The organism is Acidipila rosea, from assembly GCF_004339725.1.
Classification (GTDB): Bacteria; Acidobacteriota; Terriglobia; order Terriglobales; family Acidobacteriaceae; genus Acidipila; species Acidipila rosea.
This window is the reverse complement of the sequence record NZ_SMGK01000005.1, coordinates 288,358-339,716: the sequence shown is the minus strand read 5'-3', so window position 1 is coordinate 339,716 and position 51,359 is coordinate 288,358. Positions and strand designations below refer to the sequence as shown.

General features: G+C 60.4%; 41 protein-coding genes and 4 tRNA genes (1 of these 45 running past the window's edge). 9 read left to right on the top strand and 36 right to left on the bottom strand.

Going from position 1 to position 51,359, the window contains the following annotated elements; genetic code table 11:
* Positions 1–126 precede the first annotated feature (126 nt).
* The 7 genes from C7378_RS15130 to C7378_RS15105 form a co-directional block, all read right to left on the bottom strand.
* Positions 127–435: a hypothetical protein gene (locus tag C7378_RS15130; RefSeq protein WP_131998599.1), complete on the bottom strand. Its 309-nt coding sequence runs from the start codon at positions 433–435 to the stop codon at positions 127–129.
* 70 nt (positions 436–505) lie between these two features.
* Positions 506–580: transfer RNA gene (locus tag C7378_RS15125), tRNA-Gly, on the bottom strand.
* A gap of 22 nt (positions 581–602) precedes the next feature.
* Positions 603–678 (bottom strand) — tRNA-Thr (locus C7378_RS15120).
* A 12-nt stretch (positions 679–690) separates the two neighbouring features.
* Positions 691–867: a hypothetical protein gene (locus C7378_RS17775; RefSeq protein WP_165876832.1), complete on the bottom strand. Its 177-nt coding sequence runs from the start codon at positions 865–867 to the stop codon at positions 691–693.
* Positions 868–903: 36 nt separating this feature from the next.
* A tRNA-Tyr gene (locus tag C7378_RS15115) sits at positions 904–991 on the bottom strand.
* Between the two features lie 147 nt (positions 992–1,138).
* Positions 1,139–1,214, bottom strand: a tRNA-Thr gene (locus C7378_RS15110).
* A 201-nt stretch (positions 1,215–1,415) separates the two neighbouring features.
* Positions 1,416–4,070, bottom strand: coding sequence for a hypothetical protein (locus tag C7378_RS15105; RefSeq protein ID WP_131998597.1), 2,655 nt, complete (start codon positions 4,068–4,070; stop codon positions 1,416–1,418).
* 143 nt (positions 4,071–4,213) lie between these two features.
* Here C7378_RS15105 and C7378_RS15100 point away from each other — a divergent pair, with 143 nt between their 5' ends.
* From C7378_RS15100 to C7378_RS15085, 4 genes are all read left to right on the top strand, one after another.
* Positions 4,214–4,921 carry a hypothetical protein gene (locus tag C7378_RS15100; protein WP_131998595.1) on the top strand — a complete coding sequence of 236 codons (708 nt, stop codon included), beginning with the start codon at positions 4,214–4,216 and terminating at the stop codon, positions 4,919–4,921.
* Complete coding sequence (locus C7378_RS15095; protein ID WP_131998593.1) at positions 4,918–6,198, top strand: class I SAM-dependent RNA methyltransferase; 1,281 nt, start codon at positions 4,918–4,920, stop codon at positions 6,196–6,198. Before C7378_RS15100 ends, C7378_RS15095 begins: the two co-directional genes overlap by 4 nt.
* Before the next feature lie 31 nt (positions 6,199–6,229).
* On the top strand, positions 6,230–8,839 hold the full coding sequence (locus C7378_RS15090; protein ID WP_165876831.1) for a ComEC/Rec2 family competence protein: 2,610 nt from the start codon (positions 6,230–6,232) through the stop codon (positions 8,837–8,839).
* 82 nt (positions 8,840–8,921) lie between these two features.
* Positions 8,922–9,212 (top strand): hypothetical protein, encoded by a 291-nt coding sequence (locus tag C7378_RS15085; RefSeq protein ID WP_131998589.1) that lies wholly within the window; start codon positions 8,922–8,924, stop codon positions 9,210–9,212.
* Position 9,213: 1 nt separating this feature from the next.
* Here the strand turns inward: C7378_RS15085 and C7378_RS15080 are convergent, their stop codons facing one another.
* From C7378_RS15080 to C7378_RS15060, 5 genes are read right to left on the bottom strand one after another with little or no spacing between them, the layout of a single operon-like run.
* Positions 9,214–9,993 carry a DUF3108 domain-containing protein gene (locus C7378_RS15080; RefSeq protein ID WP_243648287.1) on the bottom strand — a complete coding sequence of 260 codons (780 nt, stop codon included), beginning with the start codon at positions 9,991–9,993 and terminating at the stop codon, positions 9,214–9,216.
* Positions 9,990–10,574: a methyltransferase family protein gene (locus tag C7378_RS15075; protein WP_131998587.1), complete on the bottom strand. Its 585-nt coding sequence runs from the start codon at positions 10,572–10,574 to the stop codon at positions 9,990–9,992. Before C7378_RS15075 ends, C7378_RS15080 begins: the two co-directional genes overlap by 4 nt.
* Positions 10,574–11,626: a glycosyltransferase family 9 protein gene (locus C7378_RS15070; RefSeq protein WP_243648286.1), complete on the bottom strand. Its 1,053-nt coding sequence runs from the start codon at positions 11,624–11,626 to the stop codon at positions 10,574–10,576. The genes C7378_RS15075 and C7378_RS15070 overlap by 1 nt, the downstream gene beginning before the upstream one ends.
* Positions 11,627–11,650: 24 nt before the next feature.
* Positions 11,651–12,622 (bottom strand): tetraacyldisaccharide 4'-kinase, encoded by a 972-nt coding sequence (gene lpxK, locus C7378_RS15065; RefSeq protein WP_131998585.1) that lies wholly within the window; start codon positions 12,620–12,622, stop codon positions 11,651–11,653.
* Positions 12,619–13,863 (bottom strand): 3-deoxy-D-manno-octulosonic acid transferase, encoded by a 1,245-nt coding sequence (locus C7378_RS15060; RefSeq protein WP_243648285.1) that lies wholly within the window; start codon positions 13,861–13,863, stop codon positions 12,619–12,621. The genes lpxK and C7378_RS15060 overlap by 4 nt, the downstream gene beginning before the upstream one ends.
* A 31-nt stretch (positions 13,864–13,894) precedes the next feature.
* Between C7378_RS15060 and C7378_RS15055 the strand changes: the two genes are divergently transcribed.
* Positions 13,895–14,560 carry a hypothetical protein gene (locus tag C7378_RS15055; RefSeq protein WP_131998583.1) on the top strand — a complete coding sequence of 222 codons (666 nt, stop codon included), beginning with the start codon at positions 13,895–13,897 and terminating at the stop codon, positions 14,558–14,560.
* 14 nt (positions 14,561–14,574) lie between these two features.
* On the opposite strand, the gene C7378_RS15050 is transcribed toward C7378_RS15055, so the two are convergent.
* The 3 genes from C7378_RS15050 to C7378_RS15040 form a co-directional block, all read right to left on the bottom strand.
* Complete coding sequence (locus C7378_RS15050; protein WP_131998581.1) at positions 14,575–15,930, bottom strand: tetratricopeptide repeat protein; 1,356 nt, start codon at positions 15,928–15,930, stop codon at positions 14,575–14,577.
* A gap of 93 nt (positions 15,931–16,023) precedes the next feature.
* A complete protein-coding gene (locus C7378_RS15045) occupies positions 16,024–19,545 on the bottom strand; it encodes a TonB-dependent receptor (protein WP_131998579.1) in 3,522 nt (1,173 codons plus the stop codon).
* A gap of 448 nt (positions 19,546–19,993) precedes the next feature.
* On the bottom strand, positions 19,994–21,766 hold the full coding sequence (locus C7378_RS15040; RefSeq protein WP_131998577.1) for a CRTAC1 family protein: 1,773 nt from the start codon (positions 21,764–21,766) through the stop codon (positions 19,994–19,996).
* Between the two features lie 236 nt (positions 21,767–22,002).
* Between C7378_RS15040 and C7378_RS15035 the strand changes: the two genes are divergently transcribed.
* Positions 22,003–22,437, top strand: a complete 435-nt coding sequence (locus C7378_RS15035) for a hypothetical protein (RefSeq protein ID WP_131998575.1) — start codon at positions 22,003–22,005, stop codon at positions 22,435–22,437.
* On the opposite strand, the gene C7378_RS15030 is transcribed toward C7378_RS15035, so the two are convergent.
* Positions 22,434–23,294: a deoxyribonuclease IV gene (locus C7378_RS15030; RefSeq protein ID WP_131998573.1), complete on the bottom strand. Its 861-nt coding sequence runs from the start codon at positions 23,292–23,294 to the stop codon at positions 22,434–22,436. The genes C7378_RS15035 and C7378_RS15030 overlap by 4 nt on opposite strands.
* 29 nt (positions 23,295–23,323) lie before the next feature.
* Here C7378_RS15030 and nagA point away from each other — a divergent pair, with 29 nt between their 5' ends.
* Positions 23,324–24,478, top strand: a complete 1,155-nt coding sequence (gene nagA, locus C7378_RS15025) for an N-acetylglucosamine-6-phosphate deacetylase (RefSeq protein WP_131998571.1) — start codon at positions 23,324–23,326, stop codon at positions 24,476–24,478.
* Here nagA and C7378_RS15020 read toward each other — a convergent pair.
* From C7378_RS15020 to C7378_RS14940, 17 genes are all read right to left on the bottom strand, one after another.
* On the bottom strand, positions 24,441–25,385 hold the full coding sequence (locus C7378_RS15020; RefSeq protein WP_165876830.1) for an N-acetylglucosamine kinase: 945 nt from the start codon (positions 25,383–25,385) through the stop codon (positions 24,441–24,443). The genes nagA and C7378_RS15020 overlap by 38 nt on opposite strands.
* A 4-nt stretch (positions 25,386–25,389) precedes the next feature.
* Positions 25,390–26,673, bottom strand: a complete 1,284-nt coding sequence (locus C7378_RS15015) for an alkaline phosphatase family protein (RefSeq protein ID WP_243648284.1) — start codon at positions 26,671–26,673, stop codon at positions 25,390–25,392.
* 26 nt (positions 26,674–26,699) lie between these two features.
* Positions 26,700–27,245: a DUF4337 domain-containing protein gene (locus tag C7378_RS15010; protein ID WP_131998567.1), complete on the bottom strand. Its 546-nt coding sequence runs from the start codon at positions 27,243–27,245 to the stop codon at positions 26,700–26,702.
* Between the two features lie 43 nt (positions 27,246–27,288).
* Positions 27,289–28,710: a deoxyribodipyrimidine photo-lyase gene (locus tag C7378_RS15005; protein WP_131998565.1), complete on the bottom strand. Its 1,422-nt coding sequence runs from the start codon at positions 28,708–28,710 to the stop codon at positions 27,289–27,291.
* 135 nt (positions 28,711–28,845) lie between these two features.
* Positions 28,846–29,154 carry a cytochrome C oxidase subunit IV family protein gene (locus tag C7378_RS15000; RefSeq protein ID WP_131998563.1) on the bottom strand — a complete coding sequence of 103 codons (309 nt, stop codon included), beginning with the start codon at positions 29,152–29,154 and terminating at the stop codon, positions 28,846–28,848.
* A 31-nt stretch (positions 29,155–29,185) separates the two neighbouring features.
* Complete coding sequence (locus C7378_RS14995; RefSeq protein WP_243648283.1) at positions 29,186–29,929, bottom strand: cytochrome c oxidase subunit 3; 744 nt, start codon at positions 29,927–29,929, stop codon at positions 29,186–29,188.
* The gene (locus C7378_RS14990; RefSeq protein WP_131998561.1) at positions 29,922–31,592 is read right to left on the bottom strand and encodes a cytochrome c oxidase subunit I; all 1,671 of its coding nucleotides are present in this window, start codon (positions 31,590–31,592) and stop codon (positions 29,922–29,924) included. The genes C7378_RS14995 and C7378_RS14990 overlap by 8 nt, the downstream gene beginning before the upstream one ends.
* The gene (gene coxB / locus C7378_RS14985; protein WP_131998559.1) at positions 31,589–32,665 is read right to left on the bottom strand and encodes a cytochrome c oxidase subunit II; all 1,077 of its coding nucleotides are present in this window, start codon (positions 32,663–32,665) and stop codon (positions 31,589–31,591) included. Before coxB ends, C7378_RS14990 begins: the two co-directional genes overlap by 4 nt.
* A 9-nt stretch (positions 32,666–32,674) precedes the next feature.
* Complete coding sequence (locus C7378_RS14980; RefSeq protein WP_131998557.1) at positions 32,675–33,571, bottom strand: SCO family protein; 897 nt, start codon at positions 33,569–33,571, stop codon at positions 32,675–32,677.
* A gap of 83 nt (positions 33,572–33,654) precedes the next feature.
* A complete protein-coding gene (locus C7378_RS14975; RefSeq protein ID WP_131998555.1) occupies positions 33,655–34,287 on the bottom strand; it encodes a hypothetical protein in 633 nt (210 codons plus the stop codon).
* Positions 34,274–35,554, bottom strand: a complete 1,281-nt coding sequence (locus C7378_RS14970) for a hypothetical protein (RefSeq protein ID WP_131998553.1) — start codon at positions 35,552–35,554, stop codon at positions 34,274–34,276. Before C7378_RS14970 ends, C7378_RS14975 begins: the two co-directional genes overlap by 14 nt.
* A gap of 1 nt (position 35,555) precedes the next feature.
* Positions 35,556–36,344, bottom strand: a complete 789-nt coding sequence (locus C7378_RS14965) for a c-type cytochrome (RefSeq protein ID WP_131998551.1) — start codon at positions 36,342–36,344, stop codon at positions 35,556–35,558.
* A 4-nt stretch (positions 36,345–36,348) separates the two neighbouring features.
* Positions 36,349–36,891: a DUF3341 domain-containing protein gene (locus C7378_RS14960; protein ID WP_131998549.1), complete on the bottom strand. Its 543-nt coding sequence runs from the start codon at positions 36,889–36,891 to the stop codon at positions 36,349–36,351.
* On the bottom strand, positions 36,891–38,312 hold the full coding sequence (gene nrfD, locus C7378_RS14955) for an NrfD/PsrC family molybdoenzyme membrane anchor subunit (RefSeq protein ID WP_131998547.1): 1,422 nt from the start codon (positions 38,310–38,312) through the stop codon (positions 36,891–36,893). Before nrfD ends, C7378_RS14960 begins: the two co-directional genes overlap by 1 nt.
* A gap of 19 nt (positions 38,313–38,331) precedes the next feature.
* Complete coding sequence (locus C7378_RS14950) at positions 38,332–41,424, bottom strand: TAT-variant-translocated molybdopterin oxidoreductase (RefSeq protein WP_243648282.1); 3,093 nt, start codon at positions 41,422–41,424, stop codon at positions 38,332–38,334.
* 32 nt (positions 41,425–41,456) lie between these two features.
* Positions 41,457–42,320, bottom strand: coding sequence for a cytochrome c3 family protein (locus tag C7378_RS14945; RefSeq protein ID WP_131998543.1), 864 nt, complete (start codon positions 42,318–42,320; stop codon positions 41,457–41,459).
* A gap of 258 nt (positions 42,321–42,578) precedes the next feature.
* Positions 42,579–44,006 (bottom strand): aldehyde dehydrogenase family protein, encoded by a 1,428-nt coding sequence (locus C7378_RS14940; protein WP_243648281.1) that lies wholly within the window; start codon positions 44,004–44,006, stop codon positions 42,579–42,581.
* 144 nt (positions 44,007–44,150) lie between these two features.
* On the opposite strand from C7378_RS14940, the gene C7378_RS14935 reads away from it, so the two are divergent.
* On the top strand, positions 44,151–46,274 hold the full coding sequence (locus C7378_RS14935; RefSeq protein ID WP_243648280.1) for a S9 family peptidase: 2,124 nt from the start codon (positions 44,151–44,153) through the stop codon (positions 46,272–46,274).
* Here C7378_RS14935 and kdsA read toward each other — a convergent pair.
* From kdsA to C7378_RS14920, 3 genes are read right to left on the bottom strand one after another with little or no spacing between them, the layout of a single operon-like run.
* Complete coding sequence (gene kdsA, locus C7378_RS14930; protein WP_131998539.1) at positions 46,264–47,076, bottom strand: 3-deoxy-8-phosphooctulonate synthase; 813 nt, start codon at positions 47,074–47,076, stop codon at positions 46,264–46,266. The two genes, C7378_RS14935 and kdsA, sit on opposite strands and share 11 nt — an antisense overlap.
* A gap of 47 nt (positions 47,077–47,123) precedes the next feature.
* A complete protein-coding gene (locus tag C7378_RS14925) occupies positions 47,124–48,143 on the bottom strand; it encodes a hypothetical protein (RefSeq protein ID WP_131998537.1) in 1,020 nt (339 codons plus the stop codon).
* Positions 48,144–48,159: 16 nt separating this feature from the next.
* Positions 48,160–49,803 carry a CTP synthase gene (locus tag C7378_RS14920; protein ID WP_131998535.1) on the bottom strand — a complete coding sequence of 548 codons (1,644 nt, stop codon included), beginning with the start codon at positions 49,801–49,803 and terminating at the stop codon, positions 48,160–48,162.
* Between the two features lie 355 nt (positions 49,804–50,158).
* Here C7378_RS14920 and acnA point away from each other — a divergent pair, with 355 nt between their 5' ends.
* Positions 50,159–51,359 carry the 5' portion of an aconitate hydratase gene (gene acnA, locus C7378_RS14915; protein WP_165876829.1) on the top strand. Its footprint extends 1,622 nt past the window's final position, so the window shows 1,201 of its 2,823 coding nt (coding positions 1–1,201); its start codon is at positions 50,159–50,161; the stop codon falls past the right edge of the window.

Genomic DNA, 51,359 nt, shown 5'->3' with positions numbered 1-51,359 from the left:
GTCCAATCGTTCCCACATTCACGTGCGGCTTCGACCGGTCAAATTTCTCCTTCGCCATTTCCCTGTTCCTCTCTCCCTACTGCTTCATTCCCCGTACAGGCAACTGCAACCCTGAGCCAAACCGCCTCAGTAGTACGCGTAGACCTTCAAAAACTTCGCCCGAACCCTGGGCGCAACCTTTTCAACCATGCTCAGGTACTGCTCGCGAATCTGCCCGCGGTCGGCATCGCCCAGAGCGCCGTAGAGTGCAGGCGTCTTCTCTCCAAGCAGCCCGCTTGCCAGAATCGCTTCAAACTGCCTGATGCGCAACTTGCCCCGCTCCACCCGGCGCAACAGATCTTCCACATTGCCCGGCGCAAACCGGGACTCAATCGCCGCATGAACCTCGGCAAAGGTCTTCGCATCCTGAATCGGAAGCACTGCCTGCTCGAACATGCCCATCCTCAACAAACGTCTGCCGCAGCGGCAAACAAATGCCGTGCGGCTGCCCCTCAAATAAATTAAATGGAGCGGGAGACGGGAATCGAACCCGCGACCAACAGCTTGGAAGGCTGTGACTCTACCACTGAGTTACTCCCGCAACTGCCCGCCCGACTGAATTCTGGAGCTGATGACCGGGATTGAACCGGTGACCTCTCCCTTACCAAGGGAGTGCTCTACCAACTGAGCTACATCAGCCCTGCTACAACCTTATTTCACCTGACCCTCTTCATCGTACCGCGAAGGAGGACCAGTCAAAAGCACCCGCACAGCGAACCCGCCCAACAGCACCATCACCAGCCATCGTACGCGGCCCGGATCAACGGTGAACCATGCCATGCAGGCCAGCCCTGCCAGGAGAGCCAGCGCGATCCCCTTGCGCTTCATCCCTGCTGGCCGCATTGCACGTTCCCTCTGCAAAACTGGTGCACAGGGGAGGATTCGAACCTCCGTAGCTCCAAGGAGCGGCAGATTTACAGTCTGCTGCCATTAACCGCTCGGCCACCTGTGCACATCTTAAAACTCTTCCACCCGCCAGCGCACCACGTCCCCTTGCCGGAATCCATCACGTTCTCCGACTCGGATGAAACGCATGCCTGACACGGGTTACACGCTGGACGGCGGACCAACTCTAGTCCGGCGCTGGATTTCCTTCTTTTGGAGCTGGCGAAGGGATTTGAACCCCCGACCGTCTGATTACAAATCAGATGCTCTACCAGCTGAGCTACGCCAGCCCGAACACTTCCGGGAGCTCTCGCCCGGCCTGCAGGCCGAAAGAAAAACACCCATACAAATCGAAAGGTTAGCACATGCGGAGCAGGGGTGCAATCGGCCCATCCCAGCCACGCGTGCGGCCTTCAAAACTGCGGCCTCGGCGGTGCACCATGCCGGAAACTTTCACCCCTCGTAAACGAAAGAATTATCTCCATACCGCCCTATTGTTTCACTCCCTGGGGCTTCGGCCCAGCCGGCGCCGTCGCTGCTTGCGGTGCGGTCGCTGCTTGCGGCGCCGTCACCGCGGGCGGAGCCGTCGCACCGGAGGCAGCACCGGAGGCAGATGGAACAGCGGCAGCCGGCGCAGCCACGGCAGAAGGCTGAGCTGAGCTGGCTGCCGCTGCCTGCTTCGCTGCTTCCTTGGCCGCGGCACGGCCCTTGGGAGCGGGAATAATCTCCGGCGGCATATTGATGATGTTCACAATCGAGGGATTGTCGCGCAGCTTGAGATAGAGCTGCCCCGCAACCGGACGCGGCACCTCAAAGGTGGTTCCGGCAAAGCCATCAGGCACAGACACGCTGGAGGTAAATGCTGCATCGGCGGCAATCGAGTCCACCAGAAAGAGGTTCTCGCCTCCCAGCGTACAGAGCTTCTCACGGGAGGCTGGGCAGCGCAGCGTCTCCAACTGGGGCAGACGGACCAGCGACGCGAGCGGCTGCCAGTCGCCTTTCCCTCCAGCTGCGTCGACCGGCCGAAAGCTGATCTTGCCGAAGGCTGCCATGCCAAAGGCCTTGGAGGGGTCGAGGGTTGCGAGCGCGGTCGAGCTGTCCTGCAGCACGAGCGCGCCATCGGCCAGCCCCAGCAGCACGGAGAAGTTGCCGTCCTCAGCGCCGACCTCAATCTGTTCACCGCGCGAGAAGGTCGCCGGGCGAAGGGCCTTCAGCGAGAAGACGAGCCGGCTCGCAGGTGGCACCTCGTCCGGGCTGGTCAGCTGGATCTTCGCACCGGTAGCCAGCTCCGGCGGCAACTGCACGCTCTTGGTGATCAGAGAAACCCGCGGACGGGCGATCCGTACTGTGGCAGGCACGTCTACTGTGCGGCCATCCTTGAGGACTACGCTGGCAGTGACGCTTGTATCCGGAGAAAGGCCGGACGACGAGGCGCCGGCTGCAAGCTGCATCTGCAGGCGGTCCCCATCCCCGGCCCGCTGCAGTTTGCCAGGCGTGAACTTCACCCCGCTCAGCTCGAGCGTGGCCACTTCATCAAGCCGCGCACCCTCCAGGACGCCAGCGGGATCTCCGGAGTGGATGGTGAAGCCGGTAAGGTGAGAGGCCTGAGCAAAGCTCGATAGCGTGATCTTCTCCGGCTTGATCAAGCCAGATTGCGTGATGGCCAGCGTGATCTTGCCCGGCTGCGCATCCTGGAGCGGGACCTTGACCTCAATGGCATCCGGCCGAGTGAGTTTCCAGTCCGCCGTGACCGTCCCGACCGCGTCCTCGATCGCTACGCTGGAAACGCAGGCAGCACCATCGCCGGTGAGATGCAGCGAGTCTTCGCGCCCTATCACCAGCGCATTCCGGTCAGCCGAGGCGACTTCCCAGCTCACCGGATGCGCGTTTTGCAGGTGAAAAGATGGCCCCTCGTAAGGCGAAAAGCCCCACATGCCACGCAGAATTCCTGTACTGTCCGAAGGCAGCAAGGCTGGATCGAGGCCGGTGGTATCTACGACCAGGCCGCCCAGGCTTGCATCCGCCTTTACGGGCAGTTCGATATTCTTGCCTGCCGTGGATTTGAGACTGAGCTTCAGCTCGTGTGCATATTCTGTCGCAAAGATTACAGGCGCACCCTCAACGGGAAGCAAAAGCTTCGAGGCCTCAAGGCAATACACCTTTTTCGGTTCAACAGGGCGAAGCGGCGGAGGCGGCTCCTGCCCAATCGCCGGCAGAGACACGACCAGCACTGATTTGGGATTGTGAAACGAAGGCGGCGTATTCAGCTTCAGGTTCAGCGAGTCCAGGGATTCGACCGTCTCCATGTGCATGCTGGTCAACGCCGGGATGTATTGATATTCGGCGGTATGGAGGTTATCCAGCAGCCGGGCCAGGTCCATCACTGCTCCGACATAAGACGCATAGAAGCCATAGCTCGCCTGCGGGGAGTAGCTGGCCTGCATGGCCAGGTCGCTCGCCGGGCCGGAGGTCAGGGCAGCTACCCGCGTCATCCCGTGTCCATCGTCAAGGACGAGGTTGTTCTGGTTGCGCATCAGGCAGGCTCCCTGCAGTTCCACCGCCCGCTCGAAGCAGTCAGGATCCACCTTGACGGTCAGACTGCGAGCCAGCATGGATGAAACATCCTTGAGCTGTTCCGGAGCCTTCCTGTCAGTCAATTTCACGGCATTCAGGTAGGTATCGAGCCGGGCACGATCGAGACTCGCCTGGTTCAGATCCTGCGAGGCACGGACAAAAGCTCCGGGCCGACCGCGCACGGCGCTCCGGAGCGTGCTGAAGTCGCCCCCCGTAACTGGCGCAAAAAAGACGAGCGCCTGCTGTGCATCCTTGGGAACGACGATATACGTCCCCTCCTGCTGCACCTTTTTCGACCACGTCTCCGTCTTGGTGAACCAGTCGTCGGGCGGGGGATTGGTTGAGCCGCGCAGAAAAACCGTCACCATCAGGTAGCGCACGGACTGGGACTTATCGAGCACTGGATGTAGCCAGAGACGGTCTCCGGCCTGCAGGTTGGGCACCTGTCCGATAGGCAGCGTTTTGCCGGCTCGCTGCACCCGCACCTCAATCTGCGGCCCGGCGAGATCAAACGGAGCTGGATCGGCGAATGCCGGCAGCACCACAGCAGAAAGAAGCAATGCAGAAATCAAACCAAGACTGCGGCAATGAAAACGCAACCAGAACGCCATAGAATCTATATTAGGGTGGCAAATGAGCCCACGCACGCCTTTAGACGCTTGAAGTTGCGGAATGCTCCCAGCCCGATAATGGCATCATCTCTCTTGGACGGATTTTGGATAATTATTTCAATTACTTCACTGAAATTGAGGAGCACTTTCAACGACGGCGCGGCTCTCTGCTGCTCTTGTCGACCCTGGACTGGGCCCTGATTGAAACATGGCGCGAAGCCGGGATACCGCTTGAGGCTGTCCTGCGCGGAATCGATGCAGCCTTTGACAAGCATGACGCCCGAAAGGCCGGCACCCGCACCCGCCGCGTGAACGGACTGGCCTGGTGCGCGCAGGCCGTGATGCAGGCCGTCGAAGAGCTGCAGGAGGCAGCTGTGGGAATAGCAACCGAGCGAGCCGCCGGCGATGCTCCTCCCGGATTTGAGGCGGAGCGGATCGCCGCCCACCTGGAAATCTGCGCCCGTGAGATCAGTATCGCCGCGCTGCCCGGCATCGCCGGCGAAACGGCGGCGACCGTGGCGCAAAGGCTCACCGAGCTGGCCGCCTCCGCACGTGCCGCCAGTCCAAACCTTGAGGAGCTCGACCGGACACTGACCGTTCTCGAGGAGAAGCTCCTTACGACTTTGCTCGCCACCGCAGCAGAGGCGGAGATGGTCGAGTTGAAGGAAATCGCTGCCCGCGAGCTCGCACCCTATCGCAGCCGCATGCAGGCCGCACAGATTCGCCAGGTAGAGCAGCAGTTCCTGCACAAGCGGATGATGGAAAAGCGCGGCCTGCCGCGCCTGAGCCTTTTCTATATGAGCCAGTCATGAAGCTGCGCATCGAAAAAGCCATCTACGGCGGGGCTGGCCTTGCGCGGGCAACCGAGGGCCCACTCGCAGGCAAAACCATCTTCGTTCCGCTCGCCCTGCCGGGGGAGCTGGTGGAAGCGCAGATTGTGGACGACCGCCGCAGCTTTGCCAACGCACGGCTGGAGACGGTGATCGAAGCGTCACCCGCCCGGATCAAGGCTGCATGCCCCTACTTTGGCGCATGCGGTGGCTGCGACTATCAGCAGGCAAGTTACGAACAGCAGCTGGCGATGAAGCGCGACATCCTGCGCGAATCCCTGGAGCGGGCGCACCTTTCCCTGTTGCCGGAGATGCAGACGCTCAGTGGGCCCGCATGGGGCTATCGCAACCGCATTCGGCTCCATGTGCAGCGCAAACCCTTTTCTCTGGGCTATAAAAAGCGCGCCTCAAACGAAAGTCTCGCCGTTGGCGAGTGCCCTATCGCGGCGCCTTCCCTCGTAAACGCGCTGCAGGTGCTGAACCAGGAGGGAGCACGGCTTGGGCTCGGCGAGTGGTGCGACGAGGTCGAACTCTTTACCAGCCACGACGAAAGCGAGCTCCGCCTCTCCTTCTGGGAGCGCTCTGGCGCCAGAATTTCTGCAGGCGCATTCCGCACGATGGGCGACGCGCTAAGGCAGCATATCGCTCCGCTGAGTGGCGCGACGCTTTTTGAAGCAGCCGGGGCAAAGCAGCACAGCAGCCCCCTCGAATGGGGCGAACAGGCCCTGCGCTATCGCGTCGACCGGCAGGAATACCGGGTGAGCCGCGGCTCCTTTTTTCAAGGCAATCGCTTCCTCGTCGGCCCCCTGCTGCAGACCGTAGCGCGAGGTCGCCGGGGCGTCGTTGCGTGGGATCTCTATGCTGGAGTCGGCCTCTTTGCACGAGCACTGGCCGAAAGCTTCGACAAAGTGATTGCCGTCGAGGACGCGCCCTCCTCTTCGCACGACCTGGTTCACAATCTGCAGGAAACCTCGGCTCGTGCGGTGAAGTCATCGACGCTCGACTTTCTGCGCCGGCAGCAATCCGCCCCGGATCTCGTGGTTGTCGATCCACCGCGTACCGGCCTCGGTACTGAGGTAACGGAGCTGCTCGGTAGGCTGGCTGCAGCGCAGATTGTCTACGTTTCCTGTGACCCTGCGACCCTCTCGCGCGACCTCCGCTCGCTGCTACAATCTGGCTACCAACTCCAAAGTCTCACCATGGTCGATCTGTTTCCCCAGACCTACCACATGGAAACTGTCGCGGTGCTCACCCGTTAGCAGACACCGCGCGAGGTGGTGCTCGATGTGCTTGAAGACGGCTGCATTCTCGCGCGCCCCGATGCTGGCCGCGGCCTGCTGCTTTGCCATGGGGATCGCGCTGGCGCGGCAGCACTGGGTTACCCCTGCCGCGCTTCTTCTGGCATTGGCCGCCATGGCAGCCTTGACGCTGTGGGCTCGCCGCTATGCTCTGCGCGTCGCGCTGCTGCCGCTCGGATGCCTCTTCCTGCTGCTAGGCGCCCTCTGCTGCGAAGTTGCGCCGCAGCCCGATCCGCAGCAGGCACTCGCCCTGCTTGCCAACCATGCGCCGCGCACCCTTGAGGCAGAGATCGTAAGACTGGGCCCGCTCAAGCACACCCAGAGCGCCGCTCCGTTCACAGGCAAGCTCCGCGACGAGCACACCCAGCAGATCGACCTGAGGGTGCTGGCAGTGGGCGACAACCCCACCCACATGAAGCCGGTGACCGGCGGTCTGCGGCTTCATCTCTATGCGCCGGCTTCTGCGATGTTCCCGCATCTGGCCTGCGGCGCCTTGCTCCAGGTGACGACCGCGATGCATGAAGAGGAGCGCTACCTCGACCCCGGCGTATGGGACTCCGGCGCATGGTTGCGCGCGCAGGGCATTGGCGCGCTTGCCAGCTCCCCTGCATCTGCTGTGGTCGTCAAAAGCGCCGGACACACCAGCGAAGGCTGCTGGCTACGCTCGATGCAGCAGTCGGCCAGCGACCGGCTCATCTCCTATGCCGACCAACCGCACAGGCTCCCGAAGCTGCTGAGGCTCGATCACGACGACGCATCCATGCTGACGGCGATGCTCACCGGCGACCGCTCCTGGCTTGAGCGGCGCGTGCGCACCGGCTTCGAACGCACCGGCTCCTTTCATCTGCTGGTGGTCTCGGGTATGCACCTCGCCATCTTCGCCGGCTTTGTCTTTCTGATCGCAGGATGGCTGCGGATGCCGCGCACGCTGGCAACTGTCGTGACCATTGCGCTTTCGTTCGGCTACGCGCTCTTCACCGGCTTCGGCCAGCCGGTCGAGCGGTCGTTCTGGATGGTCACACTCTACCTGCTCGGACGGCTCCTCTGGCGGGAACGCCAGGCGATGAACGCGGTCGGCTTCGCGGCCCTCTTTCTGCTGGCCGCAAGTCCGGATGCGCTCTTTCAGACCAGCTTCCAGATGACGCTGCTCTCCGTCATCGCCATCGCAGGTATCGCAACTCCGATGGCAGAACGAACCTTCGCACCCTATCTCCGCGCCATGCGCAGCCTGTGGCAGCGCGAGATCGATCCGTCGCTGCCGCCAAAAGTGGCGCAGTTCCGCGTGATGCTACGGATGATTGCCGACCACCTGACACCATTCATCGGCAGATGGCTCGCACGTTCTGTTTTGCCTTTCGCCATACGCATGGCGCTTCGCATCCTCGAACTGCTGCTCGTCTCCGTCACCATCGAACTGGTCATGTCGTTGCCCATGGCGCTCTCCTTCCATCGCATCACGGCGCTTGCTTTGCCGGTCAACTTCCTCATCGTGCCATTCGTTGCCGTGCTGCTGCCTGCGGCGATCCTCACCTTCGCCGTACTGCTGCTCGCGCATCAGGCCGCATTTGTGCCCGCGGCCTTCACAGCCCTGGTGCTGCATGGCGTCCTCTGGATCGTGCAGGGCTTCGCGCACCTGCGCGCAGGCGATGTGCGCGTGCCCGATCCGCGCCCGATACAGATTGCGGCATGGATGCTCCTGCTGGTCGCCTCCATCTGGGCGGCGCGACGGCAGCGCTTTGCCGTTCCACTCGCCGCATGCGCCCTGCTTGCAGCAGCAGGCTGCGTGCTGTGGCCCATGCGGATGCTTCACCGCCGTGATGCGCTCTCCATCACGGCCATCGATGTCGGCCAGGGCGACTCGCTTCTCGTCATCACGCCCGATGGAAAGACGCTGCTCATCGATGCAGGCGGGATTGTAGGCGCATCACCGGAATCGAAATTCGACATCGGCGAGGACGTTGTCTCGCCGTTGCTTTGGTCCCTCGGCATTCGCCGTCTGGATGCAGTCGCCATTACGCACGCCCATGAAGACCATATCGGCGGCATGGCCTCTGTGCTTGCCAACTTTCGTCCGCGTGAGCTCTGGACCGGCAGCAACCCCAACAGCCCCGCCTACGATGCGCTCATCGCTGAAGCTGCGCAGGAGGGGGCCGGCATGCACCACTACCGTGCAGGCGACCGCTTTCGCTTCGGGATGGCAGACGTCGCAGTCCTCTCACCCGCCGTGGGATATAAACCCGGCGCGACCGCGCAGAATGACGACTCCCTGGTGCTGCGTCTGAGCTATGGCCACACCTCGGCGCTGCTTGAGGGGGATGCAGAGATGCAAAGCGAGCGTGCCATGGTCGCTCTCGGCGGCCTCCGCTCCGACCTGCTCAAGGTGGGCCACCACGGCAGCAAGACCTCCACAAACGCCTGGTTTCTGAGCGCTGTCTCGCCGTCCTATGCGGTCATCTCCGTCGGGCAGCATAACTTTTATGGTCATCCCAAGCGCGCCGTACTCCAGGAGCTGGAATCGACCCACGTGAAGACCTTCCGTACCGATACCGTGGGCGCCACCACCTTTTACCTTGACGGAGCGCACGTTACAGCCGCGCCATAAGGGCGCATCCTTTTTTCTGTTTCCGTGCGTCATAAAAGTTATAAGCTCTGACATCATAAAGCTCGCACCGGAGGAAGGATCGATGGATCAAGGCGAAGCTGAGCGCAGCGGAGATACCCCGCAGCGGGTTCCCCAGACAGCGGAGGAGCTGCAAGAAGAGGCGCGCAAGATCCGCCGCTTGCAGATGATGATGAACATGGTGATGTCGGTGATCGGCCAGGATGAATCGCTCACCGTCGATGAGGCTGCGGAGCTGGTTGCAGAAAGCCGCCGCGCAGCGCTCAACATGTTCCCGGATAAGGAACTGGCCTACAACATAATCTACAAGCCGCGCCTGCAGCGGCTTATGCGCGAGCGCTTTCGCATCCAATAGCCTACTTCTGCTCGGCAGATGTCAGGCGAAAGGTAATCGTGCCCCAGAAGAGGCGGGCACGCATCTGCACCGGCATGTGACGCTCGTCGTCCGTGTACCAGATCCAGATATCGCCGCGGTTCTTGACCACACCTGCCGCTGCCGTGGGCTGCACGCGCAGTGTCTGAAAGGTTCCAGCGGGCACGCGAACCTCTTCACGCCCCTCCACTTTCATGGTGACGGCAACGGTACGCATGGCGTCGGAAACCGGCATGGAAAAACTCTGTCCCACGACCAGCGGCTGTGAGGCCGCGTAGAACGTCGCCGAAAGCAGATCGCTGACGCAGCCCGGTATCCCCCACTCCTGATGCCTGCTGATATTCGACACGAGGTTGTGATCTTCAAAGAGCGCCTTGCCATGCGCATAGTCGAACTTCAGACTGGAGTTGACCTGGCGTCGCCCTTCGATAAGCTGCTTGGAAAACCCCGTGGAGCAGCCGGTCGTGCGGTCGAACGACGACTGAAAGCGGTCGCTGACGCGGTAGAGCAGATTCACCGCGCCGATGGAATCCGCGCTGGCGGTGATGCGCTCAAGCTGCCCGTCCTGCTCGACGTGCAGGGTGGTCGTGCCCGCCGGAAAGACGCGCCAGTCCACCGTGTAGTTCAGGGTCTGCCTCTGCGGAAAGCTATAACCACTTCGCGGCGGCGTGAGCTGCGGAAGCTTCTGCGGGGTCTGCGCGGGCACGGCCGCAATGAGTGCGCTGCCCAGGGCTATCGAGAGCCATCTACCATTCAGAATCAACGTCCGCCCACCACCCACGCAAAAGATGTATATCGCAAAAGGAGCTTGGCAACGAGCAACAGGTAAATGACCGACGCGCCTATCAGTGCATTGTACTCGCGATGTTTGCGATAAAGTTCCGGCGCAAAACGTCCGGCGGCGGCTGAGTCTTCACGCGCGGCTCGCAGCCTCGGCAGCAAACGCGGCACGCGCGCGGCATAGGCGTCGAACCCGGCGAAGACAGAACGCAGAAATGCTTCCTCTCCCCGAATCACCGGCACATAGATCACGGTAAACAACAGCGCGAGCGCCAGCGCGATCCACCAGCTGCGGGCGGCAGATGCAAAGCCGAAGGCGATCATCATCGAGCCGAGGTATAGCGGATTTCGCGTGTATGCGTAAGGGCCGGTCGTGGTCAGCTCAGAATTCTTCTTCACATAGCCGGAGGCATAGCCACGCAGCCAGAGGCCGGGGACGACCAGCAATAGGCTGAGCGCCAATGCCGTTCCCGACGGCCGGGCAAACCATAGAAAAAATATCGCGAAGACAAAGCCCATCGGCACGCGGATACGCTTCGCCACCCTTCCCCAGCCGCCGGCCATCAGGCATTCTCCTTCAGCAGTTCGTCCGCAGCGGCCAGCACCGCAGCGGGCGTGATCGTTAATAAGCCAGTCTCCGGCTCCGCGCGGCGTGTATGGTCGCGGCGGCTTTCCGGGTGGCGCAGCACTCGATTCGCGCAGCCAAACGGCCCGTTTCTGGCCGGGTCTGTAGGCCCGAAGATGCCAACGACGGGCTTTCCAACAGCGCATGCTAGGTGCAGCGGGCCTGTATCCCCGGCGATCACCAGCGCCGAGCGGCGGACGAGCGCAATCAATTCATTGAGCGTCGGGGTCAGCGGCAGAGCCGCGCCTCCGCTGCTCGACGCCACCTCCTGAGCCAGCCCTTCTTCGCCCGGCCCGGCATTCGCGACCACCACCATTCCCCTTGCCGCCAACTCCCGCGCCACCTCGGCATATCGCGCCGAGGGCCATCGCTTCGCGCCCCAGCCTGCGCCGGGGTTGAGCACCACCAGGCGGCCCGGAGGAAGACTCCGCTCGCACCATCTCTCTGCTGCCGCGTCATGCGGCAGCCACGGCTGCACCGGTTCCAGCCTCACCCCGGCGGCTGCGCTCGCTACTTCTGCGGCCTGCTCGATCACATGCACTCCGTGGGTCGCAACCCGCTCACCAAAGAGATACTTCGCCGCCCACTCTCGCGGCGCTGCCTCTCCGATCAGGCGCTTCGGGCTGGCTGCCCGCGCGATCAGCGCCGAGCGCACAGCTCCCTGGAGGTCAATGCAGACGTCGTACTCCGCTGCGCGCAGCTCGCGCCGCATCGCGCTGATTTCCGCGAGCGTTGTCCCAGCAAAAGGATTGCGCGCCCAGCGCTTGGCCGGGACAACGTGCAGGCAATCGACCAGCGGCATCTCCGGTCCACGCACCGCATTTTCGTGGGCCGCGAGCAGCGAGCGCCATTGCGGCTCGACCGCCCACCCCAGATACCACTCGGGCTGCGCGCGCCGCAGCGCCGTGATCGCCGGCAGGGCGTGGAGAATGTCGCCCATCGCGCCCAGCCGGACGATGAGCACACGATGCTGCTCTGATCTCTTTGGCAAGTTTCGATTTTCTCACAATGGATTTCAGAGCCGCAGTCGAGCGAGCAACTGGTCCAGAGCTTCCTGTTCGTCTTCGAGAGTCGCAGTCAGCCGCGCGACCCGCAGCGGCATTACCGACTCGAGCTGCTGCCGCTGTGCAGCCGTCAGCCTCACTGCGTCCTTCTCTGTCGTCACGAAAGCCTCAGCGCCCGAGCCGCTCGCGACAGACACAAGTTCGGCCATCTTCTTCGCTGTCCAGGGCTGATGATCCCGATACGCGATGGCCTTCGCAAGCTTCAGTCCGCCTGCTTCAAGCCCCGCAAAAAACTCCTGGGGTCTCGCTATGCCGGCGAAGGCGATCACGCCGCCGCCGATTCCGCGCGGCGCCTCCAGCTCCCGCCTTATGCACCAGACCGGCGCATGGACACTTCGCCAGCGAAGCTGTTCCAGCACCTCATCGTCCTCACTGCGCACCACGACAAACGAGGCGCGCCGCAGCGCATAGACCGGCTCGCGCAGACGGCCTGCAGGCAGCAGCGACGAGCGAAAATCACTGCGATGCAGCAGCACGATGTCCGCATCACGCGCCAGCTTGCGATGCTGAAAACCATCATCGAGCAGGTGAACCCTCGGAGCGCTTGCCCCGGCCTCGGCAAGCAGACCCGTCTCATAACGATCTGTGCCTACAAACACAGGCGTCTCCGCGCGCCGCGCAATCAGCAGCGGCTCGTCGCCGTAGCGCTCCGCATCGCCTGCCGGATCCACGCGCTCGGTCTCTTTGGAGTGGCGGCCATAGCCTCGGGATAGCACATCGACCGCGATGCCGCGGGCCTGCAGCAGCGCTGCCAAAGCAATGACCAGGGGCGTTTTCCCTGCACCGCCGACGGAGAGATTGCCGATGCTCACCACCGGCCATGCCAGCCTTTTCGCCTGGAAGCGGCCAGAGTCGTAGGCCATGTTCTTCAGGTCGACGGCGCCGCCATACAGCGGCACCAGGGGTGCAAAGAGCCTGTTCATCGAGCACTCTCCAGCAACTGCATCACGGCATCGACTGCCCGCGCCGTCGCCCCCGCCTCACGCTCAAAGACGCTGCGGGCTCGCGCACCCATAGCCGTTGCCGCAGAGCTGTCGCTCAGCAGCTGCACAATCGCCCCCTGAAGCTGAGGTCGCTCAACGATGCCAATTGCGTCATGGGTGCGCAGCGTGCCGACAATGCTGCGAAAATTCTCATAGTGCGGCCCCATCAGCACCGGCACGCCAAACTGGGCCGGCTCCAGGGGATTGTGGCCGCCCGCAGGCACCAGGCTTCCGCCTACGAAGGCGACATCGGCGACCGAGTAAAGCGAGGCCAGCTCGCCGATCGAGTCCAGTAGAAAAACCATGCCGGGCAGCAGAGGCGCACGCGCCGCTGTCCACTGAGAGCGGCGGACAACCTTCCTGCCGCTGCGGGTCAACAGGTCTGCAACCGCGTCAAAACGCTCCGGATGGCGCGGAGCGATCACCAGCAGCGCCTCAGGCGGAGCAGCATCGAGCAGCATCTGCTCTTCGCCCTCAAGGGTGCTGCCGCCCACGATAATCTTCATTCCGGGAGAACGCCTGGCGTCGATCGCAGCGGTTAAAGCTGAAACTCCTGCGACGCGAACATCGAACTTCAGGTTTCCGCCCAGAACCACGTTCCCCGCCCCCAACTCGATCAGCCGCTCGCGGTCCGTGCTGCTCTGCGCGAGCACCAGGGAAAGCCGCCCCAGCAGCCGCTTCCACAGCAGCCGCAACGCGCGGTAGCGCGGCCAGGAACGATCCGAAACACGCGCATTGATGACTGCTACAGGAATCCCGCAACGATAGCACTCGGCCAACATACGCGGCCAGAATTCCGACTCGACCAGCACCAGCATCCTCGGCTTAAGCGACCGCAGGTAGGCGCGCACGGCAAAGGCGAAATCCAGCGGAAAATAGAAGACGTTCGCTGCCCCAAAGCGCTCGCGCGCAAGCTGCTGCCCGGTGCGCGTGGTCGTCGAGACAACGATGGATACACCGCGCGCCCGCAGTTCCTCCACGAAGCGGCTCGCCGCCATCACCTCGCCCACCGACACCGCATGCACCCACACCACACCCTTACCCTGCAACCGTGAGGGCACCTGCCCCAGGCGTTCCGCAAGCCCTTCACGATAGCGGCCATCGGCCATCATCCGCCAGATCCACCACGGCGCCGCCGCTACCAGCGCCAGCAGCAATGCAAAGCTGTAAACTACGCTCACTAAGCTCTCTATACTCGGGTCTTAAGCGAAGATGATATCCCTCCGCCAGATTCTGCGTTCCAGTGTACTTGCCCTTGGCGTCCTGCTGCTGCCGGCGCCCATTATCGCCGGCAGCCACAAGCCGCCTGCGCCGAAGGACGCGACCACCTATCCCGCGGTGGATATTCACCCGCAGGAGTTAGTGGCCGTTGCCGCTGAGCCTTTTGAGACGAAGGATAAGACCACCTTCTTCCGCGTGGATTATCTGAAGTACGGCTTCATGCCTATACGCATCATCGTCACCAATAACGGAGAGCGCCCCATCTCGCTCAAGGACGCGCGCATCGACTTCATCAGCGCCAATGGAGACAAGATTCCTGCAGCGGAGCCTGAAGACATCGAGCGCCGAACCACCAACATTGGCAACACCGGCAGGACCATTCCCTTGCCGTTCCCGCTGCCTCCCATCCACGAGAAACCGAAATCGGACGAGAAGAAGATCAATCAGGATTTCGACGAATTTGAGTATGGAGCGCTGGCCGTCGAGCCGCACACCACGCGCGCCGGATTCCTCTTTTACGATGTGAGGGGACTCGGCAGCGACCCGCTCAAGGGCGCGAAGCTTGAACTGCGCGAGTTGCGCAACTCTGACGGCAAGGAGCTCTTCTACTTCGAAATTCCCTTCGACAAATATCTCGGCGCCAGTACCGCCCAATAGCAGATCACCCGCAGCTAGTGCGGCGCTGGCGCGCGATGCTGGGCCTTGAGCTCCCGATAGACAGCCAGCTCGCGATCCGCGTCTCCTGTACGGCCTGCGCGGCGATAGGCTGTCTGCAGCTGATAGTGCATGTAGTCCGCCTCGGGGTCGAGCCGCACCGCAGCCTCCAGGTGCATAATCGCACCGCTGGCGTCTCCGTCTTCGAGCATCGTCTTGCCGAGCTGATATTGCGCCTGCGCGTGGCCGGGCGCTTCGCTGACCACCTGCCGCAGCAGCGCCTCGGCCTCCTGGCGATGCGAGGTTTCAAGCAGCGCATAGGCGAGATAGTATTCCGCATCAGGATTGCCGGGAGCGATCTTCAACTCCTCCCGCAGCTCGGGGATGGCATCGTTCGGCCGGTCCAGCCGGAGCAGCGCCGCTCCGACGAGGTAGTGTGTGTGCGGGATCGAGGGATCTTCCGCGCCCACCTTGCGAAAGCACTGGGCGGCCTGCTCGTAGTCTTCGGTGACGTTGTATATCTGGCAGACCAGCATCAGCTCCTTCGGCTGCAGACTCTCCGCCGTCAGCTTGTCTGCGATGCGGTTAGCCTGCTCCTGGTGTTTGGTACGCGCGAGGGAATAAGCCCATGCCGAAGCCGCGCGCGGATCCTGCATCGCGAGCGTGCCCACCGGCTCAAACGCGCTGGCTGCAGCATCATAGTTGCCCAGGGAAAACTGGGAGACGCCGAGCAGCAGTTGCGATGTCTGGTCCTTCGGGTTCGCCAGCACTTCCAGCTCAAGGGCGCGGGCGCTCTCGGCATAGTCCCCCATCCGAAAGGCGGCGTTGCCAAGATCGCTCATAAGCCCCGGCGTGCCCGCATCCCACTTCTCAGCCTCATGAAAGCGCTCCACCGCCTGCGGGTAGAGCTGCTGGCGCGCCTCAGCCGTGCCCCAGTCAGTGAAGGCGGATGCGAGGATTGCGCGCAGCTTCTGCTCGCGCGCCTGCAGACTGGCCTTTTCGGCGGCAGCTACAGGAATATCGCCCGCGGGCTCAGTGGGGTCGATACTTGCCAGATCAGTCCCGCCCGGCAGATGGCTCTGCGCCTCTGTCAGACCAGCCCCTGCTTCAGTGGAGCTGTCCAGCGCAAGGGAATGCTGATACAGCACGGCAGCCTGTGGCCATGCGCGTTCGGCCTGGCGCAGCTGCGCCATGTGGAGTAATGCCACTGCGGCGAGCTTGCGCGCGCTGTCAGCAACTTCTTCGGGATTCGAAGCCTGCCTCGCGGCCTGCTCGGCCGCAAGCTGCTTCTGGAGGGTTGCTTCCTGCGCCGCGACAGGAAGCGCTGCAAGCATCGCCGTTAAAAACAATGCGCGGGTGAGAGAAAGTACCACGTAATTATCCTGCCATACCGGGCTGCGAAAAAATTGCGGCAGGCCCGAAGGGTAGGGCCTGCCGCTGGGAGGACTGCCAACACAATGAGCTGGTTAGAACTCGATGTGTATTCCGTACTGGATCTGTCGCTGCGCGTTCCCCACAAGGGCTGTCGAGGTGCCGAAGCCCGGAGTAGCGGTTTGCGCGGTGACGACGTTGTTGGTGGGGCTGCAGGCTGCATACTTGCCTGTCGTCCCGTTGATCGGTCCGCAGTTCACATTCTCAAACGGCGAGAAGGTACCGCCCGAGCTAAGGAAGTTGGCATGGTTGAAGAGATCGAAGAAGTCCATGCGGAACTGGATGGTTGCGCGATCGCGTACTTTCCAGTTCTTGTCGATGGAGAAGTCCGTGTTCACCATGTTCGGGCCGTGGCAGTAGCCGCGGGGCTCATAGTTCGACGGAATCGTCCCGATCTGGTAGCCAATCAGGGTGAATGCATTGGGGTTGACGATCGTGTTGTTGTGGCTGCCGCTGGTGCATCCCTGGTTTCCATTGATCAATGGACGCGCCATAGAGGTAAAGCCCGTCTGGAATTGCGAGTTGAGTTGACCTGCGCCGGCCCCGTCTACCAGGCTCGTATTTTCGGACATGCCCTGGTAAATGGTGAAGGAGTTTCCGTTCTCGGCAGTGGTGATGCCAGTCAGTTCCCACCCGCCGAGCGTGCTCTTGACCAGAGTGTCGCGACCCGTGAACTGGGGGAGGAGATAGGTCGCGTTGGCCACGAAGATATTCGGACGGTTGGTCGTTGCGTTGCCACGATCAAGGCCCGGATTCGGATAGTAGGTGAAGCTCTGTTGTCCGAGGCTACCGCTCGAGTCATCCAGCAGGATATCGGAGATGGAGTGCGACCACGTGTAGGCAGCCTGCAGTTGCAGATTGCGGAAGCGTGAGTTCAACGACACTTCAAGGGCGCTGAAAACAGAGTCGCCATTGTGTGCCCACCAGGTGAGCGTGCTGTAGTTCGAGAAGGGACGCAGAGCCGTCTGGGCAGCGCCGTTCGTGAACGAAGCCTGCAGCCAGTTCTGCTGCGGAATCGTGTTGATGTCGTAGCTCGAAGTTAGATGGATGCCGCGATTGCCGACATACGCCATCTGCAGAATGGTGTTCGGGGCAAGCTGCTGCTGGACCGAAGCGTTCCACTGCCAGGAATTTGGCACGATCGCCCTCGGATCAGCGCCGCCCGCCGGGCTCGCCGTTCCGCCCGTCAGGCTGGTGGGTGTAGCGCCACCGACTGTACGGGGATAGTTGGACTGGTTAACCGCGAAGGGAGCATTTGAAACCAGGGTGTAACGCGATACGCGCTCACGCTGGAAGAACTCGCCTCCGCCCGCGCTTACCACCGTCTTGCCATCGCCCATAACATCCCAGTTGAAGCCGACGCGCGGCGCAAACATGTGATAGTTCGTGTCTACGAGCGCGCGGTTCGGACCCTGTACGCCGCTTGAGAAGTTCGTGCCGAACTTCTTATTGGCTGCGCCGCAGGGGTCAGTACCAGGAGCCACCCAGAGGCCGTTGCAGGCATCGCTGGCTGGCTTGCTCGGATCGTAAAGCGAGGGCTGGAAGCTGGTGATCTGGTTATTCGGTTGATACGTCGGCGGAAACAGCGAGTAGCGCACGCCGTAGCTGAGCGTCAGACGCGGGGTAAGCTTGAACGCGTCCGTTGCGTAGATTTCATAATCGCGCCAGCGAAGCTGCGCACGAACGTTGGTCGAGGTTTCACCAAAGTACAGCGTGTTGTTAGGCAGCAGGAAGTTAGCCAGGTTGTTGCCGGTGGCAAATCCTCCTGGAGCGACACTCGAATCGCTGGTGCCGATCGACGGGCGCTCTGAGGTTGCCGGACCCGTATCTTCATTCTTGCTGTCAATTGCGAGGAGTCCGCCAAACTTGAAGGTGTGGCGTCCTTTGACCCAGGTCATGTCGTCCTGAATCGTATAGAGGTCAAGCTCATTTTCCCAGGGAGCAATGAGAGACGTGGAGTTGCCGCTGCCATAGCTGCCCAGGTTGACGGAAGGAATGCCCTGTGGCGATGTCTTGTCAGCAATGGGGTAGAGAGTCGGAATCGCAGCCGTGATCTGCGGCAGCAGGCCCGGGTTGGTGCCCCCCGGCGTAATGTTGATCCGGTTGTTGGAATACTGGAAAGCCACGTCATTGACAAGGTTGCTGCTGATGGTTGATGTCCAGCGCGCCACCATTGACTTTGAAGGCTGCGCCCAGCTGCTGTTCAAGGCCGGGAACGGATCGTCGCCCCAGTACCCTGCGTTATAAGCCGGGTTGGACCACGTGTCCTGCGTGTAGCGAATCATTAAGGCGTTGCGCGGTGTCAGGTTAAAGTCCACGCGTGCATTTTCTTCGCGCCAGAAGAGGCCCGTCGGCAGTGAAACATCCCAGTTCTGGCCATTGCTGTTGAGCGAGGCAAGGTTGGGATTCGGGTAGACCTTCATCAGCGTGGACGCTGCAGCGTCAGTGGAATTCAAGGCATAAGGATTGCCCGGAGCCTGGAACTGCGCAGGAATGTTCGGAAGCGGCTCACCGCATGAAGGATTCGCGAAATTGCCGCTTAACTCCGCCGCTGTTGGAACGCAGGCAGAGACCGTCCGCCCGCGGATTTCGTGGTTCCACTCCTGGCTCCAGAAGAAGAAGAGCTTGTCGCGCTTGATAGGACCGCCTACCGAGTAGCCCCAGTCGTTACGACGCAGCTTGTCTTTGCCATTCAGGGGGAGAGTCTGGCCCTGCGCCTGCGCGGCCAGGAAGTTTTGCTTGGCGAGATAGGTGTAAGGGTTCAGAGCATCGTTGCGGCCGTCGTAAAAGACGCTGCCGTGAAAGTCATTGGTGCCGGCTCGCGTCACAATGCTGATAATCGCGCCCGAGGCCTGCCCGTACTGGGCGCCGTAGTCGTTCATCAGCATCCTGAACTCGGCAATCGCCTCGTTCGACGGATAGATCAGAATCGTGCGGTTGGAACCTACGTCGTTGTTGTTTACACCGTCGATCAGAAACAGGTTATTCGTCGTGGGGTTGCCGTTGACCGACATATCCACGCCGCCCTGCAGGCCCTTGTTCTTGGTGTCGAAGTTGTTGGCCCCCGATACGCCCGGCTGCAGCTGCGTCAACTCGACAAAGCTGCGTCCGTTGAGGGGCAGTTGCTTTACCTGCCTGCCGTCGACGACCGCGCCAAGCTCAGGGCTCTCGGTCTGCGTTTGTATCGCATCCGCCTGGACCGTCACCTGCTCGCTTACCTGTCCGAGGGTGAGCTGCGCGTTTACGGTGGTTACCGTCGAGGTGTGAACCACGACGCCGGTGGAGGTGAACTTCTTGAAGCCCGGCGCCGTTACCGTCACTTCATAGTTTCCGCCATAGATATCGGGCACCTGATATTCGCCCTGGCCGTTCGTGGTGGTCGTCCTGACCTGCTTGGTGCCCGTATTCGTAACGGTCACTGTCGCATTGGGGAGCGCTGCTCCTGACGTGTCCGTTACATTTCCCGTGATATTGCCGCTGGTCTGCTGCGCATATCCCGCAGCGAGCGTGATGGCCACCAAACCAAGTAAAGCGAACCATGTTCGGATTCGTCTCATATTTCTACTTGCCTCCTGAAAAGGTGTTGCTGAGTCAAACAATTCGAACTGCAGCTTCTACGCAGTTCACTTCCGTACCCAGCAAAGGAATGTCTTGTCTAGACATATCTCCCTTGCTACCCACAAAAGCATCTTTGCACCTGCGAACAGTGCTTCTATATCGCCAAAGCGTTGCATTAAACAGTTTAAGTAGAGATGGGCAGTGAAGCATTTTTAGCCGCGGCCCTATTTAGCATCGACGCAAAGACAGTTGTCAAGCCACGAATCTTGGGCATGGTTACGCTATCACGCGGCTGGAAGCATGCAGAGAAAATGTAAAGGTTTTCTTCAGAAAGGCACTATTCAACTGTTTGTCTCGCTTTTCAGCCAAAAAGCGATTTAGCCGCGGAGCCGCACCTTGGCGAGGCCAAGGAATACTCTTGTGCTACGTACCTCGAAAGTAACGCTTTTATTTTTTGGTGGGGGCAATCTTTGTTGGAGGAACCACGCCCTGGCCCTCGAGGACTGAATAGAAGTGATCGGCTGCAAGTCCTGCCATCTCTTCGGTTCTCCCCGAGGGCCAGTGCACTTCGACCTTATCGATCGTCGTCGTCTTCCCCAACCCGAAGTGCACCCGGAGATCGTTCTGCGACAGGTAGCTGCCACCGCTCCGGACCTCGTCCGTCTGGGTTACGCCGCCCGCGGTGAGGGTGATGCGGGCGCCGAGTGCGAGCCGGTTACTCTTCGTGCCGGCCAGTTCAAAGCTGACCCAGTGGTTGCCGGGGCTTCCCTGGTTGTGCAGCAGCATAGGCGCGCCATCCAGGTCCTCGACCACCACATCGACATTGCCGTCGTTATCGAAATCGGCGACGGCAAGACCGCGACTGACGCGGGGCTCAGTCAACGGCGCACCGGCCTGCCGGTCCGCATTGCAGAAGGTGCCGTTGCGCTCGTTCATGAAGAGGTTCTTGGGCTGGCGGTACCGTGCCCCGGAGGGCAGCGAATCCACCTGGGGATAGACCTGCCCATTCACTGAGATCAGGTCGGCCCAGCCATCGTTATCGAGATCGACAAACGCGGTTCCCCACTTCACCCACGGCAGAGAAGGCAGCGCGGTGCCCGACTCGTAGGAGACATCGCGAAAATCCCACTTGCCGTCATTCTCATAGAGGGTGTTGTGTTCGTCGGCGAAGTTGGTCACAAACAGCGAGAAGCGGCCCGTATGGTTGTAGTCGGCCACGGCGATGCCCATCGAGCCCTGCTCGGAGCCGTCTGCATCGACGGCAGTGCCCGACTCGAAGCCGATATCGGTGAATTTGCCGTTGCCGTCGTTGCGGTAGAGATAGTTGGGCGTCGAGTCATCGGCGACGTAGATATCCGGCCGCCCGGTATTGCCCAGATCCGACCAGACCACGCCGAGACCATAGTAGCCGGGCGCGTCATCGACGCCGGCGCTCTTCGAGACGTCGGTAAAGGTCCCGTCGCCGTTGTTGTGATACAGCGCGTCTCCTGCGCCCTTCAGTCCTCGCGGGCCGCACTGCACATCGATCCCGCGGTAATTGCACGTCGGACTTTTGCCGAAACCGGGCAGGTCGTTCAGTTTGAAGTCGACATAGTCCGTCACCATCAGGTCGACATACCCATCGCCGTCATAATCGCCAAATGCCGCCCCCGTGGACCAGCGTCCGTTGGCGACTCCCGCCTTCTTCGTCACATCGGTGAAGGTGCCGTCGCCATTGTTGCGATAGAGGACGTTCCCTCCCAGACAGGTCACGTAGATATCGGGCCAGCCATCGTTGTTGTAGTCACCGACTGCGCCGCCCATCGCGTAGCAGGGTGTGGCGATACCGGCCTTCGCTGTAACGTCGGTAAAGGTTCCGTCGTGGTTGTTGTGATACAGCGCCCCCGACGCCTTTTCGCCCTTCAGGGCCATATCCACCGTCGGGGAATTAGTAAAGTAGATGTCAGGCCAGCCGTCGCGGTCATAGTCAACCACGATCACGCCTCCACTCATTGACTCGACGATGTACTTTTTATCCGGCGCGGCAAGGTGGCGAAAGGTAATCCCGCTCTTCGCCGTCACATCGACGAGTTGGGGGATAACACGATCCTTGCAGACTTGCGACCTGGCGCCTGAGGGTGGAGGCGAGGCCACGCTGTGAGCCTGGGCTGCCGCGGCCTGGGCCATAAATAACGGCAGGAGTGCGGCTGTAACAATGACCTGATAGCGAGAAAAAACCATGAGGAAGCAGTCTGCCAGCCAATTGTACATGCGCATGAAAGCGCGAAGTACGCATCGGCACGCAACCTGCTCCCGGCCTTGCAGCAACACAACTCACAACAACGCAAAACTTCTTCACATAAAAGCGAGATGGAATGAAATCTTTGGTATTGCTGGTTGTACTTTTTCTTCCCCTTTGTTGGCTGCCTCAAGCCGGAGCGCAACCGCGTTCGGCAGGATCAAGGCATAACCTCTCCGTGTTCGGAGAATTCAGCGCTTCGCGTCCCGGCCAGGGATCAGGCTTCGTCTACGGTCCGACAGCGGGCGCCTACATGCAGACCAGCCGCCACCTCGGCCTGACGGCGCGCGGCTCTATTCTCCGCGAGGGTTCAGCCATTCACGTCTATGAGGGGCTGCTCGGTCCGCGCATCTCAGCCCATCTGCCGCGCTTCACACTCTATGGAGAGGGCCTCGGCGGCCTAGGACATGCGGGCTACCAGGTGCCTACGCCCACCGGCAATGGCATTGCATCAGGCTGGGGACTGGCGTGGCAGCTCGACGCCGGCCTCGATCACCACATCCTGCCGCATACGGATTGGCGTGTGGTTGAGCTGGCCTACGGCAAGGTTTACACCGGCCGAACCGTTACCTCCACCACCATCAGCACCGGCCTGGTCATCCACCTCTTCTAGCCGGCTGCCAGGGCGACAAGCGCCTGCACATTCCGCGCGTCATCGTTGGGCTCGTCGACCGGCGTTTCGGCGATGAACGCGCTGTGTGCGAAGCGAACGTCATGGAGCAGCCTCGCGAAGGGCTGCGCCCCGATGGTTCCCTCGCCGATGTTCTCGTGGCGGTCGAGCCTGGACCCTCGCGCCGCCTTGGCATCGTTCATGTGCCAGACGTGGACGTTCGCCGCTCCGATCGTCGCCTCGATCTGGCGGATCGTCTCCTCATAGCCCGCCTCACTGACAATGTCGTAGCCCGCGACATGGGTATGGCAGGTGTCGAGGCATGCGCCGACGGGCGCAACCGGCGTCAGACGCTCGATCAGCTCAGCGACCTGATCAAAGCTGCCGCCCAGCGAAAACTCTGCGCCTGCCGTGTTCTCAATGAGTATCCGGAAGTCGCAGCTGTCGAGCTTGATGCCCTCCACCGCGCTCGCAATGGACGCCGCCGCCAGCGATAGCCCCTGCTCCCGCGTGAGCCCGCGCCACGAGCCCGGATGCAGCACCAGGTACTCCGCGCCCAGGGCCAGTGCGCGCTCAACCTCGCCACGAAAGGCGTCGATGGACTTCGCGCGAACCTCCTCCGACTGGCTGCAGAGATTGACCAGGTAGCTCGTGTGGATAACCAGCGGCGCAATGCCGTACTCCTCCCGCAGCTGGCGCATCTTCTCGCAGTGGGCTGGATCGACGGGCGCGGAACGCCACATGCGCGGGCTGGAGGAAAATATCTGGAATGTATTTGCGCCGATTGCCTGCGCGCGTTCTGCGGCGCGGTAAACCCCGCCGGAGGTCGAGAGATGAACCCCTATACGTTTCGCTTTCACTAAAACCTGACTATACAATTAGACCGGCTATGCGAACCATCCTCACCGCGGAAAAGCTTTGCACTGAAACCGAAACGCTGGCGCGTCCCGTTGTCATCCTGGAAGACGGCGTCATCCTCAGCATAGAGTCGCAGCAGGCAGCGGAGCTGCCGCCGGGCGAGCGCCTCGACTTCCCCGGCGCAACCCTGGCGCCTGCGTTCTTTGACGTGCATATCCACGGCAGCGCGGGCCGCGATGTGATGGATGCCAGCGAGGATGCCCTCACCGTGATTGGCAGGTTCCTTGCGCAGCGCGGGGTAGGCGCCTATCTGGCGACCACCGTCTCTGCGCCACTCGACAAGCTGCTGCATTCGCTTGAAGGGCTCGCGAAGCTCATGCAGCAGGATATTCCCGGAGCGAAGCCCCTCGGTATTCATCTTGAGGGTCCGTTCCTGTCGCACGCCCGGCGCGGGGCCCATGCCACCGCCGATCTGCTCACCCCCACCGCCGCTCTTTTTGACCGGATGTGGCAGGCTTCCAACGGGACGCTTCGTCTGATGACAATTGCCCCGGAGCTGCCCGGCGCAGAGGAGGTTATCAGCCGCGCCGTTGCTGTTGGCGTGCGCGTAAGCCTCGGCCACAGCGACGCAGATACCGCCGCCGCCCGACGCGGCGTCAAGCTCGGCGCGGCTTCCGCCACCCACACCTTTAACGCCATGCGCAAACTCGATCAGCGCGACCCGGGCATTCTGGGTGTGGCGCTCACTGAGGATAATCTTTTCGCTGAGATCATCTGCGACGGTCTGCACGTCGACCCCGCTATGGTGAAGCTCTTTCTGCGAGCCAAGAGCGCCGACCGGGGCATCCTCGTCACCGACGCCATGTCCGCAACCGGCATGCCCGACGGCAGCTACAAACTGGGCGAACTTGAGGTGCGCGTCGTCAACGGCCGCTGCATCATCGGCGAAGACACCCTGGCTGGTAGCACCCTGACGCTCGACCGCGCCGTCCGCAACTTTACTGCCTTCACCGGCGCGCCCCTTGAGACCGCGTTGCTGCTGGCCAGCCGCAACCCTGCGCGCATGACGGGTTTTGAGGGCCAGGTGGGATCGCTGGCCCCGGGGCGCATCGCCGATATCGCAGTGCTCTCCCCTTCCGGCGAGGTGATTACAACGCTGCTGCGTGGGCGGCCTGTGGCTGCGTAAACGCCTGCCGGGCGCGCCATAGCGCCCCTGCAATCGGGTCTGCCGCTTCGCCATGCACCACCGCGTTCGGAAGCTCGCGGCGAATCTCCGCCATCATGCTCTCGCGCACAAAGGTGACGCCGCTGAGAATGCCCCCGGTAAAGGCGATGCCGGGCATCGCTGCATCCGGCTCCAGCCGTCGCAGCTTGCGAAAGGCATGCGAGGCGCACTCACCCAGCACGCGGCCGCCAAGCTCCAGTATCTCGCGGGAGACTGCATCGCCGGCCTCCGCGCATTCCACCACCAGCGGCGCAAGCTGTGAGAAATCCGGGGACGGGGTCTGATTGGCTATGTTCACCACGTCGCCGAGCGTAGTCGCTTTCCAGAACTCGCGCGCCCGCTCCAGCAGCATCGACGGCTGATCGAAGTCATACGCTCGAAAGGCCAGCCGCAGCGCCTGATGCCCGATCCAGTAGCCCGAGCCTTCATCGCCCAGCGCAGGGCCCCAGCCACCCACGTTGAAAGTGCTGCCATCTGTCGCGCGAGCCAGGATATTCGATCCCGTTCCGGCCATCACCAGCACTCCGGCCGCTCCCGGAAAAACCGCGTCCAGCGCAATCACCTCATCGCCGCAGACGACGATCTCCCCTCCGGCGTACTGCGAAAGGATCTTCTTCATCCAGGCCTGTGTCTGGGGCAGGCGCACTCCTGCGGTTCCAATGCAGGAGGCGGCTACCTCGCGAAGCTCCGCGCCGCTCTTCCGCTGGATCTCGCCGAGCAGCAGCCGCATGTTCTCCTGGGCCTGCTCCTCGCTGACGCGCAACGGCTTGATACTGCCGCCACGCGCTCTCGCCACAATATGACCATCATTGGCCAGCGCACACTCGGTCTTGGTGCCTCCGGCGTCGAAGCCAAGAAACAATGCCACTCTGCTACTCCTTTGGCTGCGGGGCGAGCACGCCCGACAGAACATTGATACTGCCATCCACCGGCGGCGCCTGCAACTGAAGGATCCTCGCAATCAGCGGATAGAGGTTCACATTTTCGAAGGGCTTCACCGTCACCCCTCGTCCGATGTCCGGACCTTCAGCATAGAAGATCGCCTTCATTTCCGGCATCTCGCGAGGGTCGTACCCATGGCCGCCCGTGTTCGGCGCGCGATCTTCTCTGCCCGCCGCAGGAGCCTTCGCGCGAATGGCATATGGCCCGGTCGGCACCACAATCGGGTCGCCGGAGCGAGGATTCGTATCGTAGTGCAGCCACGCCGGCACATGCTCTCTGCGATAGACCCGGTAGCTGCCGTCGGCAATCTTCAACTGCTGGTAAGCCCGCTCTGTGGCAGCCTCGGAATCCCCATAGAGCAGCGAACCCGCGGTTACGAAAGACGCGAGGTCGGCATGCGTGTCCAGATCGATCCAGGGGCCCTGTTCGCGTATCATGCCGTGGTCGCTGACCACAATCAGATCGACCGGCAGATGCAGTGCAGCCAGCCGCATCTCAAGCCTGCCCACAAGCCCATCAACACGCTTCACCGCTGCGGCTGTCTGCGGCGCATCCGGCCCAAATTCGTGCCCGGCGTGATCGACATTCGAGTAGTAGAGCGTAATGAAATGCGGGCGCTGCTCCGGGGGCAGCCTGAGCCATTCGACAACCTGGTCGATGCGTTGCTCTTCCGGAAACTTATCGTCGAAATGCAGATAATAACTCGGCCGTACTCCCTGGATAGCTGCCTCGGAGCCCGGCCAGAAGAAGCACGCCGAACGCATCCCCTGCTGCTCCGCCAGCACCCACAACGGCGTCCCGCCATACCAGCTGCCGTCACTGTTCGTCTTCGGATCGTTGTAGGCGTACCGCTCCTTGCGCGCCGGGTCGTAGAAGCTCATCGCCACGATCCCATGGTGTTCCGGATAAAGCCCCGTCACCAGCGTGTAGTGGTTAGGAAAGGTAAGCGACGGGTAAGACGGGATCATGCCCTCCGGCGCGCTCGCCCCATGGGCTGCCATCGACAGCAGGTGGCCGGCTCCATATTTCCTCGCGTAATCGTAGCGAAAGCCGTCCAGCGAAACCAGCACCACGTAGTGCTTCTGCTGCTGCGCCGGGGTATTTGCAGGATTATTTGCCGTGAGGACCGGCGCAGCCGTCTGCCCGCGGACGGTCGCGAGCGCCGGGCAACAGAGCGCCAGCGCCAGCAGCAACCGCATCGTGAACTTGGGCATGCCGTGTCTCAAACAACCAGATTACTTCAACGCACCAGATATCCGGTAAACGCGACCACCAGTCCCACCGCGCCGAAGCCCATGCCCAGAAACCAGTACGCCCGCTGCCGGGTGAGCAGCGTAATCGACGTAACCACCAGCCCTATCTCCAGCAGCGCTTCACCAAGATCAAATCGGCTCGCCCGACGCTCTGCCCTGCGCACGCCGTGTTCGTACTCCCGCGCCTGTTGCTGCTCCTGCTCCAGATCGCCCGCCCACTTTTTCAGGTGAGCCTTATAGCCCTCCACCATCTTCTGAGCCCCTGCCATGTCCCGCAGCGACAGAGCCGACAGATAATCGACTGCCAGCGAGGTATCGGCCTGCCGGATCTTCTTCGCCTGGTAGAGGTTCCACTGGTCACTCGCTCTGGCCTGTTCGAGTACCGCTTCCGTATGCATGCGATGGCCCAAGACCGTCGTGATCGCAACAAGGACGGCCAGCACGCTCATCGTGAAGCTCACGGGCTTCAGCGTCGGGTGCTCATTGGCCTGCTCATGCGTCTCCTGCAACTCCTGTGCTTCGTTCGGTTCCATGTTCTCCATTCTGCGCAAGGACACACAACGCTCGTTCAGCCGCTCAATCTCCGGCCCAGCGTCCATCCTTCACATTTGCAATATACCGTTTCGAATTGAATTTCTTACCCGTCGATGCGCCCGACATATAACGAATCGTCCCGAAGATGGGCCGCTCGAACCATGGACGGTCATGCACTCCTGCCATTGCCCAGGCGACGCCCGCATAGCCGTTCGGGTCGCGGCCGTCGAGGAAGTACTTGTCGTTCATCGTCACGGCCCATTCATAGCCTGTCGCCGGATTCGGCGACCACTCCAGTATCTTTTTCGCCCAGTACATCCGCAGGTAGTTGTGCATCCAGCCGTACTTCGTCATCTGCAGCTGCGCTGCGTTCCACATCTCATCGTACGTCTCCCCGCGCTCCAGCTGTTCCAGCGTATAAAGGGGATCGCGCTTGTCTCTCGCATGTTCCCGCAGGGTCTTTTGCGCCCAGTCCGGCGCCCCCTCGATCGTGTCGTAATTCGGCACGTACTTCACAAAGTTGACTGAGAGCTCCCGCCAGCCCACCAGCTCGCTGACAAAAACATCCCGCGCCGCATGGGTCGCATGCCCTGCCTTTACGGCTTCATCCGCCGCCAGCACAATCGTGACCGGGCTGATATGCCCGAAGTGCAGGTACGGCGACAGCCTGCTCGTGCCTGCGGATTCGGGATGATTTCGCTGAGTATCGTAGCGGGCGAGATCGGACGTGACAAAGTCCTTCAGCCGCTCCATCGCAGCATGCGTACCGCCCTTGAAGCTTTCGACCGGCTCCACGCTGCGATCGAAGTTGCGCCAGCCGTGGGTGACATCCTCGCGGACATCGAAGGACTCGAAGTTTGCCGGCCGCTTCCACTCATGCAGAGCCCGGTGGTTCGCAAAGGGCACGAGATACTTCTGCATCTCCGCATAGAGCTTAGGCTTCATGATGTGCAGCGCATACTGGTGCTTGGGAAAGAAGTTGGAGGGCACAACCAGGTCCGCATCGACCGTCCAGTAAGGAAGCTGCAGCCGATGCGCAAGCACCTTGCGCCAGCGTTCTGGTTCGCGGCACGGGTTCTCGTCTCCAATCACCATCGCTGCGCCTACCTCGTTGAGAAACTTCTCCAGCGAATTCAGCGGAGGGCGGCGGACAACAAAACTTATATTGCGTCCGGCCAGGTCTTCTTCTATATCCGGCAGCCCCTCATTGAGGAAGGCATAGTGCCGCAGGTTCGCATGGGGAAAGTTTGATATGGCCGAAAAGAATGCCACCACCGGCAGCCCTAGCGCGTTGCCAAGCTCAATCGCTAGATCGACTGCAGGGTTATCGCGCCCGCGCTCAGCACGCTGCATCCAGTAAACAACACATTTGCCGTCCTTCAGCGGCGCTCCGGCGCGTCGAACGGTGACACGAGGGTTGTCGGCAAGGGCTTCGAGGGAGGGAGGTGTCTGCGTGGAACTCATGGTCAAACTGATGTTACTTGGCCACCATCAGTCATGGCGTTCCGATGGAAAAGTTATTGTGGCCTTATAACGAAGGGCGTCCCCAATGGAAAGGGGCAGCCGATGGCTGCCCCTTTTGATGCAACGGCCGCCAGCCTACCAGAGGCCCCACGCGCGGCTGATGTAATCGGTCATGACCATCGAGATCAGCACCAGGAAAGTAAAAAATCCCGCGGCAACCGTCAATTTGAGAAGCTTTGAGCTGTACCGGATGTGCATGAAGAACAGCACTACCAGCATCGCCTTGATTACTGCAATCGCAAGTGCGACAACAGCATTGAAGACGCCCAGCTCGACAAAGGAGATCGCCGTCGTTGCCCCGGTGAGCAGCAGAAGCGTGCCACCGATGGCGAGGTACACCTTGGGTCCGACGACGTGGTGCGGATTGGCAGTTGGTTCAGACATTCTTAATCAAGTCCTCTCTCGCGTCGTGCGCTCACTGGTGCCTGCTGATGAGATAGAGCAAAGGAAACAGGAATATCCACACAATATCGACAAAGTGCCAATAGAGCCCGAAGTTCTCTATTGTTGATACATGCCCGTCGGTATAGGAACCCCCATAGGCCTTAATAACAAGGATGATGAGGATGGATATGCCGATGATCATGTGCAGTGCGTGCATGCCCGTCATGGCGAAGTAAAGCGAGAAGTAAACCTGGGTCTTCTCGGCCATGTCGAGCGGCAGCGGTTTGTCATCGGGATACGCAGGGTTCACGTTCACGAAGTCGTGCACACTGAAGTTGAGCCCCGGGACGTGGTGCTTCTCCCACTTCTCGTGGTACTCATCGCTCTTGATGCCGAGGAAGACGAGTCCCAGAGTGATGGTCAACAGCAGATAGGTGATCAGCGCCTTCCGATTACGTGTCTCCGCACTGTAAACAGCCATCGCCATCGTAAAGCTCGAGCCGATCAGCACGGCCGTATTGATCGTGCCAAGAACAATCGACAACTGGTGGCTGCCCGCGACGAACGCCGGATAATACCAGTTGCGGTAGATCAGGTATGCCGCAAACATACCGCCGAAGAACATGATTTCGGTGAGCAGGAAAAGCCACATACCGAAGCTTGACGCCTCACGCTGCTGCTCCACCGTTTCAAAGTGGTGACGCAGATAGGGAGGATGAGCGTGCTCTACGGAAGGAGTGTGCTCCGGACTGGTTGCGATCGCTTGGCTATCCAACGGTCTGGACCTCGTGTTGAGTCTTATTTGCAAGCCATTCGTAGTCGTAGGCCTCGTGGTCCACGATAGGAGTTTCTAGAAAGTTCTCAGTCAACGGCGGAGACTGGATCTGCCATTCAAGACCAGTCGCCTGCCATGGGTTGGCCCCGGCAATCTTGCCGTATTTGAGCGACCACGTCATGTACAGCATCGGCAACAGATAGCCGATGCCAAGCACCGTCGCACCCGCTGTCGACAACACATTCAGCACCTGAAACTCCGGCGGATAGGCTGCATAGCGACGCGGCATACCCAGATAGCCCAGGATGAACTGCGGGAAGAAGGTGAGGATGAACCCGATGAAGGTAGTTAGAGCCGCCAGCTTGGACACTTGCTCCGGATACATGCGGCCGGTCATCTTAGGCCACCAGAAGTGAATCCCGGAGAGGTAGGCCATGAGCATGCCGCCGACCATCACAAAGTGGAAGTGAGCCACGATGAAATAGGTTTCGGTGAGATGGATATCCATGCCCATCGAACCGAGGAAAACACCGGTCATACCGCCGATGGTTACAAGGCCCAGGAAGCCGAACGCGTAGAGCATCGGCGTTTCAAAGGTGATCGATCCCTTATAAAGGGTTGCCGACCAGTTGAATATCTTGATGGCTGTCGGGACGGCGACCAGCATGGTCAGGAGCGAGAACACGAGTGCCGAGTAGTTTGAAACACCCATGATGAACATGTGATGTTCCCAAACAAAGAAGCCGAACACCGCAATAGCAACAGAGGAGAATGCGACCGCTGTATAGCCAAAGACTCGCTTGCGGGAGAAGGTCGAGATAACCTCGGAAATCACACCCATACCCGGGAGGATCATGATGTACACGGCCGGATGAGAGTAGAACCAGAAGAGATGCTGGAAGAGAAGCGGATCGCCACCCTTGGTCGGGTCAAAGATTCCAATGCCGATCGTGCGCTCAAGAATGACCAGCACCAGCGAGATAGCCAGTACCGGGGTTCCCAGCACCATGAGAATGGAGGCTGCATAGTGCGACCAGATAAAGAGCGGCAGCCGGAACCAGGTCATGCCCGGGGCGCGCATGCGATGAATGGTCACGATAAAATTGAGACCGGTAAAGATGGACGAGAAGCCTGCAATGAAAATGCCGAGGCCTGCGGTCACCACATGTGTATTCAGATAGTGAGTACTGAGTGGAGTCGTAAATGTCCAGCCGGTATCGACGCCGCCAAGAACCATCGCCGCAATAGTAAAGGCTGCTCCCGCAAGATAGAGATACCAACTCAGCAGGTTGATCTTGGGGAAGGCGAGGTCCTTGGCCCCGATCATGATTGGAATGAGGAAGTTCCCTATCGTGGCTGGCACTGACGGCACCAGGAACAGGAAGACCATCACTATCCCGTGCATGCTGAATACCTTGTTATAGGTATCCGTAGCCATCAGATCTGATTGTGGCGTCAGCAGTTCCAGCCGGATAAGGCCAGCCATCGCGCCACCGACGAAAAACATGAATGTGATCGAGATCAGATAGAGGATGGCAATCCTCTTGTGATCTCCTGTCAACAGCCAGCTTTTCAGCCCGTACTCGCTGTTGAGATAGGACTTTTTCGGTAGAGTGGCGCCCTCTTGCGGAGGGAGCTTGACGATTGTACTCGCTGTGCTCATTGCTTCACCATCCCCTGCCCGGCATTTGCTGAACCAGAAGTCCCCGGCATGGCAGGCGACGGGGTCTGGACCTGACTCGTATTCAACGTCTGCTGAACACGATAATTGGAATTGAGGTTCTTGATGTACTCGACCAGATCAATCAGGCCATCCTCGCTGACTTGTCCCTGGTACGTTGGCATGATCGGGGCATAACCCGCAACCTGGTTCATCGTCGGATTCAGGATGGCGTTACGGAGAAAGGCATCGTCCACCGTGACATAGCTGCCGTTCGACATCTGAATCTTGCTTCCATAGGCTGCCGCCAGGTTCGGCCCGCGCGCCGTGGCCGCGCCGGAGTGGCAGGAGTTGCAGCCGAGGCTGGCAAAGAGCCGCTCCCCGTTCTGGGCCAGCGACGTTCCGCTGGTCGAGCCGGCGGTCCATGCCTGGTAGTCATCCGGCGTCATGGCGTAAATCGTCCCGATCATGGCCGAGTGCAACGTGCCGCAGTACTGCGTACAGAAAAGATGATACTCGCCGGTCTTTGTCGCCTCAAACCAGACCGTCGTGTAACGTCCTGGAATCGCCTCGCGCTTCACGCGAAACGCCGGGATCGAGAAGCTATGGAAGACGTCCTGTGAAATCAGGGTGAGCTGCACCGGCTTGTTGATCGGGATATGGAGGGCATTGATTTCATGCTGCCCGCCCGGATGCTCAGCCTTCCACATCCACTGCTTGCCGACCACATAGATATTCATGGCATTGGTCGGAGGCGTATAGATACGGAAGTACAGCAAGGCGCCCCAGACAAAGGCGATCATGAACAGGGCAAGAGGAATAATCGTCCATGTTGCCTCGAGGAGCGTCGATCCTTCGATCTGGACCGCTTCAGGATGCTTTTCCTTCCGGTACTTGACCGAAAAGAGGCCAACCAGCAGCCCCACGATCACCAGGCCTGTCAGCGAGATCCCTACGAGAAAGAAATAGAGCGCATCTGTATAAGGCGCAATTCCGGAGGCCTCGGGCGGAAACAGCGCGAAGTGCGTTAGCCAATTAACGAGAAATTCCCAAAGTACTGGACTGATTATGTGCATCGTTGCCTTTTATCCGTTCGCTCTAGTCCCGCTATGCCCGCCTGCGCGTATGTCGCGGCGGAAGTTCACTACCATAAAACTGCCCAGTGCAAGCATGGTCATCAGACAACCGGCCTGTACGATCCTCGCCACGACCAGGCTGCGGCGGTTCCGCTGCGGATCATACCGGTAGCAATAGGTCAGAATGTCATCAACCGGCGTACCGATTTTGTTGTGCGACGCCTCGACCAGTCCAAGCTGAATGTCTCGTGGAGAATACTCCACGCCGAGGTAATACTGAGATATCTTTCCTTCAGGAGTCAGCAATTCAATCGAGCTGGCGTGCGCGAACTGGTTGAGCTTGCCGTCCGGTCCCTGCACTCTGGTGTATCCGAAGCCTGTCGCCGCAGCCAGTGCCCTGATTGCAGGTTCCTGGCCGGTAAGAAAATGGAAGCCATCTCCCGTTCCCGGCCTGCCGTAACGCTGCAGGTAATAGGCCTTCTTTTTTGCCGCCAGCTCCGGAGTCTCGCTTGGATCAATGCTCACCACGACGACATTAAAATCCTTGCCTGGGTCGAACTTGACCATCTCCAGCGCCCCGACCAGTCCTTCCAGCTCTTCCGAACAGAGGATGGGGCAGCTGTAATACACGAGAGCCAGGATGACAGGTCGCCTACCGAAGTAGTCGCCCAGCTTGACCGTCTTGCCGGTTTCATCCCGAAAGGTCTCATCGAGCGGAACCTGGGTATTCAGCTTCTGCGTGATGGAAACCTTCCCGAGCACGCTGGGCAGATGATCGCGCGCCGGATCTCCCATCTGCTTCTGGCCATAATCCGAGACCTGTGCAGGCGCGGCGCTGCAAATTGCGAACAGGAGCAGGCCCAGACATGCTGCTATTCGAGTCCGGATTGGTGTGAAAGCCTGCATTCTGTCCCTGTATCTCATGTATTCATGCTAACGCGCGCGTGGTTTTCTGCCACGGGCGGCTTTTGGCCGCTCAACAAATGTGCTCAGTGGTTATTAGCCTTGGTGGAAGCCTGTTCTCCCGGCTCCCTGGACGGCCCCTGCTCCTGCTGCTCATAAGCCGTTCGGGCAAATCCGTCCGTTAGAGGCATCGGCACGACAGGCTTGGCATCTCCCGTCATCAGCGGCTCGGAGGGCTGTGCTGCCGGCGCAACCGGCAATCCTCGCTCCACGATTAACTGCATGGCCCGCTCTATTGGAATACGGACCGTGCCCTTGGACTGGTCAATCCAGCTATAGTGCTCAAGCAGCAGATCTTCCCGGGCATGCAGATCGGCTACATCCTGGTTTCCGTCGTCCAGTTGCAGGCGCGGAGTGGGAAAGCGCTGCGTCAGGGCGTGGAGCTGCTGCTGCTGGAGAGCTGGGTTGGATTCCATGTTCCGCGGAGCTGCACCCGGCATATTGAATTGGTTCCACTTGTTAGGCGGACCATCTCGCTTGATCAGCGCATTGTTGATAACCTTCCCCATGCCGTAGCAGAAGACAAAAAACACTCCTACCGACACGGCCATGGCAATCAGGAAGACGACGACGCCAGGCGTGTTGACATCGGTGACTTCAAAGCCTTCCCGGACCGACCCCGGCTTATTATGCGACTCATGCTCGTTATGCGTGGGCATGTTCAGGCTCCAGTATCTCCGCCAGGTGCGGATCGTTGGTGGCCACCAGCGGCCGCTGCTTCAACTGGGTAAAGTAATAAGCCATCCAGAAGGCGATCAGCGCGACGGGGACGACGCAGTACTCCAGAATTCCGATGCTCATGTGCAGGTTCCGGCGGGCATCGGCAAAGTTGGGCTCGATCAGCCAGAACATATCCCAGCAGCGGGCGAAGATCATGATGTAGCAGACCACCTTCAGCCGGCTCTTGATACGCTTCAAATCGCGTGAAAGCAGCAGGGTGAAGGGAAGCAGCCAATGAAACATCACGTCGAGCGTAGCAATCACGCCCCAGCCACCACGGATGCGATCGAGGAACCAGGGAATCTCTTCCGGCGAGTTACCTGACCAGATAATCAGGAAAGCCGCGAAGGCAAGATAGATGTTCAGCATCGTGAAGGCGAAGCAGAGCTTGCCGAGATCGTGCTGCTCGGTGATGCGGAAGACCGTCTTCATCGGCTCCGCCTTTGAAAGCCCGATCAGCGTCAGAATCACCAGTGCGAGCACCCCGTAACCCTGGCCGACAAGAAACTGCAGACCATATACGGTTGAGTACCAGGTCGGGTCCAGCGACATTACCCAGTAGATAGCTCCGGCCGTGAGCAGGATGGAGTAGAGCAGAACTCCGAAGCCGCTGATGTTCTCGAACTTGGTCTGCCAGTAGGGCACATTAGGTGCGGTATCAGCATCCCGCTGCAGCGACCAGCGATTCAGGAAGAAGGTGTAGACCGCCCAGATCGCGAAGCAAAGAAGCGATACCCACCAGAAGCTGACCACATTCAGCATGGGCTTCTTGAAGGCAATGGCATGAGCCTGCTCTGCGTTGATCAGGTGATGACGCAAAGCATCTTCAGTATTGGGGTACCTCGCCCAGATATAGAGCTTCTTGAGGCTCGCACCGAAGATACCCACCGGCAGGAACATCAGGAACACCAGCGGCAACGTCCGGGTCATCGCCTCGAGCGATCGGCGGATCAGAAGACCCCACTTGCCCCCCGACAGGTACTGCACCATCAGCATCGCCATACCGCCGATGCAGAAGCCGAAGCAGATGATGAAGCCAAGCAGCCAGGAGCGGAAAAAGTGTTCCCAGTCATCATGGGCCAGGAAGCCCATGGCTATACCCAGAACGGAGGCAATTGCACCCGTAATAAGTGCGCGCGTCCGCCACGCGTCTACAAAAGCCGGAGCATCGAGTTCATGAGGCAGGGTGTTTGCGTGATGTGCCATCTTACCTTGCTCCGCTCGGCGGCATCGTTTCGCCTTTGGTAGTTTTCGTCATGGGCATGTTCTTCGTCGCCGGAGGATTTGGACTGTGGACCGGGGCTCCGGCCGCCAGCCCGCTGCGCGGATTGGCCTCCACATAGGTGGTCTCGGGCAGAGGCCACGGACCCGCATAGCTCGCCGGATATCCTTCGCTCTCTGCAATATTCGTGAGATCGCCGACCTGAGCACCCGCTGGAACGTCCTTGGTCGTAGCGGCCTGGCTCAACTGCAGCGCGCGAATATAGGCTGCCACTGCCCAACGGTCTGCCGGGGTCAGCTGTGCCGAGTAGTCAGGCATAGCACCGTAGCCATTCGTCATAACATAGAAGAAATGGCTCAGAGGCTTCGCCATCAGCCGCGCGCCATGATAATTGCCCGCCGGCTTATAGCCGCGCTGAACAATCATTCCGTCCCCGTTTCCCACGCGGGAGTGGCACGGGGTGCAGTAGATGTTGAAGCGTTCCTGTCCGCGCTCCATAACCTGCATGGTCACCGGAAACGGCATCAGGTTCTGCTCTTTGCCATCTTTCAGACCGGTATAGAAATACTGATCTTCGTCAAGCTGGCCCCGGGCGACAGTCTCGGTCACCTGGGGGCGTACCGAGCGCCCATCTGCGAAGAAGGTAGTCCCGCGCTGGGGAATGAATTTCGGCTGGTTATGCATGTCCTGCCTGCAACCGGCAAGCAGAGAGATGGCTGCTAACGCTGCCAGCGCCACGCCGTGGCGCGCAGCTTCCGAGCGGATTCGGTTCATCGGATTAATACTCCACCTCCACTACGGAAACAGGGCTTTGATCTTCGAGGAACTTGCGCGCCTCGTCCAGAACAAACTTCGGATCATCGGCCTCAAGGCAGAGGAAGAACTTGTCATTCGTCGCGCCGTTGCGGAAATTCGGCGCATTGAAGAGCGGGTGATAGAGCGACGGCAAACCACACATGGCCAGCATGCCGAAGGCCGCCGACAGCCCGGCATAGAGAATCGTCCACTCGTAGGCGGGGATCATAAAGGCTACCCATGAGTAGTAGGGCCTTCCACCGATATTCAAGGGATAACCCCAGACCGAGATCCAGGTTTCCAGGCCATACATGGCCGCCAATCCCAGCAGCCCCCCGAGGAGGCAGACAAGCGAAACTTCATCGCGGTGAAAACCGATGGCTTCAGCTGCCTCTTCAAGTGGATAAGGCGTGTAGCAGTCCAGGCGACGCCAGCCGGAGCCGTAAGCAGCCTTCGCGGCTCTCACCAGTTCTCCAGGAGTATCGAACTCCGCCAGTAATCCGTATGTTCCTTCACGTACAGGCATTAGTCACCTGCCTCCGGCAGTGGTTCCGCTTCTTCCCGCACCTTGGATTGCGGCAGCAGGACTTTGATTTCCTGCATCGGAATCATAGGTACGAAGCGGATAAATAAGAAGAACAGAACAGTGAAAAGCCCCAGGGTGCCGACAAACGTTCCGTAGTCCCAACGGGTTGCCTTGTAGGTTCCCCACGAGGATGGAAGGTAGTCGCGCGTAAGGCTGGTAACGACAATCACGAAACGCTCAAACCACATACCCGTGTTCACGATCAGCGACATCAGGAACATCAGGGACGGGCTTCTGCGCCAGGCTCGCAGCCACAGCAACTGCGGAAGAGCGATATTGCAGGTGATGAGAACCCAGTAAGACCATCCCATCGGCCCGAACATGCGGTTCCACATCATGAAGTATTCCCAGTGGCTTGCCGAGTACCACGCCATGAAGACTTCCATCGAATAGCCATAGGCCACGATGAGTCCGGTGGTCAGCATCACCTTGCCCATATTCTCTATGTGGCGAATGGTGATCATGTCTTCGAGGTGATAAAACTTGCGGATCGGAACCGCCAGCGTGATCACCATGGCGAAGCCGGAGTAGATGGCGCCTGCTACGAAGTATGGCGGGAAAATCGTGGTGTGCCACCCGGGCAACAGGGCCACCGCGAAATCGAAGCTGATGACCGTATGCACTGAGAGCACCAGCGGCGTGGCCAGTCCGGCCAGCAGCAGGGACGCCGTTTCATAGCGAACCCAGTGACGCACCGAGCCGCGCCATCCGAGGGAAACCATGCCGTAGATATACTGACCCACCTTCGACTTCGCCCGGTCGCGCATCGTGCCAAAGTCCGGAACCAGGCCGATGTACCAGAAAACCACCGAAATGGTCGCGTACGTCGAGACGGCAAAGACGTCCCACAGCAGCGGCGAACGGAACTGCGGCCAGACGTTCATCGTATTCGGATAAGGGAAAAGCCAGTATCCAAGCCACGGACGTCCGACGTGAATCAAGGGGAACATTCCGGCGCAGACCACCGCAAAGAGGGTCATTGCCTCGGCAAAGCGATTGATCGAGTTACGCCAGGTCTGCTTGAAGAGCAGCAGAATGGCGGAGATCAGGGTTCCCGCGTGGCCGATACCGATCCACCAGACAAAATTGATGATGGCAAAGCCCCACGCCACCGGCTGGGTGATGCCCCAGATTCCGACGCCGCGCAGGAAGAGCCAGGTCACGCAGATAGCCAGCAGCGTCGCAACGCCGCTCGCCACCATGATGCCGCCGAACCACCCCAGCGGAGTGTGACTGGTGAGCACGATCCGCGAGATCTTCTCCGTGACCGATCTGAGCGTATGTCCCGGCGCGATAACCCGGTTTTCGCCGGTTACCGGGTCGCGCATCGGATCGTTAATCTTGACGTCCTTGGTTGCCATACTCGCCTCTTGAGCTTCGTTACCCGTTCTGCTGCGGTGAGCCTTCGCCGAGTGCCGCGGCGAGTTCCTGGTTTACGTTGAGCACTTCCGCAACATACGTCGTCCGAGGACGGGTGTTGTTGCCTTCGAGCACCCCATAGCTGCGGGTCTGCGCTTTGAGCTTTGCCACCTTGCTGCTGCGGTCGTTGATATTGCCGAAGGTGATCGCGCTGGTCGGGCAGGCCTGCTGGCATGCGGTGACAATCTCCCCGTCCCGCACCTGCCGGTTGCCCTTGTCCGCGGCTATTTTCGCCGCCGAGATGCGCTGCACACAGTAGCTGCACTTCTCCATCACGCCGCGGCTACGCACCGTCACGTCCGGGTTGCGCATCAGCTTCAGGCTCTCCGTCTCATAGTCGGAGTAGAGCAGGAAGTTGAATCGCCGCACCTTATAGGGGCAGTTGTTCGAGCAGTAGCGAGTGCCCACGCAACGGTTGTAAACCATCGTGTTCAGCCCCTCGGGAGTGTGCACGGTAGCGCCTACCGGGCATACCTGCTCGCACGGCGCATTTTCGCAGTGCTGACAGGCCATCGGCTGGAAGTGTGCCCGCGGCGCCGCCAGATCGCCTTCAAAGTAGGTGTCGATGCGCAGCCATTGCATGTTGCGGCCTACCTTGACCTGGTGCCGTCCGACCACCGCAATGTTGTTCTCCGCGTAACAGCTCACGATGCAGGCATTGCAGCCTACGCAGGAGTTCATGTCAATCGACATGCCCCATGCGTTCTTGTCGTAGCGGTAGGAGGCAAACATGCTCGTATCCGGCTCGGGTGCATCGTGGCCTTCGCCCTGGTGAGCGAAGTCCGGATCCTTCCTGAACTCATCGAGAGTGGCGTAACGGATGATCCCGCGGGTCAGCGTCTCGTTGCCTTCCAGGGAGTGCGTGCCGCTGCCATCGCCGCCGGCGTACATCGCCCGATGGTCAATATAGTGGCTCTTCGTAACCGCGAACTCGAACTTGTTGCCGGTCTTCTTCACCTGCGCATTCGCCGCAATCAGCGGAGCAGACGAGGTGCGCGCGTCGTAGGCATTGAATCCCATGCCGCTGCCGACCCGTCCGGCATTTCTCCGGCCCTGGCCCAGCGTCAGGGTGATGACATTGTCCGCGTGTCCCGGAACCGCCAGTACCGGAGCGAGTACCTTGCTCCCGTTGACACTGATTTCGATAACATCGCTCTCTTCGACCTTCAGCTTGTCGAGGGTCCCGTAGCTCATCATCGCGGCGTTATCCCACGAGAGATTCGTGACCGGGCGGGGCAGCTCCTGGAGCCAGCCCACGTTCGCATAGCGGCCGTCATACAGATTCAGATCAGGCCTGAAGATCACCTCGATCGAATCCGCCGCAGCCGGTGCAGATACATTGACGGCAATATTCTTTGCCGCAACACTCTTTGCCGGGAAGGCCGTATCTGCCAGGAAGCCGTCATGCAGGGCCTTCCGCCAGTTGAACTCGTAATCTCCCTTGGCCGAGAGCTGCTGCTTCCATGTCGCGCGGACTGCCCCGTACGCCGACGTATCCGGGTCGTCGAGCATCTGCTGCAGAATGTCGTGCTCGCTTTTGCCGCCGTAGAGCGGATCGATCATCGGCTGGATGATCGATACCGTGCCGTCATAGCTACGCGCATCCGACCACGATTCCAGATAATGCGCACCATTGATATGCCATTCGGCGACGTTGCCTGTCTCGTCCAGGTACTGCCCAAGGTGCACCGTGTGCTTAGCCTTCGACATCGCCGTGATGAAGTCGAGATCGACGGGCGCCCCATAGACGGGATTGGTGTTCATGATCACCAGCCAGTCGACCTTGCCCGCATTCAGATCGGCGATCAGGGTCTTGAGATCATCGCCCTGGATCGACGGCATCGGGTTGACCGTCTCGGTGTAGACCACCGTCTTGCCTGCATTGCCAAGCGCCTGGTTGATCGCGATAGCCGCCAGATGGACCTCGGGAGTCTGCTGCTCGCCCGGAATCACCACCGACTTGCCTGCGTTCGCCTTCAGATCCTTAACCAGCGCAGCGAGATACTTCTGCTGCTCGTCGGTCCAGCTGTAACCGGCCGGAGCCGCGCCGCCATTGAGCTGCGCGAGAATCGCCGCCGCAAACGGACCAACTTCGCTCGCCCGCAGGGCAAGCCTGTGCTCCGCCTTCAGGCCGGTGGTTGTGGTCCAGCTCTCCACCGCATACAGGCGGTTCATCTCATCCGTGCCGTCCAGCTTGCGCTTCGCAGCCCAGTCGCCTGCCAGCTTATTGAAGCCGGGGTGCACGATGCCTGAAAGAAATTCCGCGTCGAGGGCGAGGATAACGTTGGCCTGGTCGAGCTTGTACTGCGCGTCCAGATAATCGCCGAAAGCCTGCTTCGATGCCGCATAAGCGGAATCGCGGTTGACCGGCTCATACTGGAGAAACTTCGCGTTCGGATAAGAAGCCTGCGCCTTCTTCCACTGCGCTGCCAGCGTGGGCGAGGTTACGGTTGCACTCAGGAAGTAGAGCCCCTGTCCGCCGCCGGAGGCCTTCTTGTCCGCCAGCATTCCGCGAAAGGCTGCCTGAAAGACTGGCCAGTTGCGCGTCTCCCCACGATAGAGGATGTGCTGCGAGCGATCAGGATCATAGAGCGCGAGCAGCGTGCCCTGGGTCATCGCATCCGAGGAGCCGTGCGCCATCGGGTGCTCCGGGTTGCCGTCGAGCTTGATGGGGCGATAAGCATCGCTCTTGACCAGCAGCGGCAGCGCGCCCATGGGAAAAGGATGAGCGGTAGCGAAATAGACCGGCCTGCCAAGCACCAGATCTTCCGGCTGCTTGATGTAAGGATAGATTGGCTCGTCCGGCTGCTTGGTGCAGCCAACCACTCCGGCAAGGGCCATCGAGGCGCCTGCCAGCTTGAGAAATCCACGCCGTGTGACCGGATCGATCCACTCTGACGCCTGCTGCGGAAATTCCCGGCTGAGCATCTCGCCAAATTCAGGCTTATCCGCCAGCTCATCGAGGCTCCGCCAGTACTTCTTGCCGGTCTGCCCCTTCAGCTTGGCCCGCACTTCTTCGAGGGTCAGCCGCTGCCCTGGTTCGCTTGCACTCATCTGATTTTGGTTTTCCTTCTCTGGCAGCATGCTCATCGGTGACATACCTCGCAGCTGGAAAGCTCGCGCGGCGTACGGATGTGGTACTGGGCTACCAGGAACTTACCCAGCGCTTCCTGACTCGTATATTTCGTATACACAGCAGACACCGGCATAGGAGGTCCACCCGCGTCGCTTACCATCTGGGCGTGCAGTCCGACCGGAGCGCCGCTCAGCGAAGCAAGCTGCCCACCGGCTGCCGGCTCCTGCATCGTGCAGTTCACCGACTGCGCCGTAGGAACTCCGTCCTTGTCCGGCGTAGAAGCACACCAGACGGGCTTTAGCTCAGACGGCTCAGTCCATGCCATGTTGTAGATCTGCGAGGTCGGACGCAGGTTCTTCCCCGGATTACGGTGACAGTTCAGGCACCATTCCATCTGCAGCGTGTTCTGCTGGTACATGATGGGCATCTCGTCCACCCGCCCGTGACAGCTCGAACAGCCTATGCCTTTGTTCACGTGAATCTCGTGATTGAAGTACACGTAGTCCGGAAGATCGTGAACCTTGGTCCAGACGATCGACTTGCCCGTAGCCCAACTGTCGCGCACCGGCTCCAGCAGGTCCGCATTGGTCCAGATCTGCGCGTGGCAGTTGATGCATGTCTTCGTCGGCGGGATCCCCGCGTAGCTCGACTTCTCGACTGAGGTGTGGCAGTACTGGCACTGCAGTCCAAGTCCCTGGACATGGTGCTTGTGGCTGAATGGTACCGGCTGTTCAGCTCGCTGCCCCTGACGTGTGACCCACGGAGATCGCTGCAACTGGTCCAGCGTAACGCCCAGGGCAATCACGATGAGTCCCGTTAATACGAGGCTCATTCGGGCCAGCGCGTTCGAGCTGCGGTCAAAAATCTGCGCCATCGATCGATTCCTGCTTCCTGGTAATTCCGTTGATGAAAGTTACGACAGTTTTGCCTGTTGTCTGCTTTTTCCAATCGCAATTCATCGCGCTATTTGGGTGAAGGACAACTATAGCGGTGAGGAGCGAAGTCCGGCAAGTGACACACGTGCCTACATGAAAAAAAACCGCAACTGCGCGTGCAATTTTAGGAATGAACCATAAAGTGCCTGCAAGGAGCCCTGCAATCCCCGTCGTTTTTTCCAGGAAATACGGACGCTTCAGTCCAGCTTTACCACCAGCAGCTTCGGCTCCGTCATCTCTTCGATCGCATAACGCAGGCCTTCGCGACCCAGCCCGGAATCCTTGATGCCGCCATACGGCATAGGATCGAGCCGCCACGTCGGGGTATCGCCTACGATCACCCCTCCGACCTCAAGTTGACCGTATGCGGCAAAAATCTCCTTGGCGTCGCAGCTGAACAGGCCCGCCTGCAGCCCATAACGGGAGCTGTTCACCGCCGCGATTGCCTCCTGAAAGGTGTCATATGGCTCCACCACCATCAGCGGCGCGAAGACTTCCTCGTCGAGCACCCTCATTGGGCTCTGCGTGCCTGTCAACAGCGTGGGCTCCACCAGCGAACCGTTGCAGTTGCCGCCGGCCAGCACTGTCGCGCCGCCCTCACGCGCCTCTGCGATCCATTCACTGATCCGCACAGCATCCACAGGACGAATCACCGGGCCCACATCCGTCGCCTCATCCATCGGATCGCCGACGCACAGGGACTGTAGATGTTCAACCGCGTAGTGAACGAAGTCATCGTAGGCCTCGCGCCCCACATAGACCCGCTGCACGGAGATACAGCTCTGCCCCGCATAGCTCATTGCTGCGGTCACCGCCTTCTGCGCCGCTCCGCGCAGGTCTTCCCATTCGGCACAAACAATGAGGGCCGCATTGCCGCCGAGTTCCAGCAGGACGCGCTTCTTCGCTGCCTTCGCCTTCAGCGCCCAGCCCACCCTGGCACTCCCGGTAAAGCTCAACAGCTTCAGACGGTCTTCATGTTCCAGCAGCCACTCCGCATCTTCGTTGGCCAGCGGCAACACCGCCAGCGCCTCCTGCGGCCAGCCTGCATCCAGCAGAAAGCGCGCCAGCTCCATAGACGAGAAGGGCGTCTGTGGCGCAGGTTTCAGCAGCACCGGGCATCCCGCCGCCACCGCCGGCGCCAGCTTGTGCGCCACCAGGTTCAGCGGAAAGTTGAACGGAGTAATGGCAAAAACGGGCCCTGCCGGGAAGCGGCGCACCATTCCCCATCGTCCTTCCGCGCCCGGCAGCAGATCGAGTGGCAGCACCTCCCCTCCCTGCCTCGTGGCCTCTTCCGCGGCTACGCGAAAGGTGAAGGCAGCGCGATCCACCTCGCCGCGCGCAGTGCGGACAGGTTTGCCTGCCTCCGCAACGATCAGCCTGGCAAGCCGTTCCTTTTCGGCCGCGATACGCCCCGCTACCTCGCCGAGGATCCTCTGCCGCTCATAGGCAGGCATGACGCGCGTCGTCGCAAAAGCCTTGTCCAGGCCCGCCACCGCCTCCACCGCGCGTTCGCGTGAGGCCTGCCGGATGGTTCCGACAACGCTCTGGTCCCACGGGGAGCGCACCTCGACGGCGTCCCCCTCAAAAACCTCTGTGCCCTTCAGCAAGAATCCCTGTTCTCTCATCGCCTGCTCCCTCATCCCGTCTTTACGATTTCTTTTTTAGCTGTACACGCTTCGATGCCACTCCGCATTCGCTCTGCAAGCAAGCGCAGAATACACGTGTAGTAGTCTTCCTCTACACCAGACTGCATCCTCAAGGACGCCGCCATGCACCTTCCGCTCCGGATGTTTACCGCGGCCCTGCTTCTGCAGAGCCTGCTTCCCTTCGCAGGGCTTCATGCCCAGGAGTTCACCCTGCAGCAGGCCATGAGCGCGCCCTTCAACTCGGAGCTCTCCGCCGCTCCCGCCGGGAGGCGCTTTGCCTGGGTGATGGATGAAGAGGGCCGCCGCAACCTCTGGATCGCCGAGCCATCCGCCGGCGGCTACCACTCGCGCCCGCTCACCCACTACGACGCCGACGATGGGCAGCAGATCGACGAACTCGCCTGGACGCCGGACGGCGAGAGCATCGCCTTCACGCGCGGCGGTGATTTCGAATTTCCCGAGAAGCCCTTTCCCAACCCCGCCTTGCTGCCGCAGGGCGTCGAGCAGCAGATCTGGCTCATCTCCATCAAAGACGGCAGCCAGCGACTGATCGCCGACGGACGCTCCCCAGCCTTCTCTCCTGGCGGTGGCACCCTTGCCTATCTGTCCAAAGGCCAGGTCTGGACCGTGAAGTGGGATGATCCGGCAGCGAAGCCCGCGCAGATGTTTTTCGCCCGGGGCGAACTCGGCTCACTGCGCTGGTCGCCTGATGGCAGGCGCCTTGCCTTTGTGAGCGGGAGAGGGGATCACGGATTCATCGGCGTTTATGACATTGCGGCAAAACACCTCAGCTATCTCGACCCCAGTACCCAATCCGACAGCGAGCCTGTCTGGTCGCCTGACAGCCGGAGAGTCGCCTTCATCCGCATTCCACCGGATGAGTCAGGCATTACCTTCAAGCCTCGCCGCACGGCCCAGCCATGGTCGATTCATGCAGTCGATGTGAGCACCGGCACGGCCACGACAATCTGGCGCGCGACACCAGGACAAGGCAGCGCCTTCCATGAACTCGAAGGCACAAATCAGTTGCTATGGATGGCGGACGGGCGCATTGTCTTCCCCTGGGAGGGCGATGGCTGGATTCATCTCTATGCAGTCTCCTCGGAGGGCGGCAGCGCATCGGCCCTGACGCCGGGAGCATTTGAGGTGGAGGATGTAACCTCTTCGCCCGATCACCGGCGCATAGTCTACGCATCCAACCAGGCCACCACGGACCCGCTTGATCAGGACCGAAGGCACCTGTGGAGCCTCGACGAGGCCGGAGGCACACCACGGCAGCTGACCACTGGCGCCGGTATTGAAAAGAACCCCATCCTCGCTAGCGATGGCTCTACTCTCGCCACGCTCCACGCCGATGCACGCCTGCCTGTCCGTCCGGCGATCGTGGCCTCAGGCGAGTTGCATGACCTGGCTCCGCAAACCATCCCGGCAACTTTTCCCGCGGCGAAGTTTGCCGTCCCCCAGCAGGTCATCTTCTCTGCAGCCGATGGCACGAAGATTCACGGCCAGCTTTTCCTGCCTCCCGCAAACCAGGGAAGACATGCAGCCGTAGTCTTCTTTCACGGTGGCTCGCGCCGCCAGATGCTGCTCGGGTGGAACTCCATGCAGTACTACTCCAACGCCTACGCGATGAACCAGTACCTCGCCAGCCTCGGCTACATCGTCCTCTCAGTGAATTACCGCAGCGGCATCGGCTACGGACTGGACTTTCGTGAAGCCCTGAACTACGGCGCCGCCGGCGCAAGCGAGTTCAATGATGTGCTGGGTGCGGGGCTCTACCTGCGCAATCGCGCAGATGTGGATCCGGCGCGAATCGGCGTATGGGGCGGCAGCTACGGCGGCTACCTCACTGCCCTCGCCCTGGCCCGCGCTTCCGATCTTTTTGCCGCAGGCGTCGATATGCACGGCGTTCACGACTGGAACATTGAACTCGGAAACTGGCAGCCATCCTACAATCCAAATGCGGATCAAAAGGCGGCTCGTCTCGCCTGGGAATCGTCGCCTCTCGCCTACGTGAGCACCTGGCGCTCACCCGTGCTGCTCATGCAGGGAGACGACGACCGCAACGTGCAGTTCTCTCAGACCGTCAAGCTTGCCGCAGCGCTCCGCGCCCAGGGCATCCCTTTTGAGGAGCACATTTTCCCGGACGAAATTCACGACTTTCTGCTGCACCGCACCTGGGTGACCGCCTATCAACTGGAGGCGGATTTCTTCAATCGCAAACTTGGCAATCAGCCTAGGAAATAGCAGCCTGGATCGCGAGCAGACTCTCGAGCACTGCTCGCAGATTCTTCAGATCGAGCGCATTCGCGCCATCTGACTTTGCATTTGCCGGGTCGTCATGCACCTCGAGGAAAACGCCATCGACACCGGCCGCAACCGCAGCCCGCGCCAGCAGCGGAATGAACTCCGGCTGACCGCCTGAAACGCCGTTCGCGGCCGACGGCGTCTGCACCGAGTGCGTACCGTCAAAGACCACAGGAGCCATCTGCCGCATGATCGCCAGCGAGCGCATGTCCACCACAAGGTTGTTGTAGCCAAAGGTCGTGCCGCGCTCCGTCAGAAAGACGCGCTGATTGCCCGTCGAAGTAATCTTCTCGACCGCGTAGCGCATATCCGCGGGAGCAACGAACTGGCCCTTCTTCACATTGATCGCGCGGCCGGTTTCTGCAGCAGCGACCAGCAGGTTCGTCTGCCTGCACAGAAACGCCGGAATCTGCAGAATATCCGCACCCTCGGCAGCCACGGCGCAGTGCGACGGCTCATGAACGTCAGTAAGCACTGGCAGCCCGGTAGCCTCGCCAATGCGGCGCAGAATCGCCGTGCCCTCCTGCAGCCCCGGCCCGCGAAAACTGCTGACTGCAGTACGATTCGCCTTATCGTAGGAGGCCTTGAAGACATAAGGCACCCCAAGATCGGAGGTGATGCGCTGAATGGCGTCCGCCATCCGCCGCGCATGAGCTTCACTCTCGATCACACAAGGTCCGGCAATCAGAAATAGCCCGCCCGACCCAATCGACACATCGCCTACTGAAAACGCTGAGATCACTTACCTATAAAACCACAATCTCTACGGATTGATCCGCGTTCATGCAGTCAGATTGACGATTTAAGCACCTTGGCGAGTACACGATTTCCCAGGTCCTGCAGCTTCTTATGAGTCCCGAAAGCAGGAATACCCAGCATCACGCCAATCCTGGCTCGCCACCTGTCCGCAGCGGGCATCTTCCAGAACCATGAATCTCTCTTCCGAATAACGCGGTAAAGCCGCTTGAACCCATAGCGCTTTTCCGCAGGCACATGCCATATCGCAAGCTCATAATCCTGAGGCTCAACATTGCGATAACTAAATTGTGTCCATAGACGCTTAATAAAGCGATTGGCCGTGTCATGCTCAAATCCAAGCCGGAAATAGAGATAGCTCAGAAAGTGTGCTTCTTCATTGAACTTCGCCTTTCCCAGCTCAAATCTATCCATACACTCTCGCCAGATGGCTTCCGACAACTCGGCCATTGCGCGAATAGCTTCTGATGTAGCCGCAAAAAACTCCCCTCCACAATAGCGAGGAATCTCCGTCAGAGGCTCACCGCTGATTTCCTCATAGAGGGCCTTCATTTCAACCCTAGTTAACCCATTGATGGAGTGTTCTTCGCTATAGGACATCGAGTACAGAAGCGCACCCTTCTGGGTAAGCTCCTGATAGAGAGGATCCAGACTTTTGTTGATCACGCAGTCCGAATCAAGAATGACATAGGATTCGTTCTCCGCAGTCTTCGCAAGATACTGAATCAGGTCGAGGATGTAGAACTGATTTCGCCATGAGCCGTGATAACCAACAGGGGGAAGATGAGCAAGAGGCACAACGATAACTTCTACACCCAATGAAACCAGAAAGTTCTTAATATCAGGTGCAGCGATTGGCCGGTTCGTGAAGAGTACAAGCCTGCAACTATCGCCACAAGTGCGACTCGCGCACGCAAAGAAGTCGGCCACGCACCGCCAGTACATAAAATGAACCTGCGGATTATCGGACTGGATCTTACCAGCCTGCGGAAACCAGCTCTGCTCGACCTTAGTATCGTTGACAATCCACGTAGCAAGTACTTTCTGCTTCACCGGAACTACTCCGTTCTTAGTTGCTGGCGTGCACTGTCGGAAGTACTGCCACAGAGGCGCTCTTTTCGCGCTTCCCATAACTAGCCATCACAAAAGCCTCGAACAAAGGATGCGGCTCCAGCGGCTTGGACTTGAATTCAGGATGGAACTGGCAGCCCAGGAAGAATGGATGGTCGGGGATCTCCACGATTTCGACGTAAGTGGAATCCGGCGTGGTGCCGGTAATGCGCAGGCCGGCGCCGGTGAGTGCCGCTTCATACTCGCGATTGAACTCATAGCGATGGCGATGGCGTTCGCTGATCTCCGTCTTGCCGTAGGCCTTGGCCGCCAGCGATCCGTCCTGCAGCACGCACGGCCACGCGCCCAGCCGCATCGTTCCGCCCATCTCTTCCACGCCCGTCAGCTCGCGCAGCTTGTAGATAACCCGATGCGGCGTCGCTGGGTCGAACTCGCTTGAGTTCGCGCCCTCCAGTCCGCACACGTTCCGCGCGTATTCGATGCACGCCGTCTGCATGCCCAGGCAGATGCCGAAATAGGGCACCCGGTTCTCGCGCGCATAGCGGATCGCATTCAGCATTCCTTCAATGCCGCGCTTGCCGAAGCCGCCCGGCACCAGAATCCCATCGAAGCCCGCAAGCTGCTCCTGGTAGTTCTCTACCTGCAGCCCCTCGGCCTCGATCCACGTCACCCGCAGCTTCAGGCTATGCGCGAGCGCGCCGTGCACCAGCGCTTCCTTGAGTGACTTGTAGCTGTCTTCATATTCGACATACTTGCCCACGATCGCGATCGACACTTCATCCTGCGGGTGGTAGCAGCGCTCGACCAGAGCGCTCCAGCGGCTCAGGTCCGGCTGGCGCGTCTCCAGGTGCAGATACTTCAGCGCCAGGGCATCCACGCCCTCCTGCGCAAACGTCAGCGGCACCTCATAGATAGACTCCACGTCGCGCGCCGCGATGACTGCCTTCTCTTCGAGATTGCAGAAGAGCGCAATCTTGCTCTTGATCTCCGGCGAAAGGAACCGATCCGTGCGGCACAGCAGAATATCCGGCTGGATACCGATCGAGAGCATCTCCTTGACCGAGTGCTGCGTCGGCTTGGTCTTCAACTCCTGCGCAGCCGATATCCACGGCACCAGTGTCACGTGAACAAATACCGTGTTCTCGCGGCCAAGCTCCTGCCGCATCTGCCGGATCGCCTCCAGAAACGGCAGCGATTCGATATCGCCCACCGTGCCGCCGATTTCGACAATCGCCACATCGCAATCCGCGGCGACCTTGCGCATCGCCGCCTTGATCTCGTTGGTCACATGCGGAATCACCTGGACGGTCTTGCCGAGGTAGTCTCCGCGCCGCTCCTTGGTGATGATCTGCTCGTAAATGCGGCCGGTCGTCAGGTTGTTATCCCGCGTAAGCCGCGCATGGGTAAAGCGCTCATAGTGACCAAGATCGAGGTCCGTCTCCGCGCCATCGTCCGTCACAAAGACTTCGCCGTGCTGGAAGGGCGACATCGTTCCCGGATCAACATTGAGATAGGGATCGAACTTCATCAGATTGACGCGGAGACCGCGGCTCTCAAGTAGACAGCCGATAGAAGCTGCGGCCAATCCCTTGCCTAGACTGGATACAACCCCGCCAGTCACAAAGATGTACTTTGCGGACATTCCTGCGTCACCTTTTTAATGTGGTTTTGATGGACGTACCGGGTGGGCACAATCAAGTATCGCAGAATTGCGGCACTGAGAAAAGCTCAAACCCTCCGCCCTTCGCCGGGGCGCTTTGCATCTCTGTTTCCGCCCCTGCATCTGCCGCGCTAGAATCTTCCTTGTCAGGCATGAGCACCGTCCTCCATTCGCCGATTCTCAAACGTTTCCGCCACGGTCGCCCTGACCGTGGACGATTCCCCCGCGACTGACTAAGCTCGAATCGATCGATTTTCCGCAGCGCCGCCGGGTTCGGTTTCCTGCTGGCAGCCTGCGAGCACGCACGCGAACTCCCAGAACAGAAAGGCACAGCATTATGAACAGCTTCGACAGCCAGTCCGAATTGAAATCGGGCCAGCACAGCTACAGGATCTTCCGCCTCAGTGCACTAGAAAAGAAGGGCGTGAACCTCGGCCGCCTGCCCTACAGCCTGCGCATCCTGCTTGAAAACCTGCTCCGCCAGGAAGACGGCAAGACCGTCACCGCGGAGGATATTGAGTTCCTGGCGAAATGGCAGCCTCAGGCCGAGCCATCGCGCGAGATCGCCTTCATGCCTGCCCGCGTGCTCATGCAGGACTTCACCGGCGTGCCCGCCATCGTCGATCTCGCCGCCATGCGCGACGCCATGAAGCTCCTCGGCGGCGACCCGGAAAAGATCAACCCGCTGCAGCCCGCCGAGCTGGTCATCGACCACTCCGTGCAGGTAGATGAGTACGGCACCGGCAATGCCTACGAGCAGAACGCCATCCTTGAGTTCCAGCGCAATCGTGAGCGCTACGCCTTCCTCAAGTGGGGCCAGTCCGCCTTCCACAACTTCTCCGCTGTACCCCCCGGCATGGGCATCTGCCACCAGGTCAACCTCGAATACCTCGCCCGCGTCGTCTTCACCAGGGAGCAGAACGGCCAGTCCGTCGCCTACCCTGACACCCTCGTCGGCACCGATTCGCACACCACGATGATCAATGGTCTCGGGGTGCTCGGCTGGGGCGTCGGCGGCATTGAGGCCGAGGCCGCCATGCTGGGCCAGCCCGTCTCGATGCTCGTGCCGCAGGTCGTCGGATTCAAGCTCATCGGCAAGCTCCGTGAGGGCGCCACCGCCACCGATCTCGTCCTCACCGTCACCGAGATGCTGCGCAAGCTGGGCGTCGTCGGCAAGTTCGTCGAGTTTTACGGCGCCGGCATCAGCGAACTCTCGCTCGCTGACCGGGCCACCATCGCCAACATGGCGCCCGAGTACGGCGCCACCTGCGGCATCTTCCCCGTCGATGCGGAGACGCTTCGCTACCTCAAGCTCACCGGCCGCCCCGCCGAGCAGATCGCCCTCGTCGAGGCGTATTACAAGGAGCAGGGCCTCTTCCACACGCCCGCGTCGCCCGAGGCCGAATACACCCAGACCATCGCCCTCGATCTTGCGACCGTCCAGCCCAGTGTCGCCGGCCCCAAGCGTCCGCAGGACCGCGTCCTGCTGAGCGAGACTGGCGCCAGCTTCAGGAAACAGCTCCCCAACCTCCTTGGGC

Bases quoted from the DNA above. Each gene is read 5' to 3' on its own strand.
- C7378_RS15040 (WP_131998577.1), bottom strand. From the start codon at position 21,766: ATGGTTTTTTCTCGCTATCAGGTCATTGTTACAGCCGCACTCCTGCCG.
- C7378_RS15055 (WP_131998583.1), top strand. From the start codon at position 13,895: ATGATATCCCTCCGCCAGATTCTGCGTTCCAGTGTACTTGCCCTTGGC.
- nagA (WP_131998571.1), top strand. From the start codon at position 23,324: ATGCGAACCATCCTCACCGCGGAAAAGCTTTGCACTGAAACCGAAACG.
- C7378_RS14970 (WP_131998553.1), bottom strand. From the start codon at position 35,554: ATGGCACATCACGCAAACACCCTGCCTCATGAACTCGATGCTCCGGCT.
- C7378_RS14950 (WP_243648282.1), bottom strand. From the start codon at position 41,424: ATGAGTGCAAGCGAACCAGGGCAGCGGCTGACCCTCGAAGAAGTGCGG.
- C7378_RS14975 (WP_131998555.1), bottom strand. From the start codon at position 34,287: ATGCCCACGCATAACGAGCATGAGTCGCATAATAAGCCGGGGTCGGTC.
- coxB (WP_131998559.1), bottom strand. From the start codon at position 32,665: ATGCACATAATCAGTCCAGTACTTTGGGAATTTCTCGTTAATTGGCTA.
- C7378_RS14990 (WP_131998561.1), bottom strand. From the start codon at position 31,592: ATGAGCACAGCGAGTACAATCGTCAAGCTCCCTCCGCAAGAGGGCGCC.
- lpxK (WP_131998585.1), bottom strand. From the start codon at position 12,622: ATGAACAGGCTCTTTGCACCCCTGGTGCCGCTGTATGGCGGCGCCGTC.
- C7378_RS15095 (WP_131998593.1), top strand. From the start codon at position 4,918: ATGAAGCTGCGCATCGAAAAAGCCATCTACGGCGGGGCTGGCCTTGCG.
- C7378_RS15045 (WP_131998579.1), bottom strand. From the start codon at position 19,545: ATGAGACGAATCCGAACATGGTTCGCTTTACTTGGTTTGGTGGCCATC.
- C7378_RS14935 (WP_243648280.1), top strand. From the start codon at position 44,151: ATGCACCTTCCGCTCCGGATGTTTACCGCGGCCCTGCTTCTGCAGAGC.
- C7378_RS17775 (WP_165876832.1), bottom strand. From the start codon at position 867: ATGAAGCGCAAGGGGATCGCGCTGGCTCTCCTGGCAGGGCTGGCCTGC.
- C7378_RS14945 (WP_131998543.1), bottom strand. From the start codon at position 42,320: ATGGCGCAGATTTTTGACCGCAGCTCGAACGCGCTGGCCCGAATGAGC.
- C7378_RS15000 (WP_131998563.1), bottom strand. From the start codon at position 29,154: ATGTCTGAACCAACTGCCAATCCGCACCACGTCGTCGGACCCAAGGTG.
- C7378_RS14965 (WP_131998551.1), bottom strand. From the start codon at position 36,344: ATGAACCGAATCCGCTCGGAAGCTGCGCGCCACGGCGTGGCGCTGGCA.
- C7378_RS15010 (WP_131998567.1), bottom strand. From the start codon at position 27,245: ATGGAACCGAACGAAGCACAGGAGTTGCAGGAGACGCATGAGCAGGCC.
- C7378_RS14980 (WP_131998557.1), bottom strand. From the start codon at position 33,571: ATGCAGGCTTTCACACCAATCCGGACTCGAATAGCAGCATGTCTGGGC.
- C7378_RS14920 (WP_131998535.1), bottom strand. From the start codon at position 49,803: ATGTCCGCAAAGTACATCTTTGTGACTGGCGGGGTTGTATCCAGTCTA.
- C7378_RS14940 (WP_243648281.1), bottom strand. From the start codon at position 44,006: ATGAGAGAACAGGGATTCTTGCTGAAGGGCACAGAGGTTTTTGAGGGG.
- C7378_RS15075 (WP_131998587.1), bottom strand. From the start codon at position 10,574: ATGGCCGGCGGCTGGGGAAGGGTGGCGAAGCGTATCCGCGTGCCGATG.
- C7378_RS15085 (WP_131998589.1), top strand. From the start codon at position 8,922: ATGGATCAAGGCGAAGCTGAGCGCAGCGGAGATACCCCGCAGCGGGTT.
- C7378_RS15130 (WP_131998599.1), bottom strand. From the start codon at position 435: ATGTTCGAGCAGGCAGTGCTTCCGATTCAGGATGCGAAGACCTTTGCC.
- C7378_RS14960 (WP_131998549.1), bottom strand. From the start codon at position 36,891: ATGCCTGTACGTGAAGGAACATACGGATTACTGGCGGAGTTCGATACT.
- nrfD (WP_131998547.1), bottom strand. From the start codon at position 38,312: ATGGCAACCAAGGACGTCAAGATTAACGATCCGATGCGCGACCCGGTA.
- C7378_RS15015 (WP_243648284.1), bottom strand. From the start codon at position 26,673: ATGCCCAAGTTCACGATGCGGTTGCTGCTGGCGCTGGCGCTCTGTTGC.
- C7378_RS15005 (WP_131998565.1), bottom strand. From the start codon at position 28,710: ATGAGTTCCACGCAGACACCTCCCTCCCTCGAAGCCCTTGCCGACAAC.